Here is a 57,671-nt window from a genome sequence, read left to right as displayed (position 1 = left end):
TGGCCGGCCCTGCCTTGCTCACCTGCGCCGGCCACGCCATCGCTTGCCGCTTGCATCTTGATGGCGCGGTCATCACCCTCGCCACCGACAGCCTGGAACTGCTGTAGCGGTTACTGGATCCGAACGGACGTCAACTGGTCGTTGGCGTTCGGCGACAAGGTGAGGAAGTTCGCCGTGTCGGCCGTCCGGGTCCAGGTCTGGCCGGTGAAGTTGTCCTCGGCGTAGATGGTCACCGACCAGCCGGCCGGGATCTTCACCGACGACGCCCAGTTGTCCTGTACTCCGGCCGCCGCCAGCTGCGCCCGGGTGTAGTTGCCCTTGGCAAGCGCCTGCCCGGCGGCGCCGCCGTAGTCGATGTGCTGGTAGAAGATCACCCCACTCGCGCCCTGGCTCGGCATCGGCTGCGTCGGCCGGGTCGCGGTCAGTGGGAGCTGCCCCTTGAACATCCGGCCACCGTCGTTGGTGAGCCGCAGATAGTAGTCCGACGAGCAGGCGGTGCCGTCCTCGTCGAGGGCGCGAATCCCTGACCCGTTGGGGATCCAGGCCGAGCTCTCGGCCGTCTTGGCGATCTGGTTGCCCTCGTTGTACTCGTCGAACATCGAGATGTACATGCCCTGCACGCCGACCCGGGTGAGGTTGTAGAACTGCCGCCACATCAGGTCGCCGTGCCGGCGGTGCCCGGACTGCAGATCGCCCGGGATCACACACGGTTGATAGTCGATCCCGTGCGCGTTGCAGTCGGCCTGGTCCTGCTGGTTCACGTTGTTGTAGTAGTGATCCGCGCCGGCCACGTCCTGGATCCGGCCGACCATCCACGGCGAGATCATGTTGAACGCGTGGTACACCTCGAGATAGCCCGGCCGCGAGTCCTCGTTGCCCGGCAGCCAGTGCGTCGGCACCCCGCCGATCACGTAGCAGCCCTGGCCCTTGAACCAGTTCACGACATCGAGGCAAACCGCAGCAGGGAAGGCCTTGTTGGGCTCGTTGAAGCCGAAGCCCCAGATGCAGACCACCGGCTTGCCGTTCTGCTTCGCGTACGCCGGTGAGCTGGTGTACGACCGCATCTTGTTGATCCAGTCGGCCTTCATCTCCGACTGCATGTTCGTCCAGTCGGTGGCGTCGTACATGATGTAGAACTTGCGCCCGAACTGCTCGGCGGCCTGCCGGACCTTGACGGCCATCGCGTCCCGGGTCGGCCCTTCGCCGCCGGTCGGGTTGAACCGCTGCAAGGCGGCCGTGTCGCAGCCGTTCTGCTGCATCCACTGGAAGTGCGTGTTGACGGTCTGCTGGTCGTACGACGAGAACAGCTTGGCCGGCTGGCCGTTGCCGAGATTCGAGTACGCCGTCTGGTACGTCGTCGTGTAGTCGCGGACGTCGGGCCAGCTGCCGAGCGCGTTGTTGCCGGGCGACGGCGGCTGACCCCAGTTGTTGCTCCAGTGCCACCAGCCGTTGATCGGAGCGCCGTCGTTGGCGCAGGCGAACCAGCCCTGGTAGCCGACGGTGATCTTGCCGACCACGTCACCAGGTGGGCTGGCGACCGTGGCGGCGGAGGTGGTCAGAGCGGTGCCGACCGTGGTTCCGGCGGCGGCAGTGGCTGCGGAGGCAGCCAGGAATGTACGGCGTGTCAAAGACATGTGCAGGCTCCTGAAGGGGGGGCGGACAGGACTGCGGAGAGTGGCGCGAGCGTACAAACGAGCGCAGCGGTGCGCAAGGCCGAATGAAAAATTTGAAGAATAACTTGCAAATTTCAAACTGAAACCGGCTGATCACGCAGAAGAAACTTCGCCGCAACATCTTGACGGCCAGCTCCGCTGTACTTAGTTTGTTGGCTCAACAGACAAAGTCTGTGAGCGGCGTCACAACAGCCGCTGGTTCTCCTGTCGGGGGAGAAGGGGTGGGGCTCATGACGCTGTCCGAAGGCAGTCGACCAGGAAGCGGAGTGGTCGCCGCCGATCATGTCTCGCTCCGGCGGAACAACCTGTCCGTCGTCCTGCGGCACGTACGCGAAGCGGGCTCCCGCTCCCGCGCCCGGATCGCCGCCGAGACCGGACTCAACAAGGCCACCGTCAGCAGCCTGGTCGCCGAGCTGGTCGACCGCGGTCTGCTCCGTGAAGGTCAGGCCGAGGCCGGTGCGCTCGGTCGCCCCGGACAGTTGGTCGAGCTCGACGGCAGTGGCGTCTGCGGCGTCGGCGCCGAGATCAACGTCGACTACCTCGCGGTCACCGCCCTCGACCTCGGCGGCGAGACCGTCACTGAACGCCGCGTCCCGCTCGACGTCGCCCACCTCGACCCCGGTACGACGCTCGACCAGCTGGCCGAGCTGATCCGCGAATCGGTGGCAGCGGTGCTGGCTCGCGGCGGGCAGATCGCCGGCGTCACCCTGGCCGTCCCCGGTCTGGTCCAGAGCGCGACCGGGCTGCTCAAGCTCGCCCCGAACCTCGGCTGGGCGGAGGTGCCGGTGGTCGACGAGATGCGCGACCGGCTCGGCGATCCGGCGTACCCGGTGCGGGTGGACAACGAGGCGAACCTCGCGGCGCTGGCGGCGTACTCCGAAATGAAGGCGGCCACCGATCCCGAGGTCGAGCGGGTCCAGGACATCGTGCTGCTGACCGGCGCCGTCGGTGTCGGTGGCGGCATGGTCACCGATGGACACCTGCTGCGCGGCGGGCACGGCTTCAGCGGCGAGGTCGGGCACATGCCGGTCGCCCCTGCCGGCGGGATCTGCGGCTGTGGCCGGACCGGTTGTTGGGAGACCGTCGTCGGCCTGACCGCTTTGCTGAACAAGGCAACTGATGCCGACGACCCGGTCCGCGATCCGTCCCTGGACGTCGAGCAGCGGCTGGCCGAGATCACCCGGCGGGCCGAGGCCGGCAGCAGCAGGACGTTGAAGGCACTGGCCGATGTCGGCACCTGGCTGGGGATCGGCGGCGCGGTCCTGGTGAACGTGCTGAACCCCGATGTCCTCGTGCTCGGCGGCTACTTCGCCGTCCTCGGACCGTGGCTGAAAGAACCGCTGGAGAGCGCGATCCGCGAACGCGTGATCGCGCCGGACGGCGGCGGCTGCCGGGTGGTCCAGTCCGAACTCGGGTTCACCGCTGCCGTTCGGGGCGGCGCGCAGATCTCACTCGACCAGGTTTTCCTCGATCCGACGTTGGTCGGTCGCGATGCGGCAGGGGTGGCGCAATGACGGAGTACGAAGTACCGGCCGTGGACGGTGACGACCTGTTCCGGATGACCGGCATCGTCAAGGAGTTCCCCGGGGTCCGGGCCCTCGACGGTGTCGACCTGGACATCCGGCGCGGTGAGGTGCACTGCCTGCTCGGCCAGAACGGCGCCGGCAAGTCGACGCTGATCCGCGTTCTCACCGGGGCGCACAAGCCCGACGCCGGCACCATCCACGTGAACGGCCGGCTCGTCTCGCTGAGCACCCCGGCCGACTCGATGCAGCTCGGGATCGCGGCGATCTACCAGGAGCTGGACCTGGTCCCCGACCTGACTGTTGCCGAGAACATCTTCCTCGGCCACGAGCCGTCGCGGTACGGGCTGACCCGGCGGCACGAGGCGAACACCAAGGCGCGCGAACTGCTCAAGGGCCTCGGCCACGACGAGATCCCGCCCAGTCGTACGGTCGGGCTCTTGTCGGCGGCCGGTCAGCAGGTGGTGAGCATGGCCAGGGCGCTGTCCCGGCAGGCCCGGCTGATCGTGATGGACGAGCCGTCCGCGGTGCTCGACTCCGAGGAGGTCGACAACCTGTTCCGGGTGATCCGCGATCTCACCTCGCAAGGCGTCGCGATCGTCTACATCTCGCACCGGCTCGAGGAGATCCGCGAGATCGGCGACCGGGTCACCGTGCTGAAGGACGGCGCCACCGTCGCGACCGGCCTCGACGCCCGCGACACCCCGACCACCGAGCTGATCCGGCTGATGACCGGCCGCTCGATCGAGTACGTCTTCCCGCCGCGGGTCGAGCTCGCCAGTACCGCGCCGGTGGTGCTCGAGGTCGAGAACCTGTCCCGGCCACGCGAGTTCGCCGAGATCAACTTCACCGTCCGGGCCGGTGAGATCGTCGGACTGGCCGGGCTGGTCGGGTCGGGCCGTTCCGAAGTACTCGAGACCGTGTACGGCGCGCGCAAAGCGGCGACCGGCGTCGTCCGGGTGGACGGCAAGTTTCTCCGGCCCGGTCAGGTGCAGCAGGCCGTCAAGGCCGGTATCGGTCTCGCGCCGGAGGAGCGCAAGAGTCAGGCGCTGCTGCTGGACGAGGCCGTTTACAAGAACATCACCGTGTCGAGCATGGGCCGTTTCGCCAGCGGAGGATTCCTCAACGCCCAGGCCGAGCGGAAAGCCGCGGAGGAGCTGACCAAGGCGCTGGACGTCCGGCCGGCCGGGGTGGACCATCCCGTCCGCAACCTGTCGGGCGGCAACCAGCAGAAGGTCGTGCTGGCCCGCTGGCTGTTGAGGGACTGCCGGGTGCTGCTGCTGGACGAGCCGACCCGGGGTGTGGACGTGGGCGCGCGATCCGAGATCTACGCGCTGGTCCGCAAGCTGGCCGCCAACGGGGTCGCGATCGTGCTGGTCTCCAGCGAGGTCGAGGAGGTGCTCGGTCTGGCCGACCGGGTCGTGGTGATGCGGGAGGGGCGGGCCGTGTTCACGGGACCCGCGCAGGACATCGACGAACACCAGGTGCTGGATCTGGTGATGGAAGGAAGTGCCGTGTGATGAGTGAGGAAGTCGCACGACCGGACAAGACACTGCAGGACGAACCGCAGGGGCAGGCGATGGTCGAGGTCGATCCGACCGCGACGGCGGCCCGGAGCGGACGCGGCGGCAGTACGGCGGCGAGCAGCGTCGTCGGCTCGCTGTTGCGGGGTGGGGCAGGGCGGAACGTGGGACTGGTGATCGCGCTGGTGCTGCTCTGCGTCGTCGGGATCGCCACCGCGGGGGACCGGTTCGCCAGTACCGCCAACCTGCTGACGATCCTGCGGCTGGCCGCGGTGATCGGCGTGGTCAGCATCGGCATGACGTTCGTGATCACCGGCGGCGGCATCGACCTGTCGGTCGGCGCGCTGGTGGCGTTGGCGAGTGTCTGGGCGACCACGCTGGCGACCCAGCAGATGGGCGCCGACTACCACTGGATCTTCATGGTCTCCACCGCCCTCCTGGTCGGGGCGGCGTGTGGCCTGGTCAACGGGTTACTAGTTGCCTACGGCAAGATAGTTCCGTTCATCGCGACCCTGGCGATGCTGGCCGGCGCCCGCGGGCTGGCCGAGATCCTGTCCGACCGCAAGACCCAGATCATCAGCGTGAACCCGTTCCTGGACTTCTTCGGCGGCTCGCTGATCGGGGTCCCGGTGCTGGTCTGGATGTTCGTGCTGGTGGCCGCGGCCGGCTGGGTGCTGCTCAACCGGACCACCTTCGGCCGCCGGACCTTCGCCGTCGGCGGCAACGCGGAGGCGGCCCGGCTGGCCGGTATCAAGGTCCAGCGGCACACCGTCGCGCTCTATGTGCTGGGTGGTCTGTGCTGTGGCATCGCCGCCGTGATGCTGATGGCCCGAACCACGACCGGCAGCTCCACCCACGGTCAGCTCTACGAACTCGACGCGATCGCGGCGGTGGTGATCGGCGGCACCCTGCTGTCCGGCGGCCGCGGCACCATCGTCGGCACCGTGATCGGGGTGCTGATCTTCACCACCCTGAACAACGTCTTCACCCTGAACAACCTGAGCATCTCCGCCCAGTCGGTGGCGAAGGGCCTGATCATCGTGATCGCGGTCCTCCTCCAGCAACGCCTGGCCGCCCGCGCCACCGCGCCCTAGTTGTACTGAGCAGCAGTAACCCCTGTAAGAGCAGCAGCAACATCTTTTGGAGGACAAGATGTCAGTACGTTCCGCCCGATTACTGATGACGGCCGGCTTGGTCGGGCTCAGCTCGATGGCACTGATCGCCTGTACCAGCAACACCCCCGAAGCCGAGAAGACCAAGGACAGCGGCACCGAGCAGGTCGCTGCCAAGGGCAACGACGAGCCGGGCAAGAAGGTCAAGATCGGCTTCTCCGCACCGGCCGCCGACCACGGCTGGATGGGCGCGATCACCAAGGCGACCCAGGCGGAGGCGAAGAAGCACTCCGACGTCGAGCTGATCGTGGCCGAGGGCACCAACGACGTGAACCTGCAGATCAGCCAGGTGGAGACCTTCATCAACGACAAGGTCGACGCGATCGTGCTGCTGCCGTTCGACGGCGCCGCGCTGACCGCGGTGGCGACGAAGGCGATGCAGGCCGGGATCACGGTGGTGAACGTCGACCGTGAGTTCGGCAGCACCTTCGCCGCCCGGACCACGATCCTCGGTGACAACAAGGGCATGGGTGTCTCCGCCGGCACCTACGTCTGCCAGCAGTTGAAGGGCAAGAAGGACGCCGTCGTCGCCGAGATCGCCGGGATCGACTCGCTGCCGCTGACCCAGGCCCGCAGTACGGGGTTCAAGGAGGCGCTGGCCGACTGTGGACTGAAGGTCAACAACCGGGTCGCGGCCGAGTTCACGGTCGAGTCCGGTGAGAAGGCGGCCGCCAACCTGTTGCAGGCGGCGCCGAAGATCGACGCGATCTGGAACCACGACGACGACCAGGGGGTCGGCGTGATGGCGGCGATCAAGAACTCCGGCCGCAAGGAGTTCTTCGTGGTCGGCGGGGCCGGCTCGGCGAACGTGATGCGGGAGATCAAGGCCGACAACACGCTGGTCAAGGCGACCGTCATCTACCCGTCCACCCAGGGCGCCGACGGCATCAAGCTGGCCCGCCTGCTGGTGCAGAAGAAGGCCCTCGGTGACCTGGTGGAGGTCGAGGTCCCGCGGACCGTCCAGCTGTACGCGCCGGTGGTCACCAAGGAGAACGTCGACCAGTACCTGCCGACCGCCTTCGAGAGCTGACACAGCGAGAGCTGACACAGCGAGAGCTGACAGAGGAGCAGAACCAGAATGACGAACCTGGGCATCGGCCTGATCGGGTACGCCTTCATGGGCGCCGCCCACTCACAGGCCTGGCGCAGCGCACCGCGCTTCTTCGACCTGCCGTTGCAGCCGGAGATGACGGTGCTCTGCGGCCGGAACGCGGAGGCTGTCAACGCTGCCGCGGGCAAGCTCGGCTGGAGCGAGACCGAAACCGACTGGCGCAAGCTGCTCACCCGAGACGACGTGCAACTGATCGACGTCTGCACACCGGGGGACAGCCACGCCGAGATCGCGATCGCCGCGTTGCAGGCGGGCAAGCACGTGCTCTGTGAGAAGCCGTTGGCCAACACCGTCGCGGAGGCCGAGCAGATGGCTGCCGCGGCCGCCGCGGCGGCGGCCAACGGGATCAGGTCGATGGTCGGGTTCACCTACCGCCGGGTGCCGGCCATCGGGCTGGCCCGGCAACTGGTTGCCGAGGGCAAGCTGGGGACCATCCGGCACGTCCGGGCGCAGTACCTGCAGGACTGGATCGCCGATCCGGAGGCGCCGCTGTCGTGGCGGCTCGACAAGGAGAAGGCCGGCTCCGGCGCGCTCGGCGACATCGGCGCGCACATCGTCGACCTGACCCAGTACATCACCGGCGACCGGATCACCGAGGTGAGCGGGCAGCTGGAGACGTTCGTCAAGGAGCGTCCGGTCGCCGCGGCGCACAGCGGGCTGAGCGGGGAGGCGGGGACCGAGCGTGGGCCGGTCACCGTCGACGACGCCGCGATCTTCCTGGCCCGGTTCGCCGACGGCGCGCTGGGTGTCTTCGAGGCGACCCGCTTCGCGACCGGCCGGAAGAACGCGATCCGGCTGGAGATCAACGGCTCCAAGGGCAGCCTCGCGTTCGACTTCGAGGACCTCAACGAGCTGCACTTCTACGACGCGACCGAGCCCGCCGAGACGGCCGGCTTCCGCCGGATTCTCGTCACCGAAGCAGTCCACCCGTACGTCGCGGCCTGGTGGCCGCCCGGACACCTGCTCGGCTACGAACACGGTTTCACCCATCAAGTGGTCGACCTGATCACCGCGATCGCCGACGGCACGGACCCCGCGCCGTCGTTCGCGGACGGCCTCCAGGTCCAGCGAGTGCTGGCCGCGGTCGAGGACAGCTCGACCTCCCGACAATGGCAGGAGATCCCCTCATGAACTCGTACACGCCGTCCAAGGACGACAAGTTCTCCTTCGGTCTGTGGACCGTCGGCTGGGAAGGCGTCGACGTCTTCGGTACCGCGGTGCGCGCCCCGCTCGACCCGGTCCTCGCGGTCGAGAAGCTGGCCGAGCTGGGCGCCTCGGCGGTGTCGTTCCACGACGACGACCTGGTGCCCGACGACAGCACCCGCCAGCAGGTGCTCGAGCGGTTCACCAAGGCGCTGTCCGACCACGACATGGTGGTCGAGATGGCCACCACCAACCTGTTCGCCCACCCGGTCTTCAAGGACGGTGGCCTGACCGCCAACGACCGCGACGTCCGCCGGTACGCGCTGGCCAAGATCCTGCGCAACGTCGACCTGGCCGCCGAGCTGGGTGCGAAGACCTACGTGCTGTGGGGTGGCCGCGAAGGCGCCGAGTCCGGTGGTTCGAAGGACGTGCACGCGGCCCTCGACCGGTACAAGGAGTCGATGGACCTGCTGACCACCTACGTGCAGGACCAGGGCTACGACATGCGCTTCGCGCTGGAGCCGAAGCCGAACGAGCCGCGCGGCGACATCCTGCTGCCGACGATCGGGCATGCCCTTGCCTTCATCAACGACCTGGAGCACCCCGACCTGGTCGGCATCAACCCCGAGGTCGGCCACGAGCAGATGGCCGGGCTCAACTACGCGCACGGCATCGCGCAGGCGCTGTGGCACGGCAAGCTCTACCACATCGACCTCAACGGTCAGCACGGTCCGCGGTTCGACCAGGACCTGCGTTTCGGCGCCGGCAACCTGCGCGAGGCGTTCTGGACCGTGGATGTCCTGCAGGGGACGGCCGGCGGACCGGGGTATGACGGCTATGTGCACTTCGACTACAAGCCGCCGCGCACCGAGGACCTGGAGGGCGTCTGGGAGACCGCCCGCGGCTGTATGCGCAACTACCTGATCCTGCGGGAGAAGGTGCAGGCCTTCCGCGCCGACCCCGAGGTCGCCGAGGTGCTGGCCGCCGCGCGGATCACCGAGATCACCCAGCCGACCCTCGGCGCGGGCGAGTCGCTCGACGAGTTGCGCAAGGCAACCTTCGACCCCGACGCGCTGGCGAAGCGGGGGCTCGGCTTCGAGCGGCTCGACCAGCTCGCGATGGACCACCTGCTCGGCGTCCGCTAGTTCTTCTGTAGTTCGCAGTACCAGGGCCGAAAAATCTGGGGACCCGCCCCGGAAACCGATGGAGCGCGCACCTTATCCGACCCATGAGGAGCACACCCATGATCCAGCTACGCAGGCACGGCACGCTTGTCCGCGCGCTCGTGCTCGCCGTGATCGCCGTGCTGGCGATCCCGTTGTCGGCCGTCACCGCCAGTGCCCATCCCGGGCACGGTGACGACACCTTCAACGCGTTGATCTTCAGCAAGACGGCCGGTTTCCGGCACGACTCGATCCCGGCCGGCGTGCAGGCGATCAAGGACCTGGCGACCGCGAACAACTTCACTGTCACCGCGACCGAGGACGCGGCGATGTTCAACGACACCGAGCTGGCGAAGTACGAGGTCGTGATCTGGCTGTCGACGACGGGTGACGTGCTCAACGCGGAGCAGCAGGCCGCGTTCGAGCGCTACATCCGCAACGGCGGTGGGTACGCCGGGGTGCACGCGGCCTCGGACACGGAGTACGACTGGCCCTGGTACGGCAAGCTCGTCGGCAGCTACTTCGACAGCCACCCCGCCGGTACGCCGAACGCGACGGTGAAGGTGGAGGACCACGCGCACCCGTCGACGGCCGACGCTCCGACGGTCTGGCCGCGCACTGACGAGTGGTACAACTACCGCTCGAACCCGCGGGGCGCCGTGCACGTGCTCGCGTCGCTGGACGAGACGACCTACACCGGCGGCAACATGGGCGTCGAGCACCCGATCGCCTGGTGTCAGGACTACGACGGCGGCCGCGCCTGGTACACGGGCATGGGTCACACGATCGAGTCGTTCGCCGACCCGACGTTCCGCAAGCACCTGCTCGGTGGCATCAAGACCGCGGCGGGTGTCGAGGCGGCCGACTGTGGCGCGTCGCTGAGTGAGAGCTACGAGAAGGTCACTCTCGACGACGACACCGCGAACCCGATGGAGCTGTCGATCGCCAAGGACGGCCGGGTCTTCTACATCGACCGCAACGGCGCCGTGAAGATCATCAAGACCGACGGCACCGTGCTGACCGCGGGCACGCTGAGCGTCTACACCGGCCAGGAGTTCGGGCTGCTCGGGCTCGCGCTCGACCCGGCCTTCGACCAGAACGGTTTCCTCTATCTCTACTACTCGCCCGCGGCGAACGAGCCCTACGACAAGGTCTCCCGCTTCAAGGTCACCGGGGACACCCTCGACCTGGCGAGCGAGAAGCAGGTCCTGCGGGTCGACACCCAGCGCAACGAGTGCTGCCACGCCGGCGGCGCGCTGGAGTTCGATGGCGAGGGCAACCTCTACATCGCCACCGGCGACAACAGCAACCCGTTCGACTCCGACGGCTACTCGCCGCTGGACGAGCGGGTCGGCCGCGCGGCCTGGGACTCCCAGCGCAGCGCTGCCAACAGCAACAACCTGAACGGCAAGGTGCTGAAGATCCACCCGGAGGCCGACGGCAGCTACACCGTGCCGGCGGGCAACATGTTCCCGGCCGGTACGGCGAAGACGCGGCCGGAGATCTTCGCGATGGGCTTCCGCAACCCGTTCCGGATCGGCATCGATCCGACCAGCAACCACCTGTTCGTCGCCGACTACGGTCCGGACGCCGGCCAGGTCTCGCCGACCCGTGGACCGGACGGCCGGGTCGAGTGGAACATCCTCGACAAGCCGGGCTTCTACGGCTGGCCGTACTGCGTCGGCAACAACACGCCGTACAACGACTTCGACTTCGCCACCGGCGTCGCGGGCGCGACCTTCAACTGCGCCGCGCCGGTGAACAACTCGCCGAACAACACCGGCATCACCCAGTTGCCGGCGGCAACTCCGGCCACGCTGTGGATGGGCAAGTCGACCACTGGCGTGCCGGAGATCGGTGGCAGTGGCGCGCCGATGACCAGTGGCGCGTACAAGTTCGACCCGGACAGCGACTCGGACCGCAAGTGGCCGAAGTACTTCGACGGTAAGGCCGTGTTCGCCGACTGGAACGACAGCCGGCTGTTCTCGGTCCAGCTGAAGGATGACCGGGCCGGCGTCGCGGACGTCTCGCGGATGCTCGGGAAGCTGAACTTCGTCCGGCCGCACGCGCTGCAGTTCGGGCCGGACGGCGCGCTCTACGTGATCGAGTGGGGGAGCGGATTCGGTGGCAACAATGCCGACTCCGGTATCTACCGGATCGACTACGTGCAGGGCAATCGCGCGCCGCTGGCCCAGTTCAGCACCGACAAGACGTCCGGTCCGCTGCCGCTGACCGTGGCCTTCGACTCGACCGGGTCGCGGGATCCTGATGGTCAGCAGATCACGCTGGCCTGGGACTTCGACGGCAACGGGACGACGGACAGCACCGAGGCGAAGCCTTCGCATACTTATACGACTGCCGGGGTGTTCACGGCCCGATTGACCGTGACCGACAGCGATGGCCGGACCGCGGTCTCCAACAAGACGATCACGGCCGGCAACACCGCGCCGACGATCACGGTGCAGGGCCCGGTCGACGGTGGGTTCTTCGACTTCGGCGACACCATCAAGTACAAGGTGACCGTCACCGACCCCGAGGACGGCACGGTCGACTGCAACGACGTGATCACCCAGCCTGCTCTCGGGCATGACGAGCACGCGCACCCGTACGAGCAGTACCACGGCTGCGAGGGGACCTTCCCGCTGCCGGGTGACGACGGGCATGTCGGGGCGAACATCTTCGGCATCATTACGGTGACCTATACCGACAAGGGCGCTCCGGGATCGGGCAAGATCACCAGCCAGAAGGTGATCCAGCTCCAGCCGAAGACGCGTGAGGCGGAGTACTTCAACGAGACCGGCGGGCCGGGAGCCAGTGGCGGCGTCCAGGTCGAGGACACCGGCGACGTCGCAGGTGGCGGCAAGAACATCGGGTTCATCGAGGACGGGGACTGGTGGGGCTGGAAGCCGACCAACCTGACCGGAATCACCCAGCTCCAACTGCGGGCCGCGTCACCTGAACTGGGTGCGACCGTGCAGGTGCGGCAGGGATCGCCGACCGACGGACCGATCGTTGCCACCATCAACGTCACGCCGACCGGTGCCTGGCAGACCTACGGCAACTTCACGGCGGACGTCTCCGGCGCGTCGCTGACCAGCGGTCCGCTGTACTTCGTCAAGACGACGGGACAGCTGAACGTCAACTGGGTCAAGTTCATCGGCAAGGGCGTGACCGAGAACCAGCGCCCGAACGTCACGGCCAACGCGACTCCGGTGCAGGGCAAGGCGCCGCTGAAGGTCGACTTCACCGCCACGGCGACCGACCCCGAAGGCGACCTGCCGCTGTCCTACGTGTGGAGCTTCGGTGACGGCGCGACCGCCACCGGCGCCACGGTCAGCCACACCTACACGACCGCCGGGACCCACGACGCCACCGTCACGGTGACGGACTCGCGTGGCGCGTCCGGTGTGTCACACGTCCAGGTCAAGGTGGACGCGGCTGCTCCGCCGACCTGCCTGACCGGTCGTTCGGACGGGTTCGAGGGCACCACGCTCGACACCGGCCGCTGGAACTCCATTGTCCGAGGCAACCAGGAACTTGCGGTCAGCAACGGCAACCTGGTGATCCCGTTGACCGCGACCGACATCTACGGAACCGGCAACACCGGTACGCCGAACATCGTGCTCCAGCCGCTGCCGGCCGGGGCGTGGCAGGCCACCGCCAAGCTGACGTTGCCGGCCCGCCTCGCCTACCAGCAGGCCGGGTTGATCGTCTACGGAGACGACGACAACTACGCGAAGATGGTGCTGCAGGGCCGCTCGACCGGCGCTGCTTCGGCGGCTGACCGGATCTTCCAGTTCATCCGGGAAGAGGCCGGCGCACCGAACGAGGTGGCTGCTTCCAACACGGCCAACCTGGGTGCGGCGTACCCGGACACGGTCTGGGTCCGGTTCACCAGTGACGGCCAGAACCTGCGGGCGTCGTACAGCGCTGATGGTGCGACGTTCGTGGAGATGTCGGAGACGAAGCAGCTGGCGGGCATCAGCAACCCGAGGATCGGGTTGTTCGGGCTGGCCAACCGGGCCGAGGCGCTGCCGATCGCGGCGCAGTTCGACTACTTCAGCATCACGCCGGACGACACCGCCGAGGTGCCGACCCCGGACGACGAGTTCGACGGCTCGACGCTGAACGCGTGCCGCTGGTCGGCGAGCGTGCGGCCGGACGCCGCGGCGTACCGGGTGACCGGTGGTGGGCTGGAGATCGACACCGGCAAGGGCGACATCTACGGCGGCACGGCCACCAACCCGAAGAACCTGCTGCTGCAGCCGGCTCCCGACGGTGACTGGACGATCGAGACGAAGGTCGACGGGTCGGCCTTCAACGAGGCCTACCAGCAGGGTGGCCTGCTGGTCTACGGCGACGACGCGAACTACGTGAAGCTGGACTTCCTGGCCACGAACTCGCCTGGTGGGACCGTGACCCGGGGCATCGAGCTGCGCAGCGAGGTCAACAACGTCGTGCTCGACCCGCAGCCGAACGCATCGCCGGTGCCCACGCAGGGTGTCTGGTATCTGCGACTGGCCAAGACCGGTACGACGTACACGGGCTCGTACTCCGCGGACGGGCTGGCCTGGACGGCACTCGCGCCGGTGACCAACGCGGCGCTGAGCTCGGCGAGCTTCGGCGTCTACGCCTTCGGGGTCGACCAGGTCGCTTCGAAGACGGCGAAGTTCGACTACTTCAAGGTGGTCAAGGACACCGTCGCGCCGCAGCTGACCCTGTCGGTCAACCCGTCGACGCCGTCGGGGGACAACGGCTGGTGGAACGACGCGGTGGTCGCGACCGCGATGGCGACGGACAATCAGCCCGGTCAGCTGTACCTCGAGCAGAAGCTCGGGGACGGCGAGTGGTCGGAGTACACGCACGCGGTGAACCTGACCGCGGACGGGACCCACACCCTCCAGGTGCGGGCCAGTGACACCGCGGGCAACGTGTCCGAGGTGAAGTCGGTGACGGTCAAGATCGACAAGACCGCGCCGGCGACCACGGTGACCGGGCTGCCGGCTAATGGTCAGTTGGGTGTGGCGAGTCTCGCCACGGTCGCGGCGACGGCCACGGACGCGCTCTCCGGCTTGGCGGGTCCTGTCGTGCTGACCATCGACGGGAAGCCGTTGACGGGCAAGCTCGACGGCATGCAGCTCGGCCTGGGCGCGCACGAAGTGGTGGCGCGGGTCTCCGACAAGGCCGGCAACGCCTCGGTGACGAAGGTGCCGTTCACCGTCGTCGCGACGTACGCGGAGGCGATCGAGGTGGTCAAGCGGTACCGCGATGTCAGGACGCTGCCGCTGGATCCGACCGTGGTGATGAAGGTGCAGCTCCGCGCGGCCGAGCGGGAGCACGGCAAGGGACGGCTGGCGGCGGCCCGGACCGCCCTGGACGCCTATCTTGCCGAGGCGCAGAAGGTCAGCGACGTACCGGCTCGGACGTTGCTCATTGCTGTGGGCCAGGACCTCAGGCAGAGGATCTGACCCGATGATCGTCGCCGTGCGAGACCGCACCCTGTCCGACGCGGAGAGGCGGACAGGAGCTGTTGCGACCCGGGGTGGTTCGGCCCCGTCCCGGGTTGCGGGAGAGCGGTTTCGCGCGGTCGACGGGGGACCGGTTCGTCCGGTCCTTGTCCCCGGCGCCGCGGCCAGCGCTCCGGCCGCGGCGCCGGGGACACCCCCTACTTCCCTTGCCTAGAAGGAGCTACGCGCGATGGCACGACCGATTACTCTGTTCACCGGCCAGTGGGCCGACCTGCCGTTCGAAGAGGTGGCCCGGCTGGCCTCGGAGTGGGGCTACGACGGGCTGGAGATCGCCTGCTGGGGTGATCACCTCGACGTCCGCAAGGCCGCGGAGGACGAGAGCTACGTCCGCAACCGGCTGGACGTGCTGGAGAAGTACAACCTGAAGGTCTGGACGATCTCCAACCACCTGCTCGGCCAGGCGATCTGCGACGACCCGATCGACCAGCGGCACCAGGCGATCCTGCCGGCGCACATCTGGGGCGACGGGGACGCCGAGGGGGTCCGGCAGCGGGCGGCCGAGGAGATGGCGACGACGGCTCGCGCGGCCCGCGCGCTCGGTGTGGACGTGGTGGTGGGGTTCACCGGATCGTCGATCTGGAAGACCGTCGCGATGTTCCCGCCGGTGCCGCAGTCGATGATCGACGCCGGGTACGCCGACTTCGCGGACCGCTGGAACCCGATCCTGGACGTCTTCGACCAGGTCGGCGTGAAGTTCGCGCACGAGGTGCACCCGTCGGAGATCGCCTACGACTACTGGTCGACGACCGCCACGCTGGAGGCGATCGGGCATCGCGAGGCGTTCGGGCTGAACTGGGATCCGAGCCACTTCGTCTGGCAGGACCTCGACCCGGTCGGCTTCCTGTGGGACTTCAAGGACCGGATCTACCACGTCGACTGCAAGGACGCGAAGCGTCAGGTCGGCAACGGGCGGAACGGCCGGATGGGGTCGCACCTGGCGTGGGGCGATCCGCGGCGGGGCTGGGACTTCGTCTCGACCGGGCACGGGGATGTGCCGTGGGAGGCGTGCTTCCGGATGCTCAACACGATCGGCTACACGGGCCCGATCTCGGTCGAGTGGGAAGACGCGGGGATGGATCGGCTGGTTGGCGCTGCTGAGGCGCTGGAGTTTGTGAAGAGGTTGGCTTTCGACCCGCCGACCGCGTCCTTCGACGCGGCTTTCTCCTCTTAGAACCCTGAAGGCCCTGCGGTACTGGTCCCTTTCCCAAGTTCCAGCACCGCAGGGAGTCTTCGGTTAGAGCGTCGGAACGGTCGGACGGCCGGGGAGACGGTAGTTGTCGCCCAGCACCTGCCCGCGGTTCGGCTTGTAGAGGTCGAACCCCTTGCCGTTGCACTGCAGACCACCGTTGATGCAGTGGCTCACCAGGGCAGCCAGCGTCGGTGCGTCCCAGGCGTTGAAGAAGTCGTAGTGCCAGGTGTAGCCACGACCGCTGGCGAACCTGGTGCCGGCCATGTCACCACTGGCCTCGAACGAGATCTTGAACTCGAGCATCGGTACCGCGACCGGGTGCGAGGCCGGGCAGGCCTCGTTGACCGGGTACTTCATGTGGCTCTTGTGGTCGGGGGAGTCCAGGTTGACGCCGTCCCAGCAACTCGGGGCCTGGTAGCGCACGTTCACCTGGGTACCCGGCGTGCAGTACGACGGGATGTCCCAGCTCTTGGAGATGTTGCCGCACTCGAAGCCTTCGACGGCACCCGGTGAGGTGCGGAACTGCTCCTGGGTCGCGGTCGGGCTGCCCACCACGAACCGGAGACCGGGCGGGAACGGACGGACGTCCTGGTACCGCAGGATGCCCGACTTGTAGTAGATGGTCTGCCGCCAGGTCTGCGGCACCGGGTCGTTGTTGCGGAACATCGTCGGCCACCAGTACGCCGACAGGTCGTCGGGGTTCTGGCAGGTGGTCGCGCCCGGACCGGCCGCGTTGAGGCTGTTCAGGGTGGTGGCGGCGTTCGTCGTGGGGTTGCCGACGAAGCTGTGGTCGTGCGAGGCGCCCGGCATGTTCGGGAACACGATCGGGTCGTTGGGCGCACGGTGGTGCAGATTGCAGTTGACCTGGAACTCGTGGTGGGTGACCAGGTCGTCGGCCTGGGCCGAGGAACCGGTCACTGCGGTCAGGGTCGAGGCGATGATGAAGGCGGCGATGCCGCCGGCGGACAGGGCTTTTTTCCTTCTGGTGAACACGGAACTCCTCCTGGTCGGGGGAATCCGCGGGGGCGGTGGTTCAGGCTACCCGCGGTGGGACGTCGCGGGAGAGCGCTCTCTGAAACAGCCTGTTCCGGGCGGTCCCGGCTGTCAAGTGCTTGTTGGTTCCGGAACCGGACAGGCGTGACGAGCCGTTGACAAGGAGGTAACCCGGAGGCAACCATCAGACCGCGAGAGAGCGCTCTCTGACCCCACCCGCCCCCTCTCGCACTCCAGCGAAGGAGTACCCGATGGACTTCGCGACCCGTCGCGTCCGTCTGCAGCCCGCCCGGCGCAGACGCCGTGGCCGCTCGGCGATCGCCGCCTCCGTCGCAGCAGCCGTGGTGCTGCTCGGCAACGTCGTACTACTGGCTCAACCCGCGCAAGCGGCCACCCTGCTGTCCCAAGGGCGCCCGGTGACGGCCTCGTCATCGGAGGGCGCCAGTACCGCGCCCGCCGGCGCTGTGGACGGCGACCTGAACACCCGCTGGTCCAGCGCCTGGCAGGACAACCAGTGGATCCAGGTCGACCTCGGCGCCACCTCCACGATCGAACAGGTCGTCCTGCGCTGGGAGGCGGCCTACGCCAAGGAGTACCGGATCGAGGTGTCCGGAAACGGCCAGAACTGGACCTCGATCTACAGCACGGTCAACAGCCCTGGCGGCAACGAGACCCTCAACGTGACCGGTAGCGGCCGCTACGTCCGGATGTTCGGCGTCAAGCGGGCCAACGGCTACGGCATGTCCCTGTTCGAGTTCCAGGTCCTCGGCAGCGGTGGCGGCACTGGGCCCGGCCCGGGGACCGGGACCGTCCGGGTCGCCGGCTCGCAAGGCAACTGGCAGCTGCTCGTCAACAACGCGCCTTGGCAGGTCAAGGGTCTGACCTGGGGCCCGCCGGCTTCCGAAGCCGGATCCCGGCTGCCCGGGCTGAAGGCGATCGGCGTCAACACCGTGCGCACATGGGGTACGGACGCCAGCTCCAAGCCACTCTTCGATGCCGCGGCCGCCAACGGCATGCGCGTGATCGCAGGCTACTGGCTCCAACCTGGTGGTGGACCTGGCAGTGGTGGCTGTGCGAACTACGTGACGGACGCGACCTACAAGGCGAACACGCTCGCCGACATCCGCCGCTGGACCACGGAGTACAAGGACAACCAGGGCGTGCTGATGTGGAACGTCGGCAACGAGTCCGTGCTCGGCCTGCAGAACTGCTACTCCGGCACCGAGCTGGAGGCGCAGCGGATCGCGTACGCCAGGTTCGTGAACGAGGCGACGCAGGCGATCCACGCGATCGACAGCAACCACCCGGTCACCTCTACCGACGCGTGGACCGGCGCCTGGCCGTACTACAAGCAGTACACGCCCGACCTGGACCTGCTCGCGGTCAACTCCTACGGCAACGTCTGCCAGGTGAAGCAGGACTGGATCAACGGCGGCTACAACAAGCCGTACATCCTGACCGAGGCCGGCCCCGCCGGTGAGTGGGAGGTGCCGAACGACGTCAACGGCGTACCGACCGAGCCGACTGACATCCAGAAGCGTGACGGCTACCTGCAGGCCTGGAACTGCATCGTCGGGCACACCGGTGTCGCGCTGGGTGCCACCCTCTTCCACTACGGCGTCGAGGACGACTTCGGCGCAGTGTGGTTCAACCTGACCCCGGGTGGCTTGAAGCGGCTCTCGTACTACGCCGTACGCCAGGCCTTCGGTGGTGCTGGGGGCGGCAACACGGCTCCGGTGATCACCAACATGACGCTGAGCCGTACGACGGACGTCCCGGCCGGCGGCACGATCACCGTGAACGTCAACGTGTCCGACCCTGATGGGGACGCGCTGACGCACGAGTTCCGGGTCGGCGGCAAGTACATCGACGGCTCCGGCGCTCTGGTCGGTACGCCGTTCACCGGGACCGGGCCGTTCACCGTGACGGTGCCCGAGCGGCTCGGGGTGTGGAAGCTGTACGACTACGTGCGCGACGGCAAGGGCAACGTCGGGATCGAGACGCGGTCCTTCCGGGTGGTCGCACCGCCGGCCCAGGGAACGAATGTTGCCCGTGGCAAGGCTGTGACGGCCTCGTCGTTCCAGCAGGTCGGCAACGGCGCGCCGTACCCGCCGTCGAACGTGACGGACGGGAACAACGCGACCCGGTGGGCGAGCGACTGGTCGGATCCGCAGTGGATCCAGGTCGACCTCGGCTCGGTGCAGTCCTTCAACCGGATCCAGCTGATCTGGGAGGGGGCGTACGCCAAGTCGTACCGGATCGAGGCCTCCGACGACGGCAACAACTGGCGGCCGGTCTTCAGCACGACCACCGGCAACGGCGACGTCGACAGTGTGGCGTCCGGCGGCACCGGTAGGTACGTCCGGCTGACCGGGACCCAGCGCGGCTCCGGCTACGGGTACTCGCTGTTCGAGTTCGGCATCTACCGCAACTGAGGACGTGGGTACGGCGGCCTGTGGGCAGCGGGCCGCCGTACCTGTGGATGAACAATCGAGGGGGATGCGTTGACGCAGCTACGATCCGATGCCATGAACAGCAATCGGCAGCCGACGTTGGAGGACGTGGCCAAGCTGGCCGGCGTGTCACGCGCGACTGCCTCCCGGGTGATCAACGGCGTGCACACCGTCGACCAGCGGATGGTGCTGAAGGTCGAGGCGGCGGTGCGGACGACGGGGTACATCCCGAACACCGTGGCCCGGTCGCTGGTGACCCGCAGGGCCGGTGCGATCGCGCTGGTGATCTCCGGCTCCGACGGGTCGGCGGAGCAGGTGCTCGGCGACCCGTTCTTCGGCCGGATCACGTCGGGCGCGATGAAGAGCCTGCTCCCGGTGAAGGTTCACCCGACCCTCATGCTGGCCGACTCCGACGCCGCCCGCGCCGAGGCCGTCACCTACGTCCGCCAAGGCAAGGCGGACGGCGCTCTGCTGGTCTCCACCCACTCCGACGACACCCTGCCCGGTCTCTTCGTCGACGCGGGAATCCCGGCCGTCCTCTTCGCCCGCCCCGGCCGTGACGTCCCGATCAGCTACGTCGACCTGGCCCACGCAGCGGGCGCCGCCCTGGCCGCTGACCGCCTGGTCGCCCGCGGCTGCCGCCAGGTCGTCACCATCGCCGGCCCCAGCGACGTACCGGCCGCGCAGGACCGGCTCACCGGCTTCCGGCACGCGATGGCCCGGCACGGCCAGCCCTACATTCCAGTTGCCAAAGGCAACTTCACGCGCGAGAGCGGCGAGCGGGCGATGACCGAACTGCTGGCCGCGCACCCCGGCCTGGACGGTGTCTTCGCGGCCAACGACCTGATGGCGGCCGGCGCTCTGAAGGTCCTTCGCGACCACCAGCGCACCGTCCCCGACGACGTGGCAGTGGTCGGCTTCGACGACAGCGAACCAGCCCATTTCACCCGCCCGCAGCTGACCACGGTCGCTCAGCCGGTCGAAGAGATGGCCGCCGCAATGGCCCGCATCCTCCTCGGCCAGATCGAGACCCCGGCCCACCAGCCCACCTCGGTGATCTTCGACCCCCATCTGGTGGCCCGCGAGTCAGCCTGAGGCGGGGTGCTCAGATCAGCAGGGCGGCGGTTTGGGCTTGCAGGAAAGGGATGTTGGCCTGGTGGGACCAGCGGTTGACCTCGGTGGCGAGGGCGATCGCGGCTGCCGGGTTGCCTTCGTCGCGGGCCAGTACTGCGAGCAGGGTTTGCTGGGCCAGGGCGCCCAGGAGGTGGCCAACCTTTTGCCGGAGTTCGGTGGAGCGCTCCCAGTGGGTGCGGGCCAGGGGGAGGTCGCCGGCGGTATGGGCGTGGTCGCCTAGGTGGCGGAGGGCCAGGGAGATGAGTAGGTCATCGTTGGAGCGCTCGCCTTTGGCCAGGGCGGTTGTGTAGGCGTTGAAGGCGTCGTTGGCCAGGCCTTGGAGGTTGTCGGCGATGACGCCTGCGTAGAAGGTGGCGTGGCCGGAGCGGCTCTCGTCGGGCGCGGTCGCGGCGAGGTGATGGGCTCGTGCGGCCAGGTCGGCGCCGGCTTCGCGTGCGTTGACGAAGAGCGCGGTGGAGTACTCCTTGCGGAGTTGCAGGAAGGCGAGATCCCACTCAGCAAGGGGATCCGGGATTTCAGAGAGCGCTTTAACCAGTACTGCGAGCGCTGGGCCGGCGTGGTCGGTCTGCTGGCTGAAGTCCTGGTCGACGGTCACCTCGGCCAGGGCGACGGCGATTGCCAGCCGGTCGGTGGGCGTTGCCGGGTCGGCGGCCTGCAGGAGGTCGATGGCTGTGGTCCAGCGGCCGGCGCGCATCAGCGCGGTACTGGCGGCGAGCAGTGGCGAGAGCGCTGTCTGAGTCATGGCGTGAGGGTATTTCGACATCGAAAGATTTGACAATTAAGCTTCAGTCGCTGAATCATTTACCCGGTGAAGGACTCGATCGACGCCCACCTGGCCCTGTGGAGCCGTGAGCTACCGGAGATGGACCTGCGGGTCGAGGGGATCGCGACCCGGCTGCAGGCGCTCGGGCGCTATCTCGACCGGGAGCGGGACGCCGTACTGGCCGGCCATGGGTTGCAGTGGTGGGGATTCAAGACGCTGCACATGTTGCGCCGCGGCGGAGCGCCGTACCAGTCGACGCCGGGCGGGTTGGCGAGCCAGCTCGGGATGTCTCCGGCCGCGATGACCAATCGGCTGGACGCTCTCGAGCGCCTCGGGTACGTCGAGCGGCACCACGATCGCGATGACCGGCGCAAGGTGGTCGCGACGCTGACCGCGGCCGGGCTGGAGATCTGGCAGCAGGCGCTCGGTGACATCACCAAGGTCGAGGTCGACCTGGTCAACCAGTTGCCGCCGACCGAGCAGGATCGGCTGACCGATCTGCTCCGCGCCCTGCTCCGGTCGACCGAGCGAAGCTGAAATGTAGAGATCCGCCGATCGGCTCCGACCTCCGCTCTGTAGACACCGAAGCAGAGAGGCAGGAGACGGAGATGGAACCCCTGAGTCTGGTCCTGAGCGTGAAGCTTGTCGCCGACGACATGCGGCGCTCCACCAGCGGGCACGACGAAGTACGGCGTACTGCCGACGAGGCGTTGCTCGTCCAGCGCCGCGAGCACCGACTGTGGAGCGCTCTCCGACGCGTCGTCACCAGGCGCCGGGCGAGCAGTGAAACCGAGATCAAAGAGGTCGTGCATCGCCCCCGGCTCGTGGCAGAGTCGCCGGGTGACTGAAGCGAACAACACTGACCGGGCCGCCGTACTGCTGGCGGCGTACGACGACCAGTTGCGAGGCAACGCCGAGGCGGCCGACGTGCCGACGAGCACCGATGGGCCCCTGATTCGGGTCGAGTACCCGAACCGCGGTTTCGTCAGTTACCGCTCTCTCGAAGGGCTCGACGGCGCTGAGCTGGATGCCCTGATCGCCAGGCAACGCGAGTACTTCGCCGCGAAGGGCGACCCGGTCGAGTGGAAGACGCGTGGGCACGACCTGCCGGCCGATCTGCCCGAGCGGCTGGTCGCGGCCGGGTTCGTGCCGGAGGAGCGGGAGACCGTCGTGATCGGCGAGAGCGCTGACATCGTCGAACGGCTGGCGGGGCGCGAAACCGTCGACGGAGTGACGATCCGGCGTACCGAGGACAAGGCTGATTTCGAGCGGATCGCCGCGATGGAGTCGACGGTCTGGGGCCAGGACTGGTCCTGGTTGACCGACGACCTGGTGAGCCGGCACGCGACCGGCCTGACCGACATCTTCGTGGCGGAGGTGGACGGCGAGGTGGTATCGGCCGCCTGGGCGGTCTACAAGAAGAACACCGATTTCACCGGCCTGTGGGGTGGATCGACACTGGCCGAGTGGCGTGGCAAGGGCATCTACAAGGCGCTCGTCGCCGTCCGCGCGGCCCGGGCGGTGGAGCTCGGCTACCGCTATCTGCAGGTCGATGCCTCGGATGACAGCTCGCCGATCCTGCAGCGGCTCGGATTCCTGCCGGTCACGACGACTACGCCGTACGTGTACACGCCGAGTAACTGATAGACCTGAGGGATGCAGCAACTCCGTGCGCTGGGCATCTCCGCCGAGGCCGAGGCGATCTACCTCGATCTGATGACCCGTGGTGCGTTGGGTGTCGACGAGCTCGGCGCGGTCGGTGACGTGGACGGCCCGCTGGCCGAGCTCGCCGCGATCGGGCTGGTGGAGCGGTCCGGCGGCCGGGTGCTGCCGCAACCGCCGCACCTGGCGATGGAGGCGGTCGCTCAGCGCCGGGACAGAGAGGCCGTTCTCGCCCGGGAGAGCGCGGCGTTGCTCGCTGATCTCTGGACCGCCGGGATCGGACAGCAGACGTACGTCGAGTTGCTGCCCGACGCCGAGACCGCGCGATCGGTGCTGAACCAGGTGCAGGTCGACGTCCAGCAACAGGTCCGGGCGATGACCGTGGGAAACCTGGCGTCGCCGGATCACCAGATCGTCGATGGGCTCTTCGACGCGCTCGGCCGCGGCGTCGCGTACGAGGTGATCTACGGGACGCAGGTGCTGCAGGACTCGGCCGCTCTCCGGATGGTGCAACGCTGCGTCGACGCCGGTGAACAGGCCCGGGTGTTTCCGGAGGTGCCGCTGAACCTGACCATTGTCGATGACCGCTGGGCGCTGCTCTCGGCCCGGACCGCGGTCGGCGAGATCACCAGCACGGCGGCGATGGTGGTGCACCACTCGCCGTTCCTGACCGGGCTGGTCGGGGTGTTCGACGCGTTCTGGCGGATGGCGGTGCCGATCACCAGCGGGACTGACACCAGCGACGCGGTCGGTACTCCGTCGCTGGAGACGAAACGGCTGCTCACCTATCTGAGCGCCGGGCTGACGGACGAGTCGATCGCGCGCGAGTTCGGGGTCAGCGAGCGGACGATCGCGCGCCGGATCAGCCGGCTGCAGGAGACGTTGGGGGCGCAGACCAGGTTTCAGCTCGGCGTCCAGGCGTCGCGGCAGCAGCTGCTCTAGACCGGAACCTGTCGAGAAACCGAAATCGGCTCCGACGTTGCTGCTGAGCGACCCCGGTAGGGGACAGATGAGAAGGAGTGGGATCGATGAAGTACATGCTGCTGATGCACTCGAACAAGCAGGGCTGGGACGACATGCCGACGTCCTGGTCGCAGGACGACCTCAAGGTGATGGTCGAGTACATGCACGAGCTGAACCGGGAGCTGAGCGACGCCGGGGAGCTGGTCGAGGCGCGCGGGCTGGCCGGGCCCGACGCGATGAAGACGTATCAGGCGCAGAGCGACGGCGAGCCGATCATCACCGACGGCCCGTTCAGCGAGACCAAGGAGGTGCTGGCCGGCTACTGGGTGCTCGACGTCGCCTCCGAGGAGCGGGTGCTGGAGATCGCGCACCGCGTCTCGGTCACGCCCGGGGCCGGTGGCAAGCCTGTCTACCAGGCCGTCGAGATCCACCCCGAGGGTGTCGCTCCGGCGTGAAGCCGTGAGCTACGGCGGACGCCGACTTTTAGTAGGCGTCCGCCCGCCTCAACAGGTCAGACTTCGCTGCGTAGTTCTGCCACGATCAGTTCGGCGACGGCGGCCATTCCGGCGGCTGTCGGGTGGTAGGGGATTGCACCGACGAGGCGGAAGCCTGTCGTCCAGGGCTCGGCTGATCCGACCGCGTGATCCAGGCTGGCAGCCGACGCGGTGATCAGACCGGCCCCGGTCTTCTCGGCGGCGGTCGCGAACGCCTTGGCCAGCCCGTCGGCCATCATCACGACGCTCGGCAACTGCTCCTCGTTCAGCGGGACGTCGAGCCGCGCGCGGGTCGCCGGGCCGGCCACGGTCAGGTAGTCGACGAGCAGGATCCGGCTCTGCGGAGCGCGCTCTCTGACCGCCAGCACGATCTCGCTCAGGGACGCGGCGACAGCGTCGTACTCGGACTGCTCCTTGAGATAGCTGACCCGGGCCCGGATCCGGTTGGCGACGCGCTTGCCGAGCAGAGTGGCCGGTTTGGCCAGCGTGTTCATCAGGCTGCCCCGGACGAAGGTGCCGATGTAGTCGATGTCGTTGCCGCCGGCAGTGATCGTGACGAGCGCGGTATCGGGGCCGACGGCATCGAGTTGCGGCGGCGCGTCGTTCTGCCGGTCGCGCAGGATGGTCGCGGTCGTCGCGCCGGAGTACGTGACATCGGTCAGCTCGAGGTCGAGCGCCTCGGCAACCAGATGGGCGTAGTTGCGGCCGGAGCGGCCGGCCGCCTTGTCCACGATCGGTTTGATACCAGGGCCGGAGCCGAACGAACTGCCCAACGCGACGTAACGACTGCCAGGGGTGATCACGCGACGACGATACCTGCCACTCCATCGGCGCTGGCCCGGCGCAGAACGGCCCGCTACTCGGCCGTTGTCCAGCGGCCGCGGTGGATGAGGTCGGTGGCGGGCTTGCGGCGTTTGCTGAGATCGCGAGGCGGCTCGTCGGAGTACCCGATCGAGACCGCGCCGATCGGCATCATCCCCGCCGGTACGCCGAACTGCTCGCGGTACACCGGGATGCGATCCGCCGGCAGCCCGAAGAAACACGCGCCGAGTCCCGCGTCCACCGCGCTCTGCAGGATCAGCATCGCCGACATCCCCGCGTCGACATCCCAGTAGGGGACCGGCCACCAGTCCTCGGCGCGATCGGTGTGGCCCTTGTCGGGTTCGGCGTACCGGTCGAGGTAGGCGTCCTTGTGGGAGTGCACCACGATCAGCAACGGCGCCTGGATCTTGGCCGCCAGCCAGTTGTCCGGACCTTCGTCCGGCGTCGCCGCCGCCCGGAACCGTGCGATGTCCTGCTGGCTGTCGAGCACCAGGAAGCCGAACCCCTGGGCGAACCCGGCGGACGGCGCCCGGAGAGCGTTCTCGAGGATCTGCTCCAGCACCTCCTCGGGCACCGCCCGGTCCACGTCGTACTGCCGGATCATCCGCCGCCGTCGCACCACCTCTTGGAAGTCCATCGGGCCAACCTACCCACCACCACCCGCTGCGGCGACGGGAATGCCGGGCGGCATACTCACCCGGGTGACTGACGAGTTTGGGGTTGGCGGGATTCGGGAGCGAGTGCTGGCTGGGTGGGCGGCGGCGCCGGTTCGGTTCAGGGAGGACGCCAACGCCGAGGAGGATCTCGTACTCGGTGGTTATCTGGATCGAGTGGTGGTCGAGCTCGCTCAGAACGCGGCGGACGCGGCTGCTCGGGCCGGGGTGCCCGGGCGGGTGCAGTTCTCGCTGCGGGCGGGAACGCTGGTCGTCTCCAACACCGGTTCGCCGCTGACGGCCGAGGGCGTCGAGTCCCTTGCGACGCTGCGCGCGTCGGCCAAGCGAGACGACTCGGAGAGCGCTGTCGGGCGGTTCGGGGTCGGGTTCTCGGCCGTGCTCGCAGTGAGCGACGAGCCGGTGATCCTGTCGCGTTCCGGTGGGGTCCGGTTCTCTCGGGTGGACAGCGCGGCGGCCGTCGCCGGATTGCACTCGCCGGGGCTGGAGACCGAGGTTCGTCGGCGCGACGGCCAGGTCCCCGTACTGCGGTTGCCGTTCGAGGCCGAAGGTGAACCGCCGGAAGGTTATGACACCTCGGTCATCCTGCCCCTCCGCGACGAGGCCGCCGCCGAGCTGGTACGCCGGTTGCTGGCCGACGCCGATGACGCGTTGCTGCTCGCACTGCCTGGCCTGGAGCGGATCGAGCTCGACGTCGACGGTTCGGTGCGTGAGCTGGCCGATGCCGAGTCGCGGTGGTTCGTGCAGCGCGCGTCCGGCGTACTCGACGAGAGCGACAGAGAGCGCTTACTCGCCGATCGCCCGACTGAGGAACGCTCCCGGCCCTACTGGTCGATCCTGTGGGCGCTGCCGCGGGAGAGCGCTACCGCGCTGCCCGGAGTGGTTCACGCGCCGACGCCGACCGACGAGCCGTTGTCGTTGCCTGCGTTGCTGTTGGCAACTTTCCCGCTGGACCCGTCGCGACGGCATGTGGCCGCTGGCCCGCTGACCGACCGGCTGGTGCAGGAGGCGGCCACGGCCTATGCGGAGCTGCTTCGTCATCGTGCAGAGGACGGTGCCAAGGTGTTGCCGCTGGTGCCGACCGGCCTTGCGGCAGGCGCCTTGGATCGCGCTCTCCGGGACGCGATCCTCGCCGTCCTGCCGAATACGCCGATCGTGCACGCGGTGGAGGACGGCATCCCGCTGCAACCTCGTGAAGCCGTGGCGGTGGAGGGCTCGGACGCAGCGTTCGACCAGGTGCTCGCGCCGATCGTGCGCGGACTGGTCAGCTCGCCGAGGCAGGACCGGACGCCACTCGATGCCTTGGGCATCCGCCGACTCGACCTCGCCGATCTGGTCGACCAGCTCGGTTCTGCAGGTGAGGCGCAACCGCCGAGTTGGTGGCACGGCATCTATGCCGCAATCTCGGTGATGGTCACCGATCCGCTGCTGCGCGAGTCGCTCGGCACGCTGCCGGTCCCGCTGGCCGATGGGCGGCTGGTCCGCGGAGTACGGGGTCTGCTGCTGCCGGGGAGCGAGTTGCCGGCCGAGGTACTGGCGACCTTCGGTGAGTACGGCGTACGGGTTGTGCATCCGGAGGCTGTTCATCCTTCGCTGGAACGCCTCGGCGCGATTCCCATCTCCGCCCGCGCGTTGCTGGAAGACAGCGCCGTGCGAGCGGCAGTCGAGCACTCTGCCGAGGCTGACGACCCCGAGGTGATCGCCGATGCCGTGCTGACCGTGGTCGCAGCGGACGTCTCGCAGGCGGAAGGCCTGTGGTGGCTCTCCGACCTCGTGCTACGTGACGCCGACGGTGAACTCGTCCCGGCCAACGCGCTCGTGATCGCCGGATCGGACGCGGCCGCCGTGCTCGACGAGGAGGAAGTGGCGCCGATCGACAACGCGATCGTGGAACGCTACGGCCTGCCCGCGGTCGAGGCGGTCGGCGTGCTCAACACCCTGGGCACCGTCTCGGCGTCGGACGTGACCCTGGACGAACTGCCCGAGGCGCTGAGCGATCTCGACGGGATCGAGGACTGGGCCGATGACGTGGCGCCCGACGGCTCGCGCTTCGGGGCGACAGTCGGCGAGCTGATCGGGGTGCGCGATCTGGACTGGATCGTGGACGACGCGTGGCCGCGAGTGCTCGGACTCTTCGGGACCTCGCCCGAGTTGCGGCGCGCGCTGGTCGAGACCGTGCGGGTGGTCGGGCCGGACGATGTGCCGCACGGCGCCCCGTCGTACTCGGCGTGGTGGATCAGAGAGCGCGTTCTGCTGGAAGACGGTGAGCCGTTGGCCGGGCGGGCCGATCCCGAGGCGGATCCGATCCTGGCGAGCTTCCTCGACGCCGCGCCGGAGTGGACCGCAGGGTTGGATCCCGAGGTGCGGACCGCGGTCGGGCTCGTGCGGGTGGTCGGCGATCTGGATGCGGCCGGCGTCGAGTTGTTGCTGGACCGGCTCGCGGATCCTGGGCGTGAAGTCGAAGAGAGCGCGCTCTTGCGGCTGTGGAGTCAGTTGGGGACGCACTCGGCCTATCCGGGCGGTACTCCGGACGACGTACGGGTGCTCGACGGTAGTGGTCAGACCTCGGTGATGAGCGCGGGGGAGTCCGTGGTCGCTGATGCGCCGATGTGGTTGCAGCGCACGGATCTCGGCGGGTTCGTGGTCGCGTCCGGGGCGGCCGCGGACGGGCTGAGTGATCTGCTCGACGTGCCGATGGCCGGAGAAGTTGCTGATGGCAACATTAGTGAAGACGGTGTCGAGGCCGACGTACCGGAGTTGGTGCGGGAGTTGGTGCCCGAGGCGCCGGCGACGTGGTGGGAGCATGAGGAGCTGACCGTCGACGGCTTCGAGGTGTCCTGGTGGGTCGACGAGGAGCGGCAACCGCATGCGGCGACGTTCGACGGTCTCGCCAAGGCGCTGGCGTGGTCGTCGGGGCGGTGGGATCAGCGGCACGTCATCCGCGCTGTACTCAGCGAGCCTGATCGAGCCACCGAGCTGCGGCTGGACGCGACCTTCGATTAGCAGGTCTGAACGAGAGCGGCCAGCGCCGGCGATTAGGAGGTCTGAACGAGAGCGGTCAGCGCTGGGTTGTCGATCCCAGCGCTGAGCAGCCGCGCCGAGGCGGCTGCCGACGAGTCACCGAGTCGTGCCTGGTGCAGCTTGGCCCGGACCATCAGCTCGCGCATGTCGCAGCGGGCTGCCAGCGCGGCCAGTTGCGTCACGAGTGGTCTCGCCCGCTCCTCGTCGTCACGCCCCAGCGCCGCAGTACTGGCGGCGTCGAGGATGTGGGCGTGCACCCACTGGTAGCGATCGGGTTCGCGGCTGGCTCGGCTCGCGGCTTGCGTCAGCCACTCGGAGGCCTCCCCGTGCTCGCCCCGACCCGTGCTGAGCAGGGCCAGGCCGCGGCCCGCCATCCCTTCCCAGCAAGGATCGTTGAGCTGGCAGCCGAGCACCCAGGCCTGCTCGAAACCATCGGCGGCGGCGTCGAGATCACCGGCGTACAGGTCGAGTTCGGCGTTGAGCGCCTGCGGCCAAGGCAGGAAGGCGATCCAGCGTTCCCGCCGGACCAGGTCGAGCGACTCGCGAACGATCGACGCCGCCTGGCTGTACTCCGCCCGGAGCAGATGCGCCCGCCCCATGATCGACAGCGACCACGCCTGTTGCCGCCGATCGCCGCAACGCGCGGCCGACTCGACCGACTCGCCCAAGTGCTCGAACGCCGCCGGATAGTCGCCCTGGTCCGACGAGTTCATTCCCCTTACGCCGAGGATCGCCGCATGCTCCTCGTCGGTTTCGGCCAGCGCCTGCGCCTTGGCCAGCCAGCTGTTCGCCGTCTGCCGTCGCCCGGCCTGTACTTCGACGAAGCCGAGCTCCCGATGCGCCGACACCGCAGTACGCCGATCGCCCGACTGCTCGGCGACCAGGATCGCCTCGTGCAGGACGATCGCGCCCTCCTCGTCGCGGCCGCGAATGGCGTGCACGAGCGCACCGCCCAAGGCCGCGAGAGCGCGACCTCGCAGTTCTGGGTCGTGGCAGTGCTCGGCCTCAGAGACCGCTCTCCGCAGACACTGCAGGCCGGCATCGACCGCCCCGGCGACGATCGCTGCCCGCCCGGCCTCCAGCTGACTTGCGGCTGCTGCCCGGCCACCCAGCGCCGGACCGACAGTCGAGCCGGGGCCGACCTCGGAGGCTTCCCTGAGGGCGGGGGAGGGCTCGATCCCCAGTTCACGCCGCAACAGGTCTTCGCAGACAGCGACCTGCCGGAGCGCGGCTGTCCGGCTCCCCGAGATCGCGAGGCTGCGGACCAGCAGTTCGTGGTTGCCTTGCTCCAATGGGTTCAGCGCGACAGCTTTGGAGGCATAGGCGACTGCCTCGGGTGCCCGGCCTCCCGCCACCAGCGACACCGCGGTTTCGCGCAGCCTGCCCTCGATGGCGGCTGAGAGGCGGTGCCGCTCGACCAGCAACCAGGACTCGAACTCCGGGCAGAACGCTAGCTCCACGCCTTCGAGCAACTCACCACTGAGCTCCAGTAGCGGCTCGGGATCAGCGGAGTCTTCCGTGACGATCAGGACGTCCACCGAGGTGCCCTGGCCGAGCGTGATGGTCAGTGGGTCGCCGGTGATGACGTCCCCGTCCCCCAACGCTCGCCGCAGCTCGGCCAGCGACCAACGCAAGGCACCCAGTGGGTCGTCGGCGTCGGCGAACAGGAGCTCCGCCAACCGCTTGCGGCTCGGCGGGCGGTCCGCGAGCAGGAGGTAGGCCAGCAGCGCCCAGGTCTTGCGTCCCCGCGGCGGCCGGGCCGGCGCACCCGCCTGTTCGATCGACGGCGACCCCAACAGCCTGATCTTGCTCATCTCTGTCCCCCTCCCCAGTCACAGTGTGGCGCACCGGCCGCCCCCGGGCGACTGCCCAGCCGATGCGCCCCACCCACCTACCGCGTAGGCGCCGCGTCGCCGCTACCGCGGTTGTCCTGTCAGCGCCGGATGCCGACTGCTTCCAGGTACTCCGCGTGCGCCGCGACCGTGCCGTCGTCGGCTTGGTTGAAGCCGCGCGGTACCTCGGCCAGGTCGGCCGCGAAGGCAGCCAGGTCCTGGTCGGACAGGGTCCCCGCGAGGCGGGTGATCGGGCCGTAGTACTGGCGGAACCAGTCGGAGAAGTGCTCCGGCGAGTGGTACCTGAACACGTACTCCCGCTTCGTGAGCCCCACCCACTCCACCCGGTCACCGAAGAGGCTCGACAGGTGCTCCTGGTCGCCCCACAGAGTGGCCGGCTTCACCCCGGCCGGCGGCGGCGCCCACTTGCCGACCGTGCGGAACAGGTCGCCGATCATCCCCGTCGGCGTCCAGCTGGCCAGCGCGATCTTGCCACCGGGCTTGGTCACCCGGACCAGCTCGTCCGCGGCGCGCTGGTGATCCGGCGCGAACATCACCCCGACGGTGCTACCGACCAAGTCGAACGCAGCATCCGGCACCGGCAGCTTCTCGGCGTCACCTTCCAGGAAGGTGACATCCAGGTGCTCGGCCGCAGCCCGCTCCCGGCCCTGCTCCAGCAGGTTGACCGCGTAGTCGACACCGGTCGCCGTGGCGAACCGTCGTGCCGCCGCGAGCGCCACATTGCCTTGTCCACAAGCAACATCCAGCACTGCCTGGCCGGCCCGCACATCCGCCGCCTCGACGAGCAGCTCGGCGATGATCTGCAGCGTGTTGCCGACCCGCGGGTAGTCCCCGGTCTCCCACCCCGCCCGCTGCTTGGCCTTGATCGCCTCGAAATCGATCGCCGTACCCGTCAGTTCCGTACTCATACTTTCCCCCTACCAAGACGTGCGCCCCCCAGCGGCGCCACCGCTGTCCGCGGTGCCTGATCATCAGATCGCGCCGCCGTGTGACGGGCCGTGTGACGCTCCAGGTGACCCTGCGGGCAAGGACGATCACAGAATTGTCGGCCGCCCCTGGTACTTCTTTCCTTGCCAGTCCCGCGATGGGAAGGCGGCACAGGGGAGGGAGCTGGGATGAGCGAGACCGGTGGGGGCGCCGCGGTGGTACCGGACGCATGGCTGGAAGCCTTTCAGGCGCATCTGGCGCCCTTGGATCAGGGCGGGCCCGGCGTTGCCCAAGCAGTGCAGAGCTATGTCCTGACCGGCGAGCCGGCGACGGCGGTCACGCTGCTGGAGAAGGCGGCGCAGACAGACGCGCTGCTCGGCCTGTGGAATCCCGGCGGCCCACCCGCGCGGTCCGTCCCGGGCACCCACCATCCGTTGGTTGCCCACGTGCGCGAGCTCCCTGCCGACGTGATGTGCCGGTGGGCGTTCATCGTCGATTTGCTGCGGTACTCGGCTGCGTGGAATCCGATCACCTTCGAGGATGTCGGCCGGGCGAGCATGGCCGAGGCTCTGCTGACTCAGCTGACCAGGCTCGACCGACGCCCGGCGAAGGAGCTGCCGCTCGATCACGAGGTGCTCGAGCGGGTCCTGTGGTGCACCGGGGCGAAGCCCTCTGACCTGCTGGTGGCGGCGTTCCGGCCGATCGAGGCCTACGACCCGGACAGTTGCCGGGCGATGATCCGGGACCTTCCCGGCTACGAGGAGGCGGTGGCCCGGCACACGGCGGTGCTACGGACCGATCTGATCGAGGGGAACGCCGCGCGCCGGCTCGTCGGTCTGGAGATGCTGGCGCACGTCGGCACCGAAGTACTTCGTCCGTTCGCGCCCGAGCTGGTCGTGCTGGCGACGTCGTCGAGCAAGCAGGTCCGGGCCAGGGCCAAGCGTCAATACCTGCGAGTGGTGGAGCTCGAGGAGTTGAAGTCACTTGCGGTCGAGGGGGCTCCCGAGCAGCGGCTGCACGCATTGGAGCTGCTCTGGACGCTGGCCGACGAGGCTGACCAACTGTGGGCTCGTGAGGTGGCAGCCGCTGACCGGTCCGCCAAGGTGCGTGCGCTCGTCGCCGACTGGGACCGCGAAGCCGACCCGGCGCAGAGTGATGCGACAGAGGTCGAACTGCCGGTGATCGACTGGCAGGTGCCGATCACCGATGAGTTGCTGGCGGCCGTGCGCGCGTTCCAGGTCGACGTGAATGCCGCGCTGGAGTTGGCGGAGCGCGAGGACGCCGCCGATGTCGCGCGGGCGCTGGCTGTAGGGCATCCGCGTCTCTACCGGGGCTCGTTCCAGCCCCTGACGTCGGATGATTTGGACGGGCTGGTTGAGGCTCTTGGCGCAGGTCCGCCGCCGGCGGGCTCCGAGGCTGTCTATGGAGGCAAGGCGCTCGTCATCAACAGGCTGCTGAGGTCGGGACCGCTGATGGAGGAGCTGAGCCCTGCGGGGCTCACGATCGTGCTGAATCACTTCGGCCTGCTGATCGACCGCCGCGACGGGCTGCGGTCGGTCGACGTCTATGAGGAGAGTCATCGCCGGACCGGCCGTCCGACCCTGCTGGAGCTGTCGACGATCCTGGACCAGCTGGGCCTGGACGGTCCGGAGCTGGTGTTCGGCCAGTACCGGATCGCCAACGGTTGGGGGAAGCCGCTGGGTGTCTCCTGGCCCGCAGAGGACGTCGAGCCCTTCGTCCGCGCGAACCTTGCCCTAGTCCTGACCGGGGTGCCGATCGTTCACAGCTACCTGGACCGCAACAACCCGCTCCGTGCCTACCAAGCGTTGAGAACGCTGTCGCCGATGCCGGCCGCCGTGGTCGAGAAGCTGTTCGCACTGGCGCTGGGAAGTCGCGCGGTCGACCACCTGCCGGCGCAGGAGACTCTCGCCGAGCTGCCGGGCCTGGTCGGCCGCGTCGCTGCCGCACTGACAGACGGCAAAGGCGACGTCCGTACTACGGCCGCGCAGTGGCTGGGGCGGCTGGGAGATCCAGCGGCGGTGCCGGCGCTGGAGATCGCAGTACTGCGGGAGAGGCAGGACGTCACCAAAGGCGCTTTGTTGGATGCGTTGACCAGCCTCGGGCAGCCGATCGAGAAGTTCCTCGGTCGCGAGGCGATGGTCGAGCAGGCGATGACTGCCGCGGGCAAGGCGCTGCCCAAGAGCATTGACTGGCTGGGGTGGGAGACGGTGCCGTCGGTGCGATGGGCCGACTCCGGTGAGCCGGTGCCGGTCGAGGTGCTGAAATGGCTGGTCGGCCAAGCAGTGAAGGCGAAGACGCCGGAGCCGAACGTGATGGTGCAGAAGTACTGTGCGTTTCTCGACAGGTCGGATCGCGAGGCCTTTGCCCAGCAGTTGCTCGAAGGCTGGCTGGCCGAGGACCTGGTTCCGAACAGCCCTGAAAGAGCACTCGAGCTGGCCGGGGAGGCCGCGGAGTACGAGGCGTCTCATGTGAGTGCGGCGCGGGTCCAGGAGCTGACCGCGGAGTATCTGCCGTATTTCAGCGAGCAGCCTGGTGGCTCAGCGATCGGGTCGAAGGGGCTGTTGGCGATCGTCGCAGCGTGCGGTGGGGCGGGGATCGCAGGGCCGACCGGCGCCTATTTGAAGGAGTGGTACGGGCAGCGAGCCGCGCAGGGCAAGGCGCTGATCGGGATGCTGGGCTGGGTCGAGCACCCGGCCGCGACGCAGTTGATGTTGTCGATCGGTGCGCGGTTCCGGACCAAGAGCTTCCAGGAGGAGGCGACCAAGCAGGCGCTGGCGCTGGCCGAGCGTAAAGGCTGGTCCGTCGAGGAGCTGGCGGACCGGACGATCCCGACCGCCGGCCTCGACGAAGGCGGCGTGCTGGAGTTGAGCTACGGCGAGCGAGACTTCCGCGGCGTACTCCGGCCCGACCTGACGATCGAGGTGAGGTCGCCGGACGGTCAGCGGCTCGCTGGGTTGCCGGCGTGCAGGAAGTCGGACGACGAGGAGGACGTCACGGCGGCCAAGAAGTCGTTGACGTCGGCAAAGAAGGAACTGAAGGCGATCGTCAAGCTGCAGGGCGAGCGGCTGTACGAAGCGCTCTGCACGCAACGGACCTGGCCGGTCGACGACTGGCAGCGCTACCTCAACGGACATCCGGTGGTCCGGCATCTCACCCAGCGACTGGCATGGGTGGCGACGACGGCGGAGAGCGTGACGGTGTTCCGGCCGCTGGACGACGGCACCTTCACCGACGTCGACGACAACGAGGTCGAGCTCGCGGCCGATGCCGTCATCGCTGTCGCGCACGACAGTCTGCTCAACCCGGCGATCGTCGAAGCGTGGCAGGCGCATCTGGACGACTACGAGATCGCTCCGCTGTTCCAGCAGTTCGGGAAGGGCAGCTACCTGCTGCCGGAGGAGTTGTCGGCGGAAACCGAGTTGACGGACTTCCAGGGGCACCTGCTGGAGGCGTTCGCGTTGCGGGGGAGGGCGGGCAAGCTCGGCTACACCCGGAGCCAAGGTGAAGACTCGGCGACGTTCCGGCACTACCTGAAGACCTTCCCGACCTTGGGGCTGACGGCTGTGGTTTCCTTCACCGGCAACCAGTTGCCGGAGCAGAACAGGATCGTTGCGCTGACCACCCTGTCGTTCGAGCGGCGCGAGCCCGATGGCGCGACCTCGAGAGCGCGTCTTGGCGACGTACCGGTGGTGCTGTTGTCGGAGGTCTACGGCGATCTCCGCCTGATGGCTGCTGATGGGACCGGGTTCGACCCGGATTGGAAACGAAAGAGTGAGGTGGCTGGGGAATGGGTGTAATCGGTCGACTGCTGGGGCGCCTGGGGGACAGCGTTGCGGGCGGAGCCGGCGACGGCACTGGCAGCGGTGCTGCTGCCGGGGTCGGCGCTGGCAACGGTGCTGCCGGGGCCGGCTCGGGGGTGTCCGCGGAGTGGCGGAAGGCGCTGCGGGTGGTGCTCAAGCGACTCGACGGTGGGCCGGTGACCATCTCTTCCGCGGTCGAGAGCTACCTGTTGACCGGTGAGCCCGACTCGGCGCTGGCGATGGTGGTCGGCAACACCGATGCGCACGAGGCGTTGCGGCTCTGGGGACACACCGACCGGACGACGCTCGAGGATGCGGACCGGAAGCTCTGGAACGGGCTGAGGACGCTGCCGCCCGCGGTGCTTCTTCGGTTGGCCCGGCTGATCGAGAGCGTGACGCGAGCAGGTTCGCCGAGGTTCTTCAACTTGGATCCGGTCGGCGGGGCGCCGCTGGCGGAGGCTCTGCTGATCTACCTGACCGCGGTCGGTGGTGGGGTGTCGCATGCGGTGCGGCAGGCGTTGCCGTTCGACCACGCGACGATGGAGGCGATGCTGGCCGAGGCGGGTGCCGATCGGTCTGACCTGCTGGTGGCGGCCTTCCGGCCCAGCCAGTCGTGGGGTGCGAGCAACGCCCGGTCCTCGGTGCGTCTGCTGAACGGTTTCGGGCCGGCTGTTGTCCGGCATGCCGAGGTACTGCGGCCGCTGGTCGGCGTTCGCGGGGTCGAGAACCAGTTGCTGGTGCTGGAGTTGCTGCCGCAGCTCACTGCGGAGGAGCTGAGCTTGTTCGCCACCGAGGTTGCCGAGCTGGCCACGTCGACCAGCAGTCAGGTTCGCTCCAAGGCGACTTCACTGGTGGCGAAGATCGATGCGGTCGAGCCGCTGAAGGTCATCGCGAGCGAGGGCAAGCCGGAGGAACGGCTGAACGCCCTGCAACTGCTGTGGTCGGGTGCCGATACCGCAGTACGGGACTGGGCACGTGAGCACGCCGCGGCAGACCGGGCGCCGAAGGTCAGAGCACTGCTGGAGGAGTGGGACAGGTCCGCGGCCGGCCCGGAACAGCCTGCAGTGGTCATCGAGAAGCCGGTGATCGACTGGACCGTGCCGCTGACCGACGAGCTGGTCACCACGGTGCAGACGGGGTGGCAGAGCCTGGCCCAGCAGATCGAGCAGCTGTACAGGAATCGTGGTTTGGTCCAGCTCGAAGGCCCGGTGAAGCTGATCGAGGCGCTGCGCGCGGGCTCGCCGCCGGCGCTGGTCAAGACCGGGTCGAAGGCCGCGCCGTTCATGTTCGGCGACCGGATCACCAGCAGCTTCCCGCTGTCCGAGCTCGGCCTGGCCGGGGCGACGATCCTGCTGAACCAGCTCGGTGTGCTGACCGACCACAGCAACAACCTGAGCGACCCGGCCTGCCTGGTCTACAACACTTTGCGCGCGCAGACGGGCAAGCCGTCCCTGCTGGAGATCTCGACCGCTCTGGACGCGCTCGGCCTCGACGGCCCGACGCTGGTCTTCGATCGGTACTGCCGGGCCTGGGGTGTCGAGCTGGGCCGAAGCTGGCCGGATGAGGACGTCGCTCCGTTCGTCCAGGCCAACCTGCCGATCGTCAGCGAGGCGCTGACGGCGCCGCAACGAGCCTTCTATCACAGTGACGACGCGCCCTATCGGGCATTGGCGACGTTGCCCGGCCTGCCCCCAGCGGTGGTCGACGTACTTGTCGGTGTGGCGCTGGGCAGTCGCAAGGCGACCCGCCGACCGGCGCAGGACGCCCTCACCAAGGTGCCGGGGATCGGTGAGCGCGCGGCTGCTGGCCTCAAGGACGGCAAGGCGGATGTCCGTACGGTGGCGGCGCAGTGGCTGGCGCGATTGGGGGATCCGGCGGCGGTGCCGGCGTTGGAGGCCGCAGTACGGCGGGAGAAGCAGGATGTCCCGCAGGGCGCATTACTGGATGCGTTGGAGACTCTCGGGCAGCCGGTGGAGAAGTATCTCGACCGGGACGGGATGACCACTCAGGCCGCGGCCGCACTGGCCAAGGGGTTGCCGAAGGAGCTCGACTGGTTGCAGTGGGAACTGGTACCGGCCGTGCGCTGGGCCGACTCGGGTGAGCCGGTGCCGGTCAACGTACTGAAGTGGTTTGCCGTGCAGGCGGTGAAGGCCAAGTCGCCCGAGCCGAATGCGATGCTGCGCAAGTACTGCTCGATGCTCGAACCGGTGGACCGGGAAGCGTTCGGTCAGTATCTGCTGGAGGGCTGGCTCGCTGCCGACCTTCGCCCCGTGACGTTGGAAGAGGCTCATGCCAAAGCGCAGCAGGAGGCCTCCCAGAAGCTGCACTACCTGGCGACGTACCCGCAGCACTACGCCAACGATCCGGCGATCGGGAAGAGTCTCGAACAGCTGACGGCCGAGGCGCTGCCGTGGTTCGCGGGTCAGCCGGCCGGTTCCGCGATCGGGTCCAAGGGGCTGCTGGCGCTGGTCGCGAGTTGCGCGCGGGAGGGAGCTGCCGATCCGGTGGCCCGGTATCTGAAGGAGTGGTACGGGCAGCGGGCGCCGCAGGGCAAGGCGCTGATCGGGATGCTGGGGTGGATCGACCACCCGAGCGCGACGCAGCTGATGCTGTCGATCGGTGCGCGGTTCCGGACGAAGAGCTTCCAGGAGGAGGCCACCAAACAAGCCGGCGCGCTGGCCGAGCGGAAGGGCTGGTCGGTCGGCGAGTTGGCGGACCGGACGATCCCGACGGCAGGGTTCGACGAGTCCGGGGTGATCGAGTTGAGCTACGGCGAGCGGGTGTTCACCCCAGTACTGCGGCCGGAGCTGACGATCGAGCTCAGATCGCCCGAGGGCAAGAAGATCGCCTCGCTGCCCGCACCTCGGCAGTCGGAGGACGAAGCGGTCGTGAAGGCGGCCAAGAAGGTGTTGACGACCGCCAAGAAGGAACTGAAGGCGATCGTCCAGCTGCAGACCCAACGGCTGTACGAGGCGCTCTGCACCGAGCGCACCTGGTCGTACGACGACTGGGAGACGTACCTCAACCAGCACCCGGTCGTCCGGCACCTGACCCGGCGGCTCGCCTGGGTGGCGACGACGGCCGACGACACGACCGTGTTCCGGCCGTTGGACGACGGGACGCTGACCGATGTCGACGACAACGAGGTGAAGCTACCTGCGGATGCGGTGATCGCTGTCGCGCACGACAGCTTGCTGGACCAGGAGGTCGTTCAGGCGTGGCAGGAGCACCTGGCCGACTACGAGGTCAACTCGCTGTTCCAGCAGTTCGGCAAGGGCACCTTCGTCCTGCCGGAGAAGTCGTCGGCGGGGTCCGAGTTGCGGGACTTCAACGGCCATCTGCTGGAGGCCTTCGCCTTGCGGGGCAGGGCAGGCAAGCTCGGGTACACGCGCGGCGCGGCTCAGGACGCCGGCTGGTTCTACGAGTACGAGAAGCGGTTCCCGACGTTGGGCCTGACCGCTGTGGTCACGTTCACCGGGAATCCGTTGCCGGAGACCAACCGGACCGTCGCGCTGAACTCGCTGTCGTTCCTGAAGACCTCGCCGGGCGGCCAACCAGCCGGCGTCCAGCTGAGCGACGTACCGAAGGTGTTGCTGTCGGAGGCCTACAACGACCTGCGGCTGATGGCGTCCGACGGCACCGGCTTCGACCCCGACTGGGAACGGAAGAGTGAGTACTGATGGACGCCACCGGCATCCTCCGCGCGCCGGCCGAGCAGGTGTACGCCGATGAGCTCACCCGGCTGATCGCGACCGACCGGCACCCGAAGCCGGCCGGCTGGCAACTGTCGCCACGCGCGGTCCGCACCTTCGTCCTCGGCGACGAGCAACTGGAGGTGCGGAAGAAGTTCTACGGCGACGACGCACTCGTCGACCGCTGTGTCGTCACACTGATGAGCAACCGCGGCCTGCTACTCGTCGGCGAGCCCGGTACTGCGAAGTCGATGCTGTCCGAGTTGCTGGCGGCAGCGATCGGCGGCAGCTCGACCTGCACGGTGCAGGGCACGTCGGGCACGACCGAGGACCAGATCACCTACTCGTGGAACTACGCGCTGCTGCTCGCCGAGGGACCGTCGCAGCGGGCCCTGGTGAAGGGACCGATGTACCAGGCGATCGAGCAGGGTCTGGTCTGCCGGTTCGAGGAGGTCACCCGGGTGCAGCCCGAGATCCAGGACGTGCTGATCGGGTTGCTGTCGGACAAGGTCGTGCACGTGCCGGAGTTGGCCGGGGCGGAGGCGACCGTGTTCGCCAACCATGGGTTCAACGTGCTGGCGACCGCCAACCTGCGCGATCGTGGCGTGCACGAGATGTCCAGCGCGCTGAAGCGCCGGTTCAACTTCGAGACGGTCCGGCCGATCTCGGACCGGCGGCTGGAGGCGCGGCTGATCAGGGAGCAGACGGCCGCGTTGCTGGAGCGGTCCGGGGTGGCGACGCGGATGCAGCAGGATGTCGTCGAGTTGCTGGTCACCGCCTTCCACGATCTGCGCGACGGGGTGACGGCGGAGGGCATGGTGGTCGAGAAGACCAGCGCGGTGATGTCCTCGGCCGAGGCTGTCGCTGTCGGTTACGCGGCCACGCTCGACGCGCACTACTTCGACGGCGGTGATGTCGGGGGCGATCACATCGCGCGCCAGTTGATCGGGACCGTGCTGAAGGACAACCCGGACGACGGGAAGAAGCTGCGGCACTACTTCGATGTCGTGGTCAAGGAGCGCTCCCGGCGCGATCAGCAATGGCGACGGGTCCTGGATGCCCGCCGAGAACTCGATCGCTGAGGTCCCGATGAGCGAGGAGTTGCTGACCACCGCCGCGGTGCGGCGGTTGGCGGGGGAGTTGGTGAGCGACGAGCTGGTCGTGATGCCTGTGCGGCATCACAGTCCGGCGTGCGCGTTGCAGGTGCGGCAGGTGATCGCCGAGCGGCGGCCGAGCGTCGTACTGGTGGAGGGGCCGCGTGGGTTCGATGGGTTGATTCCGCTGCTCACCCATGCCGAGGCACGGATGCCATTGGCCGTCTATACCTACGCTCACCGGGGAGCCGGTGAGGAGCAGGCACGGTGGTCCGCCTACTACCCCTTCTGTGACTACTCACCTGAGCTGGTGGCTCTCAAAGCTGCCGCAGAGCAAGGGATTCCGGCTCGCTTCATCGACTTGGACCTCGCCGAGCAGCAGCCTCAGGACGAGGCCGGTTCGCTGCTGGAAGAGCACCACTTCCGGCACAGCGCATCCCTTCGGTTACTGACCGAGCGATTGGGGTGCCGGGACGTCGAGGATCTGTGGGAGTTGCTCTTCGAGGCAGACGCCGGGAGCGCCAGCACGGACGAGCACGTGGCGCGAGTGGCGGCGTACTGCGCCCTGGCGCGCGCCGACTACTCGGCAGAGGATCTCGCGGCGGACGGTACGGCGGCGCGGGAAGCGGAGATGGTCTGGCATATTCGCGCAGCCCTTGCTGAGCGAGTGCCTGGCGACGGCCCGATTCTCGTTGTCCTGGGTGGATTCCACGCGGTCGCCATTCCAGCCCTGCTCGCCGACCCACCGGCGAGACCGGAACTGCCGACCGACGGCATCACCGGGGACTCAGCCCTGATCAGGTTCTCCTTCGAGCGGCTGGAGCGCCTCAACGGGTACGCCGCGGGCATGACCTCCCCGGCCTGGCACCAGCACCTCTGGGAAGGTCTCGTCGGCGGACCCACCGACGAGGAACCACGAACCGCGGCGCTGCTCACCGCGTTGCTCGACATCTCCCGCGACCTCCGCGTCGACCAGCAACTCCCGCTTTCGGTCGCCTCGGTGGCAGCAGCATTCGAGCAGGCGCTGCAACTGGCCGAGCTTCGCAATCATCCGGCTCCACTGCGCAGCGATCTCCTCGATGCCGTCACCAGTTGTTTCGTCAAAGGCGACATCGACATCGAGGGTCTGCGGATCAGCGCAGCCTGCCGCCGGATTCTCACCGGCGACGCGATCGGCACGGTCCCGCCAGGAACCGGTACGCCGCCACTCGTGCACGACGCCTTCGAGCGGCTGCACCGGCAGCGACTCAAGGTTGATTCGGCTGGTCGGCAGACGACCAGCCTCGACATCTACCGCAGTGCTGCCCATCGCGAGACCAGCCGGCTCCTGCACGGGCTGAGTCTGCTGAGCGTCCCGTTCGCGACGAAGGTGGCGGGGCCTGATTTCGTGCGGGGCTTCGGTCTCGGCCGGCTGCAGGAGCGCTGGGACTATGGCTGGTCTCCGTTGACCGAGGGCGCCTTGGTGGAGGCGTCGGTCTACGGCTCGACGCTGCCGGCCGCGGTGTTGGCCAAGTTCTCGAGGGTACTGGCGGAGCATCGTGACTCGAGTCGGCGGTCGGACGCCATCGCGGCCGTTGCGCTGCTCTCCCAGGCGTGTGTGCTCGGGTTGCAGACGGAGGTTCCGAAGACGCTCGACCTGGTTCGGTCGACGATCGTCGAGGATGCGTCCTTCACCAACGTGGCGACTGCGACGACCCGGCTCGCGCTGCTCTGGGAGGCGCGTGAACCGCTCGAAGCGCGGCTGGTCGACGATCTGCCCGTGCTGCTGCGGGCGGCGTACGGGCGGGGGATTTATCTGGGGCGTGAGCTGCAAGGCGGTCGGGAGGACGAGGCGGCGGAGATCGTCAATGCGCTGGTGCAGTTCCGGGAGTTGATCGCGAGCCAGGCGGGTGCGGAACTCGATGGGGACCTCTATTGGGAGCTGATCGCGCGACTGCACACGGAGTACGACGTACCGCTGGTGCGGGGTGCCGCGACTGGACTGTTGTACTCCGCCGGGCGGATCGGGTCGGGGGAGTTGGTCGAGCGGGTCTCGGGGCACCTGGCCGGGGGAGTGGCGCCGACGGAGGCGGTTGGCTTCCTGACTGGGCTCCTCATCACGGCGCGGGAGACAGCCTGGCAAGAGAACGAGTTGCTGGCCGGGCTGGATCGGCGGCTGGCGGAGTGGAAGGAAGAGACGTTCGTCGCGCATCTGCCGGAGTTGCGGCTCGCCTTCGCGGATCTGACGCCGATGGAGACCGATCGAGTCGCGTCGGCGGTGGCAAAACTGCACGGTCGCAGCGATCTCGGCTCGTTGGTGCAGCGGAACGTGAGTGACTCGGAGGTTCAGCACAACCTTGAGATCTCGGTGCAGGTCGCGGCGCTGCTGGCCCGCGACGGCCTTGCGGCCTGGAGTGAATCATGAGTCAGGTCGAGCGCTGGCGACTGGTGCTTGGCCGGTACGCCGAACAGCAACTGGGGTCGCCGAAGGCCGGGAGCCATCAGGCGCGGATGGACGCGGCGCTGGAGTATCTGTACCGGCGGGAGTACAGCGGGCGCGGTGTACGGCCGGGTGAGGGAGACGGCATTGGGCCGGGAGGAGGAGCGGACGGCCAAGGTCCTGGCGGTCAGGGCGCGGATGGTCAAGGCGGCGGCCGTCAGGGTGGCCTCGGGGATTCCGTTCTGACGTTGGTCGACTGGCTCGGCGAGGTTCGTGAGTTGTTCCCGCGCAGGACCGCCGAGATCGTGGAGAAGCACGCGCTCGACCGCTACGGGCTGACCGAGCTGGTCACCGATCCGCGCGCGCTCGAACGCCTCGAGCCCAACGAGCAACTGCTCAAAACCTTGCTGGCGCTGAAAGGGCGGCTGAGTCCCGAGGTGCTGGTCATCGCCCGCCGGATCATCCAGCAGGTGGTCGACGAGCTGCGCCGCAAGCTCGAAGGGGAGGTTCGGCAGGCATTGTCCGGGCGGTTGAGCAGGCATCGGCACTCGCCGTTGCAGCTCACCGCGAATTTCGATGCCCTCGGCACCATTCGCCGCAACCTCAAGAACTACGACCCGGACAGCGGCAAGCTGATCCTGGAGCGGGTGCTGTTCTTCGAGCGCAACACCCGGCGGCTGCCCTGGGACATCATCGTCTGCGTCGACCAGAGCGGCAGCATGGCTGGTTCGGTGATCCACAGTGCGGTGATGGCGGGCATCCTGTCCGGGCTGCCGGCGTTCCGGGTCCGGCTGGTCTTGTTCGACACCAATGTGGTGGATCTGTCGGACATCACCGACGACCCGGTCGAGGTGCTGCTCAGCGTGCAACTCGGTGGCGGCACGGATATCGCCAAGGCAGTCCAGTACTGCGCTCAACTGGTGGAGAATCCGGCTCGGACGGTCTTCGTGCTCGTAACGGACTTCTTCGAGGGTGGCTCACCTGCCGAGCTGGTCCGGGCGGTCCGCGAACTGGCCGAGGCGCGCGTCACGATGCTCGGCCTGGCGGCGCTCGACGGCGAGGCGTTCCCGTCGTACGACAAGGCGATGGCGGGACGGCTGGCGGAGCACGACATGAAGATCGCTGCGCTCACTCCGGCCGAGCTCGCCAACTGGCTGGTCGAGGTGACGTCATGAGCCTGCGCACGGAACTGGTCGAGCAACTCAGCCGGTACGACGACGATGCCTGGGCGGCGCTGGCGAATCGCGGGCTGCTGCGGCGAGCGCGCAAGGATCTGACGGCTGTGCAGCCTGAGGTGATCGCGGACGAGCCGGCCGGTTTGGAGATCCAGGTCGGGTCGGCGCGGGTGAGGTTCGGCGCCGACGGTCCGGCTCGGGCGGTTTGTGACTGTGCCAGTTCGAGCGTCTGCCAGCACATCATCACCGCCGGCCTTTGGCTGCTGACAAGTCCGGCTGCACCTGAGTCGACACCTCCGGACAGCCCAGTCGCAGACGGACTAACAGCCGAACTCTTGGATTTTGATGTCGATCAGTTGGTGAAGCATGCGGGGCGGGCGGGGTTTCGGTGGGCGTTGCAGTACGTCGATGATCTCGACCTCGGCAGCGATGTGCGGGTGGAGAGCGGCCGCCAGTTCGTCCTCACGTTGACCAGCCCGCGGGTCACCTTCCGGTTCATGGGTGGCGGGTTGGCCGGGCTGGTGCCGGACAGCAAGCTCACGAATCTGGAGAAGTACCAGGTCGCTGCGGTGCTGGCGTTTCAGCGACTGTCCGGCGTCGGTCCACCGCCGGCGGAGCGGGTCGAGAAGCAGACCCCGCGTCAGCTGGCGGACAGCCGGGTGCGACTGCGAGCGGCGGTCAAGCAACTGCTGACCGACACGGTCAGGCTGGGGATCGCCCATGTGTCGGGATCGATCCATCAGCGCTACGAGACGCTGGCTGTCTGGGCGCAGGGCGCGGAGTACCACCGGCTGGCCCGTTCCCTGCGACGTCTGGCCGATCACGTCGAGCTCCTGCTCGACCGCTCCGCCCGTGCGGACGAACACCGACTGCTCGACGAATCAGCTCTCGTCTATGCCTTGGTCTGCGCACTCGATCAGGCGGAGCCGCCGCGGTTGGTGGGTCAGGCGCGCGGCCGGTACGACGTAGTACGCCGGATGGATGTGATCGGGCTCGGGGCTTATCCCTGGCGTGCCGCGTCGGGGTACCACGGGTTGACCGCGTTGTTCTGGTGGCCGGCGGAGAAGCAGTTCGTGGCGTGGACCGATGCGCGTCCGGATTCCATGCCTGCTTTCGATCCACGGGCCAGCTATCGCGGAGTCGCCGGTTGGGAGGGCCTCGCGTCACCGGCCGACGCGACCGGCGCCGACGTACGGCTCAGTGATGCGAAGCTCAGTCCGTCGGGGCGGTTGTCCGGCGCGGAGAGCACTCGTGCCGCCGCGGTAAAGCTCAGCGGAGAAGCGATTGCGGCCGGGCTTCCCGTGGTGACGCACTGGTCGGAGCTGGCTCGCCAACCGCGCAGCCTGCTTGACGAACCAGCGCCCCTCGCCGACTGGTCCGTACTACGCCCTGCCGCGTTCGGGCAGCCCGTATTCCACCCGAACCACCAGTCACTGTCGTGGGAGATTCTCGACCAGGAAGGCGAAACCCTCACCCTCGTCCTCCCGTACTCCGCCGAGAACGCGCACGCGATTCAGCGGATCGAGTCACTCACCGCCGACGACCTCGCACCCGGCACCCTGCTGGTCGCCCAGCTTCGTCCGACCCCCACTGGCCTGTCGGGCGAGCCGATGAGCTTGATCCACCCGGGTTGTCCGGCAGGCGAGGCGGTCGAGCCGCTCCACTTCAGTACCGCAAACCTCAGCCAGAAGAGGAAGTTCGCCTTCGGCAAGGTGAGGCAATCGGCAGGCGACGCACCGACGACAGGGGTGCGCACGGAGGACGATTTAACGGCTGCCTTGTTGCCGCCGGCTCTGGTGGAGCTGCGGGGGTGGCTGGTCAGGCAGGCCGAGCGGGGGGCCGGCGGCGGAGCCCAAGGCACCCTGGTCGCAGAGCTGGAATCCAGACACCAGCTCGTCCGGGCGGTGGGCTTCGGCATCTTCGGCAGCAGCGCAGCCGACAGCGCGCCGGCCGGGATCGACCCGGCGGTGGCGATTCTGCGGTCCTGCTACCTACTCCAGCAGGTTACCCAGGTACTGAGCCAACGTAACGCCTTCGTTGTCAAAGGTTGATATATCCACTGATCAGCGGATTTCGCGCAGATGTTGTCATGCGCACGCAAACTCTTGCCAACGTTGTCATCGCTACTTATAGTCCGAGAAACGTTTCCAACGGTGATCGATGCCCCGAGGCAAGTGAGACGGAGGTGGCTTCCATCACATCGGTCCGGCCAGGAGCCGGGTGAGGAGAGTCCTGTCAGGACTCGGATCGAAAGGGAACCACCTCGTGAACGACGCGCCGCGCCCGCAGTTCGAGAACGTCTCCGCCATCGTCCGTCACCAGTTGAGCCGACGCAGTGTGGTGGGAGGGGGCGCGGCCGCGATGGCCGGCTTCCTGGCCGCCTGCTCCGGCTCCGGGTCGTACTCGGACAAGCCCGCCAACGACAAACCCGTCGCCACCAAGTCGATCCAGATCGGCAAGGCGAACATCCCGGTGCCCCGGGACCAGACGGTGATCATCGGCCAGGTCGAGTACACCGTGTTCGACAGCTTCAACGGGATGATCCCGAACGGCGCGCCGAGCGGTGCCGGGTTCGAGATCTGCCGCGAGGCGATGTTCTACCTGAGCTTCGCCACCGGTGAGCTGAAGCCTTGGCTGGCCACGGCGTACAAGTACAACGACAGCCACACCGAGCTGACGATCAACTTCGATCCGAAGGCGAAGTGGAACGACGGGCAGCCGCTGACCGCGAACGACTTCAAGTTCACCGTGATGCTGCTGAAGGACCGGCCGGACCTGTTCGGCGGCGGTGGCGAGCTGAAGGAGTTCGTCAAGGAGGTGAAGATCCCCGACGAGCACACCGCGGTGATCTCGCTGCTGAAGGCGACGCCGCGGTTCCACTACAACTTCATCGCCGCGATCGCCGGCGGGTTCGACATCCTTCCCGAGCACATCTGGAAGGGCAAGGACCCGACCAAGTACAAGGACAGCACGCCGGTGCGGACCGGGCCGTACAAGCTGAAGCAGGCGATCCGGAACCAGAAGATGTTCGTCTGGGAGAAGAACCCGGACTACTGGAACAAGGACAAGCTCGACGTCGGCCCGCAGTACGTCGTGTTCCAGAGCACCTCGAAGCAGGCCGACCAGGCCGCGCTCGCCTTCGAGCGGGCCGAGTTCGACGTCGGCTCGATCGACGAGCAGCACGCCAAGCAACTGCGCAACGGCGGCTACCCGAACCTGCAGACCACCCAGTTCCACGACCCGAACCCACGGGTGATGTGGCTGAACTGCGACCCCTCCCGCGGCGTGATCGCCGAGGAGAAGATGCGCTGGGCGATCAACTACTGCCTGGACCGGGACAAGATCGGCAAGTCCATCTGGCCGGTCGAGGTGCCCGCCGCGGTCTACCCGTGGGCGGACTACCCGACCAACGACAAGTGGAAGAACGACGAGCTGGCGAACAAGTACAAGTTCGAGTTCAGCCCGGAGAAGGCCACCAAACTGCTGGACGAGATCTGCCCGAAGAACGCGGCCGGCAAGCGGACCTACAAGGGCAAAGAGGTCAACCTCGAGATCATCACCGCGTCGCCGGTCGACGGCGGCGAGTACGCGATCGCCAACGTGCTGAAGACCGACCTGGCCAAGGTCGGCGTACCGGCCACGCTGCGCAGCCTGTCCGGCAGCGTGCACGGTGAGAAGTTCGAGCGCGGCGAGTACGACATCGACTCCAACTGGGCCGGTTTCGCCTTCGACCCCGCGCAGATGTACTCCGACTGGGAGAGCAGCCGGGCGCAGCCGATCGGCAAGAACGCGGCCGGCAAGAACAAGATGCGGTTCAAGGACGCGGCCTTCGACGAGATCTCGCACAAACTGGCCGCGATGGACCCGACCTCGCCGGAGGCGAAGCCGCTGCTGGACCAGGCACTGGAGATCTACTTCCAGAAGCTGCCGCTGCTCTCGGTGATCCAAACCGGCTACCCGTCGTACTTCAACACGGCGTTCTGGACCGGCTGGCCGACCGACGACGACCTGTACGAAGTACCGCTGAACTGGTGGCAGCACTTCGTCTTCGTGCTCGGCCGGGTCAAGCCCACCGGGCAGAAGGGTCCGGCGTGACGGCTGAGGCGCCGCCGGTGGCGGTCGTGGACAAGCCCAAGGAGTCCGCGCCCCGGTCCGGGGTGCGCGCCTGGATGTCCCGGCACCCGCTGCTGGCGTACGCCGTCCGCCGCTTCGGGCTCTACCTGGTGGAGTTGTGGGGCGCGCTCACCATCGCGTTCTTCTTCTTCCGGCTGATGCCCGGTGACCCGATCCAGACCCTGATCCAGAGCCTGCAGCAGAACTACGTCTACAACCAGCAGGCCAGCGAGGAGATCATCGCCCGCTACCAGCACGAGTTCGGGCTGGACGGCAACATCTTCACGCAATACCTGAAGTACATGAACAATCTGGTCCTGCACGGCGACATGGGACCGTCCCTGATCAACTACCCGACGCCCGCGCAGGACGTGATCCTGCGGGCGCTGCCGTGGACGATCGGCCTGCTCGGCATCGCGGCCGTGCTGTCCTGGGTGCTCGGCATCATCGTCGGCGGGATCGCCGGCTGGCGGCGCGGCAAGCTCGGCTCGTCGATCATCACCAACCTGTCGATCGCGCTGGCCCACGTGCCGTTCTTCTTCGTCGCGCTGATCCTGGTCTACGTCTTCGCCTACACCCTCGGCTGGTTGCCGGCGCGATCGGCGTACGACTCGAACATCAATCCTGGGTTCAGCCTGGACTTCATCGGCAGTGTGCTGAAGTACGGCCTGCTGCCCGGGCTGTCGATCGTCGGGATCGGCGCGATGGGCTGGATCCTGTCCACCCGGATGCTGATGGTCCCGGTGCTCGGCGAGGACTACCTGGTGTACGCCGAGGCGAAGGGCCTCAAACCGTGGCGGATCCTGACCCGCTACGCGTTGCGCAACTGCTATCTGCCGCAGGTGACCGCGTTCGGCATCTCGCTCGGGTTCATCTTCAACGGCAACGTCCTGGTGGAGCAGCTGTTCAACTATCCCGGGCTGGGCACGACCCTGGTGACCGCGATCCAGCAACTCGACTTCAACACCATCCTCGGCGTCACCAACATCGCGATCTTCTCGGTGCTGACCGCCGTCCTGCTGCTCGATCTCCTCCTGCCCCTGCTTGACCCCCGCGTCAAGTACTGGAAGTGATGACGATGAGACTCGTGCACGCGGTACTGCGAACCGTCCGGGGCAGCAAGCGCCTCGCGTTCGGGCTGGCGATCCTGGCCGCGATGGTGTTGCTGGCGATCCTGAGCCCGCTGATCGTGAACGGGATCGGCGGCAGCGTCGACCCGATCGAGCTGGCGGCGTACGAGCGCTGGCTGGTGCCGTCGCCGGACCACCTCCTCGGCACCGACCAGTTCGGCCGGGACGTGCTCGCGATGGTGGTGAGCGCGCTGTCGGTGTCCCTGCAGATCGGCGCGATCGCCGGCCTGATCTCGACCGTGGTCGGCGTGATCGTGGCGTTCGTGGCCGGCTACAAGGGTGGCTGGATCGACAACGTTCTCTCCATGTTCACCGGCATCCTGCTGGTGATCCCGACGTTCCCGCTGCTGATCGCGCTCTCGGCGTACGCGAAGAACGTGACGCTGTTCCAGGTCGGGGTGATGATCTCGATCTTCTCCTGGCCGTTCGCGGCCAAGACGATCCGTTCCCAGGTGCTCAGCCTGCGTTCTCGCCCGTACGTCGATCTGGCCCGGGTCAGCAAGGCGCGCGACGTCGAGATCATCGTCACCGAGCTGCTGCCGAACCTGCTCCCGTTCATCGGCGTCGGGTTCGCCTCGTCGGCACTCGGCGCGATCTTCGGGCTGGTCGGCCTGGAGGTGATCGGGCTCGGTCCCGGCGGCGTGATCGATCTCGGCCAGATCATCTTCAACGCGATCAACACCGGCGCGCTGACACTGGGCGCCTGGCCGATGTTCGTGGTGCCGATCGTGTTGCTGACGTTGCTGTTCGCGGCGCTGAACATGATCAACATCGGCCTCGAAGAGGTCTACAACCCGCGGCTGAGAGGAGTGGCCGGTGAGTGAGCAGACCGTACTGGAGGTCTCCGGCCTGGAGGTCGTGTACTCGACCAGCAAGGGCGACGTGCAGGCCGTCCGCGACCTGAACCTGTCCGTCCGGCGCGGCGAGATCCTCGGCATCGCGGGGGAGTCGGGCAGCGGCAAGTCCACGCTCGCGGTGGCGCTGCTGCGGCTGCTCAAGCCGCCGGGGAAGGTGACCGCGGGATCGGCGGTCTTCCACCGCAAGGGTGGTTCGCCGGTCGACCTGATGAAGGTGGAGGGCGAGGAGCTCCGGGTACTGCGCTGGAGCGCGCTCTCCTATCTACCGCAGGGATCGCAGAGTTCGCTCAACCCGGTGATGCGGGTCGAGGACCAGTTCAAGGACGTCATCCTCCAGCACGCGCCGGAACGCAAGGAAGGACTGTCCGACCTGATCCGCCGGCTGCTCGACCAGGTCGGGCTGGAGCCGCGGGTGGCCCGGATGTACCCGCACGAACTGTCCGGCGGGATGAAGCAACGGGTGCTGATGGCGATCTGCGTCGCGCTCGAGCCCGACCTGGTGATCGCCGACGAGCCGACCACCGCGCTGGACGTGACGATCCAGCGGGTGATCCTGCAGAGCCTCGCGGACCTGCGGCAGGACTTCGGGGTGACGCTGATGGTGATCTCGCACGACATGGGCGTGCACGCGCAGCTGGCCGACCGGGTGGCCGTGATGTACGAGGGCCGGCTGGTCGAGGTCGGCGACGTCCATCAAATCTTCAAGGATCCGCAGCACGAGTACACCCGGCAGCTGATCGATTCGATCCCGCGGCTCGGAAGGAGAGCGTCATGACCGCCGAGAAGGTGATCGAGCTGCGCGGAGTCCAGCAGCGCTTCCATGCCAGAGGTACACCCGACGGCTATCTGACCGCGGTCGCCGACGCCACCTTCCGGCTCGACGCGCACCCGCCGCAGGTGGTCAGCCTGGTCGGCCAGAGTGGCAGCGGCAAGTCCACGATCGCCCGCAACGTGCTCGGCCTGCAGAAGCCGACCGCCGGCACCATCACCTACGGCGGCAAGGACATCTTCAAGCTGAACCGCGCCGAGTACGACGAGTACCGGCGCAACGTGCAGCCGGTCTTCCAGGACCCGTACTCGATCTTCAACCCGTTCTACCGGGTCGACCGGGTGCTCTGGAAGGCGGTCAAGAAGTTCGGGCTGGCCGACACCCGCGAGGCCGGCCAGGCGATGATCGAGGAGTCGCTCCAAGCGGTCAGCCTCGACCCGGGCGCCGTCCTGGGCCGCTACCCGCACCAGCTCTCGGGTGGCCAGCGGCAACGCATCATGCTGGCCCGGATCCACATGCTCCGGCCGGCCTTCGTGATCGCCGACGAGCCGGTCTCGATGCTGGACGCCCAGATCCGCAAGATGTTCCTCGACATCCTGCTCGACTTCCAGCGCACCCACGGCATGACCACGCTGTTCATCACCCACGACCTGTCCACCGTCTACTACCTCGGCGGCCAGGTGATGGTGATCAACAAGGGCGAGATCGTCGAACGCGGCCCGGTCACCGAGGTGATGCACACCCCGACCCATCCCTACACCCGGCTGCTGCTCGACTCCATCCCCCAACCGGACCCCGACGCCCGCTGGACCACCCGGATCACCGTCAACGAGTCCGGCGCCACTCCACCCACCGACGCGGCCACGGAGGCCACCCCGATCATCTGACCCGCCCGCTCCAGCACTCAAGCGCTGCACCGATCAGTAACTTCGGTGGAGCGCTTGTTTGATCTCCGGAGGTTGCTGGTATCGATTCCATAACCAAACTCTGCGAGAGGTTGCCGACGGCATCAGGAGAGGTTGCCGGGAGCAAGGGGAGCGGGGCGTCGCGGTGTTTCCTCGGGGTGGTCGGGGGATTGTTTCGGGGGTTTGGAAGGTTTGGAAAAACTTGCAGGTGTGCTCACCTTGACGCGTGTGGTGAGGGCTCGGTTACCGTTTGTCACGTAGCGGTCGAGACGGTGGGACACAGGGCGAACTGGGCGCCGAGGCAGTCTGTGGCCCGACCGGAGCTCCTTGGTGGGCTGTCGGCCGATCGCAGCAGCTGAGCTGATCTCAACCAATCCATCGAACAGGTGCCGGGTGCACCTGTGTCCGAACACGTGCCGGTCCACCCGCCGGCCGGATCCCCCCTGCCCGAAACCGGGGCAGCACAGCGCCCAAGACCGGGCGTGACAACCAGAACCGCGAACGAATGGTGGTGGGTAGTGTGACCTTGACCGAGCCGGCCTCGTCGGATGTCAACGCCAATGGGCAGAAGCCTCAGCTGAGCCTGGGTACCGCGGCAGCCCGCAACCTGGCGACGACGACCAAGTCCGAGCCGCAGATGCAGGGCATCACCTCACGGTGGCTGCTGAAGCTCCTGCCCTGGGTGGAGGCCAAGGGTGGGGCCTACCGGGTGAACCGCCGGCTGAGCTACGCCGTCGGCGACGGCCGGGTCACCTTCACCACGGCCGGCGCCGAGGTCCGGGTGATCCCGCAGGAGCTGTGCGAGCTCGCGCTGCTGCGCAGCTACGACGACGTCGAGGTGCTGTCCGCGCTCGCGGATCGCTTTGTCCAGCAGGAGTTCCAGCCCGGTGACGTGATCGTCGAGCGCGGTACGCCGGCCGACCAGATCTGCCTGATCGCGCACGGCAAGGTGACCAAGATCGGCGTCGGCAAGTACGGCGACGAGTCGGTGCTGGAGACGCTGACCGACGGCGACCACTTCACCTACCGGGCGATCCTGGAGTCCGACGACTTCTGGGAGTACACCGTCAAGGCGGTGACGCCGTGCACGTTGCTCTCGCTGTCGCAGGACTCCTTCGAGGAGTTGATCGGCCGGGCCGACAGCCTGCGCGAGCACATCGAGCAGTTCCGCAACAGCCCGGAACACTCCAAGGACGAGTACGGCGAGGCCTCCATCGACGTGGCCTCCGGTCACGAGGGTGAGTCGGATCTGCCCGGCACCTACGTCGACTACGAGACGACGCCCCGCGAGTACGAGTTGAGCGTCGCCCAGACCGTACTGCGGGTGCACACCCGCGTGGCCGACCTCTACAACCACCCGATGGACCAGACCGAGCAGCAGTTGCGGCTGACCATCGAGGCGCTGCGCGAGCGGCAAGAGCACGAGATGATCAACAACCGCGACTTCGGCCTGCTGCACAACGCGGATCTGAGCATGCGGATCCCGACCCGCAGCGGCCCGCCGACCCCCGGCGACCTGGACGAGCTGCTCAGCCTGGTCTGGAAGGAGCCGGCCTTCTTCCTGGCGCACCCGCGCTCGATCGCCGCCTTCGGCCGGGAGTGCAGCAAGGCCGGGATCTACCCGGACAGCATCGACGTCGGCGGGCACCGGGTGCCGGCCTGGCGCGGAGTACCGATCTTCCCGTCCAACAAGCTCGGGATCAGCGACACCCGGACCAGCTCGATCCTGTTGATGCGCACGGGGGAGGACAGCCAGGGCGTCATCGGTCTGCACCAGACCGGCCTGCCGGACGAGTACGAGCCCGGACTGTCCGTGCGCTTCATGAACATCAGCGAGAAGGCGATCATCAACTACCTGGTCAGCGCCTACTACTCGACGGCCGTCCTGGTCCCCGACGCACTCGGCATCCTCGAAGGCGTCGAAATCGGGCGAGAAGGCTAGACCCGTGCCGCAGCAGCCCTACCAGCTGCCCGACTTCTATGTGCCCCACCCGGCCAGGATCAGCCCGTTCCTGGAAGGAGCCCGGGCGCACAGCAAGGCCTGGGCCTACGAGTTCGACATGATCGACGTTCCCCAAGACGGCAAGGCGATCTGGGACGAGCACGACTTCGACTCCCACGACTACGCCCTGCTCTGCGCCTACACCCATCCGGACGCGACCGGTCCGGCACTGGATCTGGTGACGGACTGGTACGTCTGGGTCTTCTACTTCGACGACCACTTCCTCGAGCTCTACAAGAAGACCCAGGACATGGCCGGCGCGAAGGCCTATCTCGACCGGCTGCCGTTGTTCATGCCGGTCGACGGCCCGATCACCGAAGTACCGCAGAACCCGGTCGAGCGTGGGCTGGTCGACCTGTGGAACCGGACCGTTCCGTCGATGTCTCCGGGCTGGCGGCAACGATTCATCGGTACGACGGAAGCGCTGCTGGCCGAGTCGCTGTGGGAGCTGACCAACATCAGCGCCGGCCGGGTCGCCAACCCGATCGAGTACGTCGAGATGCGGCGCAAGGTCGGCGGTGCTCCGTGGTCGGCCAACCTGGTCGAGTACGCGAGCAACGCCGAGGTACCGGTCGAGATCGCCGGCAGCCGGGCGATGCAGGTGCTCAGCGACACGTTCTCCGATGCGGTACACCTGCGCAACGACCTGTTCTCCTACCAGCGCGAGGTGGAGACCGAGGGTGAGGTCAACAACGGCGTCCTGGTGGTGGAGCGCTTTCTCGGCTGTACTCCGCAGGAGGCCGCGGACACCGTCAACGACATCCTCACCTCGCGGTTGCACCAGTTCGAGAACACGGCGGTCGCCGAGATCCCACCGTTGCTGGCCGAGAACCTGGTCGGCCCGCAGGGGCAGCTCGACGTACTGAACTATGTGAAGGGGCTGCAGGACTGGCAGTCCGGCGGGCACGAGTGGCACCTGCGCTCCAGCCGCTACATGAACAACGGCGGCAAGGCAGCACTCGGCGGCCCGACCGGCCTCGGTACTGCGGCGTCCCGCATCATCTCGTCGCTGGTGGCCACCGCGCCGTTCCGGATCAGGAGCCACAGCTTCGTTCCCCATCAAGCGGTCGGGGAGACTCCTCTGCCGCGCTTCTATATGCCGTACGCCGCGAAGCTCAGCCCACACCTCGACAGCGCGCGAGCACATGTCGTGGAGTGGGCCGGGCGGATGGGCATCCTCAACGAGGTCTGGGATCTGGCCACCATCGAGGCGGCGGATCTGCCGTTGTGCGCGGCCGGAATCCATCCGGACGCGTCGCCCGAGGCCCTGAACCTGTCGTCCGACTGGCTCGCCTGGGGGACCTACGCCGACGACTACTACCCGGTCGTGTTCGGTAAGACCCACGACCTCACCGGGGCGAAGATCGCCACCAAGCGGTTGTCGGAGTTCATGCCGATCGAGGGTCCGGCGACGCAATTGCCGGTGAACGCTCTCGAGCGGAGTCTGGCCGACCTGTGGACCAGGACGGCCGGGCCGATGACCGTGGAGAGCCGCCGTAGCTTCCGGGCCGCTATCGACTCGATGACGGAGAGCTGGCTGTGGGAGCTGGCCAACCAGGCGCAGAACCGGATCCCCGACCCGGTCGACTACATCGAGATGCGCCGGCGCACCTTCGGGTCGGATCTCACCATGAGCCTGTGCCGGATCGGCCACGGCCGCACGGTCCCGGCGCAGATCTACCGGTCGCGCCCGATCCGGGCGATGGAGAACGCGGCGGCCGACTACGCCTGCATGATCAACGACGTCTTCTCGTACCAGAAGGAGATCCAGTTCGAGGGCGAGATCCACAACGCCGTGCTGGTGGTGCAGAACTTCTTCGGTTGTGACCGGGACCGGGCGCTGGCCATGGTGAGCGCGCTGATGACGGCGCGGATGCAGGAGTTCGAGCGGCTGGTGGCGGTCGATCTGCCGACCCTGTTCACCGACTTCGGTCTCGACGACGAGGTACGGCGCACGCTCACCGGCTACGCCGAGGAGCTGCAGAACTGGATGTCCGGGATTCTCGTCTGGCACCAGGGCGTCGACCGGTACAAGGAGCAGTACCTGCTCAAGGGGACCGCGCATCCGCCGGTCCGGGTGCTGGGCGGCGCGACCGGACTCGGTACGTCGGCAGCTCGGCTCAAACCCCGACAACTCGTCGGTGCCCAGAGAATGGACGGTGCATTGTGACGGCGATCGATCAGGACAGGCCGCAGCTGAGCCTCGGCACGGAGGCCGCCAGGCAGCTGTCGAGCACCACCAAGTCGGTGCCGCAGATGCAGGGCATCTCGCCCCGGTGGCTGCTCCGGATGCTGCCCTGGGTGGAGACGCAGGGCGGCGCCTACCGGGTCAACCGGCGGACCAGTTTCGCGGTCGGTGACGGCCGGCTGAGCTTCTCGGCGACCGGCGCCGAGGTCCGGGTGATCCCGGCCGAGCTGACCGAGCTGCCGCCGTTGCGGGACTACGCCGACGAGGACGTGCTGACCGCGCTGGCGGACCGGTTCTACCAGCAGGAGTACCAGCCGGGCGACGTGATCGCCGAGTTCGGCAGCCGGGTCGACGAGGTCGTGCTGATTGCCCACGGCAAGGTCGGCAAGTCCGGGATCGGCCAGTACGGCGACGGCACCGACCTCGGGACAGTTGCCGACGGCGACTATCTCGGGGAGGGGCTGCTGACCGAGCCGCCGGAGAACCTCTGGGAGTACACCGCCAAGGCGCTGACCCAGGTGACGGTGCTGAAGCTGCACCGGACCGACTTCAACAACCTGGTGGAGCACGCCGAATCACTGCGCGGGCATCTCGACGAGGTCCGGCAGCGGCCGCAGCGGGCGCAGAACAAGAACGGCGAGGCGGCGATCGACGTGGCCTCCGGCCATGCCGGCGAGGACGACCTGCCGGGCACGTTCGTGGACTACGACCCGGCGCCCCGCGAGTACGAGCTGAGCGTCGCGCAGACGATCCTGCGGGTGCAGACCAGGGTCGCGGATCTCTACAACCACCCGATGAACCAGACCGAGCAGCAGTTGCGGCTGACCATCGAGGCGTTGCGGGAGCGGCAGGAGTCCGAGCTGATCAACAACCGCGACTTCGGCCTGCTGCACAACGCGGACTTCAAGCAGTGCATCTACACCCGGACCGGGCCGCCGACCCCGGACGACTTCGACGAACTGCTCACCCGGCGCCGCAAGCCGCGGTTGCTGCTGGCCCACCCGAAGGCGATCGCGGCGTTCGGGCGGGAGTGCACGAATCGCGGCGTGCTGCCCGAGACCGTCGAGGTCGAGGGCCAGCGGGTCCGGGCCTGGCGTGGCGTGCCGCTGCTGCCGTCGAACAAGATCCCGATCTCGAAGACCAACACCACTTCGGTACTGGTCCTGCGCACCGGCGCCGACGACGAAGGCGTCATCGGCCTGCGTCAGACCGGCCTGCCGGACGAGGTCGAACCCGGCCTGAACGCCCGCTTCATGGGCATCAGCGAGAAGGCCATCAGCTCCTATCTGGTCAGCACCTACTACTCGGTGGCTGTCCTCGTCCCGGACGCGCTCGGCGTTCTGGAAAACGTCGAACTCGGTGGATGAGGAGTCATGTCATGTCCACTCTCCAAGAGACCAGTCAAACCGCCGGCGCCGGCCGGTCTGCTCAGCAACTCCTGGCCTGGAGTCGCGATCAGGTCGAACCGGCTCTCCGTGCGGCCGTCGCGACGATGCCGCTGGCCACTCAGCGGATCACCAACTACCACTTCGGCTGGGAGGACGAGGAGGGAGCTCCAGCCCACGCCGACGGCGGCAAGGCACTCCGGCCGGCCCTGGTACTGCTGGCTGCTCAAGCCGTTGGCGGTACTGCGGAGGCTGCGGTTCCCGCCGCGGTGGCGGTCGAGCTGGTCCACAACTTCTCCCTCCTGCACGACGACGTCATGGACTGCGACCTGACCCGACG

General features: G+C 67.9%; 39 protein-coding genes (2 of these 39 running past the window's edge). 32 read left to right on the top strand and 7 right to left on the bottom strand.

What is annotated here, in order from left to right:
- A protein-coding gene (locus AB0P21_RS26105) for a hypothetical protein (RefSeq protein WP_363699811.1) crosses the window boundary here: on the top strand, window positions 1–107 show its 3' portion. The gene continues 631 nt to the left of window position 1, outside the view; only the last 107 of its 738 coding nucleotides appear in the window; its start codon lies beyond the left edge, outside the window; it ends in the stop codon at window positions 105–107.
- A 3-nt stretch (window positions 108–110) separates the two neighbouring features.
- On the opposite strand, the gene AB0P21_RS26100 is transcribed toward AB0P21_RS26105, so the two are convergent.
- Window positions 111–1,634, bottom strand: coding sequence for a glycoside hydrolase family 71/99-like protein (locus tag AB0P21_RS26100; protein WP_363699810.1), 1,524 nt, complete (start codon window positions 1,632–1,634; stop codon window positions 111–113).
- A 269-nt stretch (window positions 1,635–1,903) separates the two neighbouring features.
- Here AB0P21_RS26100 and AB0P21_RS26095 point away from each other — a divergent pair, with 269 nt between their 5' ends.
- From AB0P21_RS26095 to AB0P21_RS26060, 8 genes are all read left to right on the top strand, one after another.
- Complete coding sequence (locus tag AB0P21_RS26095; protein ID WP_363699809.1) at window positions 1,904–3,187, top strand: ROK family transcriptional regulator; 1,284 nt, start codon at window positions 1,904–1,906, stop codon at window positions 3,185–3,187.
- Window positions 3,184–4,716 carry a sugar ABC transporter ATP-binding protein gene (locus tag AB0P21_RS26090; RefSeq protein ID WP_363699808.1) on the top strand — a complete coding sequence of 511 codons (1,533 nt, stop codon included), beginning with the start codon at window positions 3,184–3,186 and terminating at the stop codon, window positions 4,714–4,716. Before AB0P21_RS26095 ends, AB0P21_RS26090 begins: the two co-directional genes overlap by 4 nt.
- On the top strand, window positions 4,716–5,813 hold the full coding sequence (locus tag AB0P21_RS26085; protein ID WP_363699807.1) for an ABC transporter permease: 1,098 nt from the start codon (window positions 4,716–4,718) through the stop codon (window positions 5,811–5,813). Before AB0P21_RS26090 ends, AB0P21_RS26085 begins: the two co-directional genes overlap by 1 nt.
- A gap of 58 nt (window positions 5,814–5,871) precedes the next feature.
- Window positions 5,872–6,921, top strand: a complete 1,050-nt coding sequence (locus AB0P21_RS26080; RefSeq protein WP_363699806.1) for a substrate-binding domain-containing protein — start codon at window positions 5,872–5,874, stop codon at window positions 6,919–6,921.
- Between the two features lie 48 nt (window positions 6,922–6,969).
- Complete coding sequence (locus AB0P21_RS26075; protein ID WP_363699805.1) at window positions 6,970–8,133, top strand: Gfo/Idh/MocA family oxidoreductase; 1,164 nt, start codon at window positions 6,970–6,972, stop codon at window positions 8,131–8,133.
- Entirely contained in the window at window positions 8,130–9,290 is a 1,161-nt protein-coding gene (gene xylA / locus AB0P21_RS26070) for a xylose isomerase (protein ID WP_363699804.1), read from the top strand. The genes AB0P21_RS26075 and xylA overlap by 4 nt, the downstream gene beginning before the upstream one ends.
- 98 nt (window positions 9,291–9,388) lie before the next feature.
- On the top strand, window positions 9,389–14,776 hold the full coding sequence (locus AB0P21_RS26065) for a ThuA domain-containing protein (RefSeq protein WP_363699803.1): 5,388 nt from the start codon (window positions 9,389–9,391) through the stop codon (window positions 14,774–14,776).
- A 229-nt stretch (window positions 14,777–15,005) separates the two neighbouring features.
- Window positions 15,006–16,007, top strand: a complete 1,002-nt coding sequence (locus tag AB0P21_RS26060; protein ID WP_363699802.1) for a sugar phosphate isomerase/epimerase family protein — start codon at window positions 15,006–15,008, stop codon at window positions 16,005–16,007.
- 63 nt (window positions 16,008–16,070) lie between these two features.
- Here the strand turns inward: AB0P21_RS26060 and AB0P21_RS26055 are convergent, their stop codons facing one another.
- Window positions 16,071–17,018 (bottom strand): DUF1996 domain-containing protein, encoded by a 948-nt coding sequence (locus AB0P21_RS26055; protein WP_363699801.1) that lies wholly within the window; start codon window positions 17,016–17,018, stop codon window positions 16,071–16,073.
- 251 nt (window positions 17,019–17,269) lie between these two features.
- On the opposite strand from AB0P21_RS26055, the gene AB0P21_RS26050 reads away from it, so the two are divergent.
- Together AB0P21_RS26050 and AB0P21_RS26045 are read left to right on the top strand one after the other, a co-directional pair.
- A complete protein-coding gene (locus AB0P21_RS26050) occupies window positions 17,270–19,453 on the top strand; it encodes a discoidin domain-containing protein (protein WP_363699800.1) in 2,184 nt (727 codons plus the stop codon).
- Between the two features lie 93 nt (window positions 19,454–19,546).
- Window positions 19,547–20,566, top strand: a complete 1,020-nt coding sequence (locus AB0P21_RS26045) for a LacI family DNA-binding transcriptional regulator (RefSeq protein WP_363699799.1) — start codon at window positions 19,547–19,549, stop codon at window positions 20,564–20,566.
- A 10-nt stretch (window positions 20,567–20,576) separates the two neighbouring features.
- Here AB0P21_RS26045 and AB0P21_RS26040 read toward each other — a convergent pair whose 3' ends face one another.
- A complete protein-coding gene (locus tag AB0P21_RS26040; protein ID WP_363699798.1) occupies window positions 20,577–21,347 on the bottom strand; it encodes a hypothetical protein in 771 nt (256 codons plus the stop codon).
- 66 nt (window positions 21,348–21,413) lie between these two features.
- Between AB0P21_RS26040 and AB0P21_RS26035 the strand changes: the two genes are divergently transcribed.
- The 5 genes from AB0P21_RS26035 (at window position 21,414) to AB0P21_RS26015 (ending at window position 24,448) form a co-directional block, all read left to right on the top strand.
- The gene (locus tag AB0P21_RS26035; protein WP_363699797.1) at window positions 21,414–21,905 is read left to right on the top strand and encodes a MarR family transcriptional regulator; all 492 of its coding nucleotides are present in this window, start codon (window positions 21,414–21,416) and stop codon (window positions 21,903–21,905) included.
- 71 nt (window positions 21,906–21,976) lie between these two features.
- On the top strand, window positions 21,977–22,216 hold the full coding sequence (locus tag AB0P21_RS26030) for a hypothetical protein (protein WP_363699796.1): 240 nt from the start codon (window positions 21,977–21,979) through the stop codon (window positions 22,214–22,216).
- On the top strand, window positions 22,209–23,012 hold the full coding sequence (locus AB0P21_RS26025; protein ID WP_363699795.1) for a GNAT family N-acetyltransferase: 804 nt from the start codon (window positions 22,209–22,211) through the stop codon (window positions 23,010–23,012). The genes AB0P21_RS26030 and AB0P21_RS26025 overlap by 8 nt, the downstream gene beginning before the upstream one ends.
- 12 nt (window positions 23,013–23,024) lie before the next feature.
- Complete coding sequence (locus tag AB0P21_RS26020) at window positions 23,025–23,972, top strand: LuxR C-terminal-related transcriptional regulator (protein WP_363699794.1); 948 nt, start codon at window positions 23,025–23,027, stop codon at window positions 23,970–23,972.
- 86 nt (window positions 23,973–24,058) lie between these two features.
- Entirely contained in the window at window positions 24,059–24,448 is a 390-nt protein-coding gene (locus AB0P21_RS26015) for a YciI family protein (RefSeq protein ID WP_363699793.1), read from the top strand.
- A gap of 56 nt (window positions 24,449–24,504) precedes the next feature.
- On the opposite strand, the gene AB0P21_RS26010 is transcribed toward AB0P21_RS26015, so the two are convergent.
- On the bottom strand, window positions 24,505–25,290 hold the full coding sequence (locus tag AB0P21_RS26010; RefSeq protein ID WP_363699792.1) for an SGNH/GDSL hydrolase family protein: 786 nt from the start codon (window positions 25,288–25,290) through the stop codon (window positions 24,505–24,507).
- 53 nt (window positions 25,291–25,343) lie between these two features.
- The gene (locus AB0P21_RS26005) at window positions 25,344–25,946 is read right to left on the bottom strand and encodes a nitroreductase family protein (protein WP_363699791.1); all 603 of its coding nucleotides are present in this window, start codon (window positions 25,944–25,946) and stop codon (window positions 25,344–25,346) included.
- Window positions 25,947–26,010: 64 nt separating this feature from the next.
- Here AB0P21_RS26005 and AB0P21_RS26000 point away from each other — a divergent pair, with 64 nt between their 5' ends.
- Window positions 26,011–28,983 carry a hypothetical protein gene (locus AB0P21_RS26000; RefSeq protein ID WP_363699790.1) on the top strand — a complete coding sequence of 991 codons (2,973 nt, stop codon included), beginning with the start codon at window positions 26,011–26,013 and terminating at the stop codon, window positions 28,981–28,983.
- A 32-nt stretch (window positions 28,984–29,015) separates the two neighbouring features.
- On the opposite strand, the gene AB0P21_RS25995 is transcribed toward AB0P21_RS26000, so the two are convergent.
- Window positions 29,016–30,815, bottom strand: coding sequence for a BTAD domain-containing putative transcriptional regulator (locus AB0P21_RS25995; RefSeq protein WP_363699789.1), 1,800 nt, complete (start codon window positions 30,813–30,815; stop codon window positions 29,016–29,018).
- 119 nt (window positions 30,816–30,934) lie between these two features.
- Window positions 30,935–31,762, bottom strand: a complete 828-nt coding sequence (locus AB0P21_RS25990; protein ID WP_363699788.1) for a methyltransferase domain-containing protein — start codon at window positions 31,760–31,762, stop codon at window positions 30,935–30,937.
- 207 nt (window positions 31,763–31,969) lie between these two features.
- Here AB0P21_RS25990 and AB0P21_RS25985 point away from each other — a divergent pair, with 207 nt between their 5' ends.
- The 15 genes from AB0P21_RS25985 to AB0P21_RS25915 form a co-directional block, all read left to right on the top strand.
- A complete protein-coding gene (locus tag AB0P21_RS25985) occupies window positions 31,970–35,599 on the top strand; it encodes a DUF4132 domain-containing protein (protein WP_363699787.1) in 3,630 nt (1,209 codons plus the stop codon).
- Window positions 35,590–39,282, top strand: a complete 3,693-nt coding sequence (locus AB0P21_RS25980; protein WP_363699786.1) for a DUF4132 domain-containing protein — start codon at window positions 35,590–35,592, stop codon at window positions 39,280–39,282. Before AB0P21_RS25985 ends, AB0P21_RS25980 begins: the two co-directional genes overlap by 10 nt.
- Window positions 39,282–40,376, top strand: a complete 1,095-nt coding sequence (locus AB0P21_RS25975; protein WP_363699785.1) for an AAA family ATPase — start codon at window positions 39,282–39,284, stop codon at window positions 40,374–40,376. Before AB0P21_RS25980 ends, AB0P21_RS25975 begins: the two co-directional genes overlap by 1 nt.
- Window positions 40,297–42,792: a DUF5682 family protein gene (locus tag AB0P21_RS25970; RefSeq protein ID WP_363699784.1), complete on the top strand. Its 2,496-nt coding sequence runs from the start codon at window positions 40,297–40,299 to the stop codon at window positions 42,790–42,792. The genes AB0P21_RS25975 and AB0P21_RS25970 overlap by 80 nt, the downstream gene beginning before the upstream one ends.
- A complete protein-coding gene (locus AB0P21_RS25965; RefSeq protein ID WP_363699783.1) occupies window positions 42,789–43,982 on the top strand; it encodes a VWA domain-containing protein in 1,194 nt (397 codons plus the stop codon). The genes AB0P21_RS25970 and AB0P21_RS25965 overlap by 4 nt, the downstream gene beginning before the upstream one ends.
- Window positions 43,979–46,033, top strand: a complete 2,055-nt coding sequence (locus tag AB0P21_RS25960) for a hypothetical protein (RefSeq protein ID WP_363699782.1) — start codon at window positions 43,979–43,981, stop codon at window positions 46,031–46,033. Before AB0P21_RS25965 ends, AB0P21_RS25960 begins: the two co-directional genes overlap by 4 nt.
- Before the next feature lie 214 nt (window positions 46,034–46,247).
- Window positions 46,248–48,077 (top strand): ABC transporter substrate-binding protein, encoded by a 1,830-nt coding sequence (locus AB0P21_RS25955; protein WP_363699781.1) that lies wholly within the window; start codon window positions 46,248–46,250, stop codon window positions 48,075–48,077.
- Window positions 48,074–49,168, top strand: coding sequence for an ABC transporter permease (locus AB0P21_RS25950; RefSeq protein WP_363699780.1), 1,095 nt, complete (start codon window positions 48,074–48,076; stop codon window positions 49,166–49,168). The genes AB0P21_RS25955 and AB0P21_RS25950 overlap by 4 nt, the downstream gene beginning before the upstream one ends.
- Before the next feature lie 5 nt (window positions 49,169–49,173).
- On the top strand, window positions 49,174–50,049 hold the full coding sequence (locus AB0P21_RS25945) for an ABC transporter permease (protein WP_363699779.1): 876 nt from the start codon (window positions 49,174–49,176) through the stop codon (window positions 50,047–50,049).
- The gene (locus AB0P21_RS25940) at window positions 50,042–50,857 is read left to right on the top strand and encodes an ABC transporter ATP-binding protein (RefSeq protein WP_363699778.1); all 816 of its coding nucleotides are present in this window, start codon (window positions 50,042–50,044) and stop codon (window positions 50,855–50,857) included. Before AB0P21_RS25945 ends, AB0P21_RS25940 begins: the two co-directional genes overlap by 8 nt.
- Window positions 50,854–51,738, top strand: coding sequence for an ABC transporter ATP-binding protein (locus AB0P21_RS25935; RefSeq protein ID WP_363699777.1), 885 nt, complete (start codon window positions 50,854–50,856; stop codon window positions 51,736–51,738). The genes AB0P21_RS25940 and AB0P21_RS25935 overlap by 4 nt, the downstream gene beginning before the upstream one ends.
- Window positions 51,739–52,276: 538 nt before the next feature.
- Entirely contained in the window at window positions 52,277–53,698 is a 1,422-nt protein-coding gene (locus tag AB0P21_RS25930; protein ID WP_363699776.1) for a family 2B encapsulin nanocompartment shell protein, read from the top strand.
- 4 nt (window positions 53,699–53,702) lie between these two features.
- Entirely contained in the window at window positions 53,703–55,928 is a 2,226-nt protein-coding gene (locus AB0P21_RS25925) for a germacradienol/geosmin synthase (RefSeq protein ID WP_363699775.1), read from the top strand.
- The gene (locus AB0P21_RS25920) at window positions 55,925–57,313 is read left to right on the top strand and encodes a family 2B encapsulin nanocompartment shell protein (protein WP_363699774.1); all 1,389 of its coding nucleotides are present in this window, start codon (window positions 55,925–55,927) and stop codon (window positions 57,311–57,313) included. Before AB0P21_RS25925 ends, AB0P21_RS25920 begins: the two co-directional genes overlap by 4 nt.
- Window positions 57,314–57,324: 11 nt before the next feature.
- A protein-coding gene (locus AB0P21_RS25915; protein ID WP_363699773.1) for a family 2 encapsulin nanocompartment cargo protein polyprenyl transferase crosses the window boundary here: on the top strand, window positions 57,325–57,671 show its 5' end (the start). The gene runs 706 nt beyond the window's last position; the window shows 347 of its 1,053 coding nt (coding positions 1–347); it begins with the start codon at window positions 57,325–57,327; its stop codon lies beyond the right edge, outside the window.

The organism is Kribbella sp. NPDC056861 (assembly GCF_040687575.1).
Lineage (GTDB): Bacteria > Actinomycetota > Actinomycetes > Propionibacteriales > Kribbellaceae > Kribbella.
The sequence above is the reverse complement of the archived record's forward strand: the minus strand, read 5'-3'. Positions and strand labels throughout refer to the sequence as shown.

Excerpts from the sequence above, each read along its gene's own strand:
- AB0P21_RS26100 (WP_363699810.1), bottom strand. The coding sequence starts at position 1,634 with ATGTCTTTGACACGCCGTACATTCCTGGCTGCCTCCGCAGCCACTGCC.
- AB0P21_RS26095 (WP_363699809.1), top strand. The coding sequence starts at position 1,904 with ATGACGCTGTCCGAAGGCAGTCGACCAGGAAGCGGAGTGGTCGCCGCC.
- AB0P21_RS26090 (WP_363699808.1), top strand. The coding sequence starts at position 3,184 with ATGACGGAGTACGAAGTACCGGCCGTGGACGGTGACGACCTGTTCCGG.
- AB0P21_RS26085 (WP_363699807.1), top strand. The coding sequence starts at position 4,716 with ATGAGTGAGGAAGTCGCACGACCGGACAAGACACTGCAGGACGAACCG.
- AB0P21_RS26080 (WP_363699806.1), top strand. The coding sequence starts at position 5,872 with ATGTCAGTACGTTCCGCCCGATTACTGATGACGGCCGGCTTGGTCGGG.
- AB0P21_RS26075 (WP_363699805.1), top strand. The coding sequence starts at position 6,970 with ATGACGAACCTGGGCATCGGCCTGATCGGGTACGCCTTCATGGGCGCC.
- xylA (WP_363699804.1), top strand. The coding sequence starts at position 8,130 with ATGAACTCGTACACGCCGTCCAAGGACGACAAGTTCTCCTTCGGTCTG.
- AB0P21_RS26065 (WP_363699803.1), top strand. The coding sequence starts at position 9,389 with ATGATCCAGCTACGCAGGCACGGCACGCTTGTCCGCGCGCTCGTGCTC.
- AB0P21_RS26060 (WP_363699802.1), top strand. The coding sequence starts at position 15,006 with ATGGCACGACCGATTACTCTGTTCACCGGCCAGTGGGCCGACCTGCCG.
- AB0P21_RS26050 (WP_363699800.1), top strand. The coding sequence starts at position 17,270 with ATGGACTTCGCGACCCGTCGCGTCCGTCTGCAGCCCGCCCGGCGCAGA.
- AB0P21_RS26045 (WP_363699799.1), top strand. The coding sequence starts at position 19,547 with ATGAACAGCAATCGGCAGCCGACGTTGGAGGACGTGGCCAAGCTGGCC.
- AB0P21_RS26040 (WP_363699798.1), bottom strand. The coding sequence starts at position 21,347 with ATGACTCAGACAGCGCTCTCGCCACTGCTCGCCGCCAGTACCGCGCTG.
- AB0P21_RS26030 (WP_363699796.1), top strand. The coding sequence starts at position 21,977 with ATGGAACCCCTGAGTCTGGTCCTGAGCGTGAAGCTTGTCGCCGACGAC.
- AB0P21_RS26020 (WP_363699794.1), top strand. The coding sequence starts at position 23,025 with ATGCAGCAACTCCGTGCGCTGGGCATCTCCGCCGAGGCCGAGGCGATC.
- AB0P21_RS26015 (WP_363699793.1), top strand. The coding sequence starts at position 24,059 with ATGAAGTACATGCTGCTGATGCACTCGAACAAGCAGGGCTGGGACGAC.
- AB0P21_RS26005 (WP_363699791.1), bottom strand. The coding sequence starts at position 25,946 with ATGGACTTCCAAGAGGTGGTGCGACGGCGGCGGATGATCCGGCAGTAC.
- AB0P21_RS25995 (WP_363699789.1), bottom strand. The coding sequence starts at position 30,815 with ATGAGCAAGATCAGGCTGTTGGGGTCGCCGTCGATCGAACAGGCGGGT.
- AB0P21_RS25990 (WP_363699788.1), bottom strand. The coding sequence starts at position 31,762 with ATGAGTACGGAACTGACGGGTACGGCGATCGATTTCGAGGCGATCAAG.
- AB0P21_RS25985 (WP_363699787.1), top strand. The coding sequence starts at position 31,970 with ATGAGCGAGACCGGTGGGGGCGCCGCGGTGGTACCGGACGCATGGCTG.
- AB0P21_RS25980 (WP_363699786.1), top strand. The coding sequence starts at position 35,590 with ATGGGTGTAATCGGTCGACTGCTGGGGCGCCTGGGGGACAGCGTTGCG.
- AB0P21_RS25975 (WP_363699785.1), top strand. The coding sequence starts at position 39,282 with ATGGACGCCACCGGCATCCTCCGCGCGCCGGCCGAGCAGGTGTACGCC.
- AB0P21_RS25970 (WP_363699784.1), top strand. The coding sequence starts at position 40,297 with ATGTCGTGGTCAAGGAGCGCTCCCGGCGCGATCAGCAATGGCGACGGG.
- AB0P21_RS25965 (WP_363699783.1), top strand. The coding sequence starts at position 42,789 with ATGAGTCAGGTCGAGCGCTGGCGACTGGTGCTTGGCCGGTACGCCGAA.
- AB0P21_RS25960 (WP_363699782.1), top strand. The coding sequence starts at position 43,979 with ATGAGCCTGCGCACGGAACTGGTCGAGCAACTCAGCCGGTACGACGAC.
- AB0P21_RS25945 (WP_363699779.1), top strand. The coding sequence starts at position 49,174 with ATGAGACTCGTGCACGCGGTACTGCGAACCGTCCGGGGCAGCAAGCGC.
- AB0P21_RS25935 (WP_363699777.1), top strand. The coding sequence starts at position 50,854 with ATGACCGCCGAGAAGGTGATCGAGCTGCGCGGAGTCCAGCAGCGCTTC.